50 protein-coding genes and 4 other annotated features (1 of these 54 running past the window's edge) are annotated in these 57,671 nt (G+C 38.7%); of the genes, 21 read left to right on the forward strand and 29 right to left on the reverse strand.

From position 1 onward, the window contains the following. Window positions 1-215 precede the first annotated feature (215 nt). On the forward strand, window positions 216-536 hold the full coding sequence (locus ACOMA7_RS04845) for a hypothetical protein (RefSeq protein ID WP_054607698.1): 321 nt from the start codon (window positions 216-218) through the stop codon (window positions 534-536). A 25-nt stretch (window positions 537-561) separates the two neighbouring features. On the opposite strand, the gene ACOMA7_RS04850 is transcribed toward ACOMA7_RS04845, so the two are convergent. The 22 genes from ACOMA7_RS04850 to dnaA all read right to left on the reverse strand — a co-directional run bounded on the left by ACOMA7_RS04850 (window position 562) and on the right by dnaA (window position 27,036). Continuing rightward, on the reverse strand, window positions 562-1,074 hold the full coding sequence (locus tag ACOMA7_RS04850; protein WP_202812706.1) for a GNAT family N-acetyltransferase: 513 nt from the start codon (window positions 1,072-1,074) through the stop codon (window positions 562-564). 11 nt (window positions 1,075-1,085) lie between these two features. After that, window positions 1,086-1,535 (reverse strand): MarR family winged helix-turn-helix transcriptional regulator, encoded by a 450-nt coding sequence (locus ACOMA7_RS04855; protein WP_301945760.1) that lies wholly within the window; start codon window positions 1,533-1,535, stop codon window positions 1,086-1,088. Window positions 1,536-1,633: 98 nt separating this feature from the next. After that, entirely contained in the window at window positions 1,634-2,623 is a 990-nt protein-coding gene (locus ACOMA7_RS04860; RefSeq protein WP_054607695.1) for a D-2-hydroxyacid dehydrogenase, read from the reverse strand. Continuing rightward, a complete protein-coding gene (locus tag ACOMA7_RS04865; protein ID WP_301945762.1) occupies window positions 2,624-3,790 on the reverse strand; it encodes an aminotransferase class I/II-fold pyridoxal phosphate-dependent enzyme in 1,167 nt (388 codons plus the stop codon). A 179-nt stretch (window positions 3,791-3,969) separates the two neighbouring features. After that, on the reverse strand, window positions 3,970-5,613 hold the full coding sequence (locus ACOMA7_RS04870; protein ID WP_421392330.1) for a peptide ABC transporter substrate-binding protein: 1,644 nt from the start codon (window positions 5,611-5,613) through the stop codon (window positions 3,970-3,972). 16 nt (window positions 5,614-5,629) lie between these two features. After that, the gene (locus ACOMA7_RS04875; RefSeq protein ID WP_421392332.1) at window positions 5,630-6,820 is read right to left on the reverse strand and encodes a metal-dependent hydrolase family protein; all 1,191 of its coding nucleotides are present in this window, start codon (window positions 6,818-6,820) and stop codon (window positions 5,630-5,632) included. A gap of 488 nt (window positions 6,821-7,308) precedes the next feature. Next, the gene (locus ACOMA7_RS04880; protein WP_421392335.1) at window positions 7,309-8,490 is read right to left on the reverse strand and encodes an MDR family MFS transporter; all 1,182 of its coding nucleotides are present in this window, start codon (window positions 8,488-8,490) and stop codon (window positions 7,309-7,311) included. Window positions 8,491-8,551: 61 nt separating this feature from the next. Then, window positions 8,552-9,940 (reverse strand): replicative DNA helicase, encoded by a 1,389-nt coding sequence (gene dnaB / locus ACOMA7_RS04885; protein WP_034530644.1) that lies wholly within the window; start codon window positions 9,938-9,940, stop codon window positions 8,552-8,554. Between the two features lie 24 nt (window positions 9,941-9,964). Continuing rightward, on the reverse strand, window positions 9,965-10,417 hold the full coding sequence (gene rplI / locus ACOMA7_RS04890) for a 50S ribosomal protein L9 (RefSeq protein WP_034530642.1): 453 nt from the start codon (window positions 10,415-10,417) through the stop codon (window positions 9,965-9,967). Window positions 10,418-10,484: 67 nt separating this feature from the next. Further along, window positions 10,485-12,521: a DHH family phosphoesterase gene (locus ACOMA7_RS04895; protein ID WP_081006845.1), complete on the reverse strand. Its 2,037-nt coding sequence runs from the start codon at window positions 12,519-12,521 to the stop codon at window positions 10,485-10,487. Between the two features lie 164 nt (window positions 12,522-12,685). Beyond that, window positions 12,686-12,922, reverse strand: a complete 237-nt coding sequence (gene rpsR / locus ACOMA7_RS04900) for a 30S ribosomal protein S18 (protein ID WP_034530639.1) — start codon at window positions 12,920-12,922, stop codon at window positions 12,686-12,688. Between the two features lie 28 nt (window positions 12,923-12,950). After that, entirely contained in the window at window positions 12,951-13,448 is a 498-nt protein-coding gene (gene ssb / locus ACOMA7_RS04905; RefSeq protein ID WP_034533769.1) for a single-stranded DNA-binding protein, read from the reverse strand. Window positions 13,449-13,492: 44 nt separating this feature from the next. Beyond that, the gene (gene rpsF, locus ACOMA7_RS04910; protein ID WP_053791249.1) at window positions 13,493-13,783 is read right to left on the reverse strand and encodes a 30S ribosomal protein S6; all 291 of its coding nucleotides are present in this window, start codon (window positions 13,781-13,783) and stop codon (window positions 13,493-13,495) included. A gap of 184 nt (window positions 13,784-13,967) precedes the next feature. Continuing rightward, complete coding sequence (locus ACOMA7_RS04915) at window positions 13,968-15,056, reverse strand: SdiA-regulated/phytase-like domain-containing protein (RefSeq protein ID WP_054607689.1); 1,089 nt, start codon at window positions 15,054-15,056, stop codon at window positions 13,968-13,970. 577 nt (window positions 15,057-15,633) lie between these two features. Continuing rightward, a complete protein-coding gene (locus ACOMA7_RS04920; protein WP_421392343.1) occupies window positions 15,634-16,923 on the reverse strand; it encodes an MFS transporter in 1,290 nt (429 codons plus the stop codon). 128 nt (window positions 16,924-17,051) lie between these two features. Then, a complete protein-coding gene (gene gyrA, locus ACOMA7_RS04925) occupies window positions 17,052-19,529 on the reverse strand; it encodes a DNA gyrase subunit A (protein ID WP_421392417.1) in 2,478 nt (825 codons plus the stop codon). Between the two features lie 118 nt (window positions 19,530-19,647). Beyond that, window positions 19,648-21,594, reverse strand: coding sequence for a DNA topoisomerase (ATP-hydrolyzing) subunit B (gene gyrB / locus ACOMA7_RS04930; protein WP_034533762.1), 1,947 nt, complete (start codon window positions 21,592-21,594; stop codon window positions 19,648-19,650). A 23-nt stretch (window positions 21,595-21,617) separates the two neighbouring features. After that, on the reverse strand, window positions 21,618-22,733 hold the full coding sequence (gene recF / locus ACOMA7_RS04935) for a DNA replication/repair protein RecF (RefSeq protein WP_034533759.1): 1,116 nt from the start codon (window positions 22,731-22,733) through the stop codon (window positions 21,618-21,620). A 9-nt stretch (window positions 22,734-22,742) separates the two neighbouring features. Then, window positions 22,743-22,961 carry a S4 domain-containing protein YaaA gene (gene yaaA / locus ACOMA7_RS04940; RefSeq protein WP_171819640.1) on the reverse strand — a complete coding sequence of 73 codons (219 nt, stop codon included), beginning with the start codon at window positions 22,959-22,961 and terminating at the stop codon, window positions 22,743-22,745. A 202-nt stretch (window positions 22,962-23,163) separates the two neighbouring features. Next, window positions 23,164-24,258 (reverse strand): M24 family metallopeptidase, encoded by a 1,095-nt coding sequence (locus tag ACOMA7_RS04945; RefSeq protein WP_421392347.1) that lies wholly within the window; start codon window positions 24,256-24,258, stop codon window positions 23,164-23,166. A 131-nt stretch (window positions 24,259-24,389) separates the two neighbouring features. After that, window positions 24,390-25,526, reverse strand: coding sequence for a DNA polymerase III subunit beta (gene dnaN / locus ACOMA7_RS04950; protein ID WP_034530629.1), 1,137 nt, complete (start codon window positions 25,524-25,526; stop codon window positions 24,390-24,392). A gap of 166 nt (window positions 25,527-25,692) precedes the next feature. Continuing rightward, window positions 25,693-27,036 carry a chromosomal replication initiator protein DnaA gene (gene dnaA / locus ACOMA7_RS04955; protein ID WP_421392350.1) on the reverse strand — a complete coding sequence of 448 codons (1,344 nt, stop codon included), beginning with the start codon at window positions 27,034-27,036 and terminating at the stop codon, window positions 25,693-25,695. Between the two features lie 487 nt (window positions 27,037-27,523). Here dnaA and rpmH point away from each other — a divergent pair, with 487 nt between their 5' ends. From rpmH to mnmG, 6 genes are all read left to right on the forward strand, one after another. After that, complete coding sequence (gene rpmH, locus ACOMA7_RS04960) at window positions 27,524-27,658, forward strand: 50S ribosomal protein L34 (protein WP_034530627.1); 135 nt, start codon at window positions 27,524-27,526, stop codon at window positions 27,656-27,658. Window positions 27,659-27,718: 60 nt separating this feature from the next. Continuing rightward, the gene (rnpA, locus tag ACOMA7_RS04965; protein WP_034530615.1) at window positions 27,719-28,081 is read left to right on the forward strand and encodes a ribonuclease P protein component; all 363 of its coding nucleotides are present in this window, start codon (window positions 27,719-27,721) and stop codon (window positions 28,079-28,081) included. Beyond that, the gene (gene yidC, locus ACOMA7_RS04970) at window positions 28,081-28,914 is read left to right on the forward strand and encodes a membrane protein insertase YidC (protein WP_034530614.1); all 834 of its coding nucleotides are present in this window, start codon (window positions 28,081-28,083) and stop codon (window positions 28,912-28,914) included. The genes rnpA and yidC overlap by 1 nt, the downstream gene beginning before the upstream one ends. 104 nt (window positions 28,915-29,018) lie before the next feature. Continuing rightward, window positions 29,019-29,747, forward strand: a complete 729-nt coding sequence (gene jag / locus ACOMA7_RS04975; RefSeq protein WP_301945769.1) for an RNA-binding cell elongation regulator Jag/EloR — start codon at window positions 29,019-29,021, stop codon at window positions 29,745-29,747. Window positions 29,748-29,925: 178 nt separating this feature from the next. Then, window positions 29,926-31,317, forward strand: coding sequence for a tRNA uridine-5-carboxymethylaminomethyl(34) synthesis GTPase MnmE (gene mnmE / locus ACOMA7_RS04980; protein WP_041152678.1), 1,392 nt, complete (start codon window positions 29,926-29,928; stop codon window positions 31,315-31,317). A 41-nt stretch (window positions 31,318-31,358) separates the two neighbouring features. Beyond that, window positions 31,359-33,287, forward strand: coding sequence for a tRNA uridine-5-carboxymethylaminomethyl(34) synthesis enzyme MnmG (gene mnmG, locus ACOMA7_RS04985; RefSeq protein WP_301945770.1), 1,929 nt, complete (start codon window positions 31,359-31,361; stop codon window positions 33,285-33,287). Window positions 33,288-33,332: 45 nt separating this feature from the next. Here the strand turns inward: mnmG and ACOMA7_RS04990 are convergent, their stop codons facing one another. Continuing rightward, window positions 33,333-33,746, reverse strand: coding sequence for a hypothetical protein (locus ACOMA7_RS04990; protein ID WP_414827177.1), 414 nt, complete (start codon window positions 33,744-33,746; stop codon window positions 33,333-33,335). A 263-nt stretch (window positions 33,747-34,009) separates the two neighbouring features. Here ACOMA7_RS04990 and lepB (ACOMA7_RS04995) point away from each other — a divergent pair, with 263 nt between their 5' ends. Together lepB (ACOMA7_RS04995) and lepB (ACOMA7_RS05000) are read left to right on the forward strand one after the other, a co-directional pair. Further along, window positions 34,010-34,648 carry a signal peptidase I gene (gene lepB / locus ACOMA7_RS04995; RefSeq protein ID WP_301945772.1) on the forward strand — a complete coding sequence of 213 codons (639 nt, stop codon included), beginning with the start codon at window positions 34,010-34,012 and terminating at the stop codon, window positions 34,646-34,648. A gap of 15 nt (window positions 34,649-34,663) precedes the next feature. Then, on the forward strand, window positions 34,664-35,299 hold the full coding sequence (gene lepB / locus ACOMA7_RS05000; protein ID WP_301945773.1) for a signal peptidase I: 636 nt from the start codon (window positions 34,664-34,666) through the stop codon (window positions 35,297-35,299). Between the two features lie 25 nt (window positions 35,300-35,324). On the opposite strand, the gene ACOMA7_RS05005 is transcribed toward lepB (ACOMA7_RS05000), so the two are convergent. Beyond that, the gene (locus tag ACOMA7_RS05005; protein ID WP_421392357.1) at window positions 35,325-36,071 is read right to left on the reverse strand and encodes a hypothetical protein; all 747 of its coding nucleotides are present in this window, start codon (window positions 36,069-36,071) and stop codon (window positions 35,325-35,327) included. Between the two features lie 228 nt (window positions 36,072-36,299). Between ACOMA7_RS05005 and ACOMA7_RS05010 the strand changes: the two genes are divergently transcribed. From ACOMA7_RS05010 to ACOMA7_RS05050, 9 genes are all read left to right on the forward strand, one after another. Then, window positions 36,300-37,637 (forward strand): aspartate aminotransferase family protein, encoded by a 1,338-nt coding sequence (locus tag ACOMA7_RS05010; RefSeq protein ID WP_301945775.1) that lies wholly within the window; start codon window positions 36,300-36,302, stop codon window positions 37,635-37,637. Between the two features lie 23 nt (window positions 37,638-37,660). Next, the gene (locus ACOMA7_RS05015) at window positions 37,661-38,977 is read left to right on the forward strand and encodes a C1 family peptidase (RefSeq protein ID WP_421392361.1); all 1,317 of its coding nucleotides are present in this window, start codon (window positions 37,661-37,663) and stop codon (window positions 38,975-38,977) included. Between the two features lie 14 nt (window positions 38,978-38,991). Next, the gene (locus ACOMA7_RS05020; protein WP_421392363.1) at window positions 38,992-40,317 is read left to right on the forward strand and encodes a C1 family peptidase; all 1,326 of its coding nucleotides are present in this window, start codon (window positions 38,992-38,994) and stop codon (window positions 40,315-40,317) included. Window positions 40,318-40,368: 51 nt separating this feature from the next. After that, window positions 40,369-40,591, forward strand: a binding site (T-box leader). Window positions 40,592-40,640: 49 nt separating this feature from the next. Next, window positions 40,641-40,869 (forward strand) — a binding site (T-box leader). Window positions 40,870-41,173: 304 nt separating this feature from the next. After that, window positions 41,174-42,475, forward strand: a complete 1,302-nt coding sequence (locus ACOMA7_RS05025; protein WP_034530601.1) for an argininosuccinate synthase — start codon at window positions 41,174-41,176, stop codon at window positions 42,473-42,475. After that, on the forward strand, window positions 42,465-43,865 hold the full coding sequence (gene argH / locus ACOMA7_RS05030) for an argininosuccinate lyase (RefSeq protein ID WP_301945852.1): 1,401 nt from the start codon (window positions 42,465-42,467) through the stop codon (window positions 43,863-43,865). The genes ACOMA7_RS05025 and argH overlap by 11 nt, the downstream gene beginning before the upstream one ends. Then, window positions 43,855-45,345 (forward strand): ABC transporter substrate-binding protein/permease, encoded by a 1,491-nt coding sequence (locus ACOMA7_RS05035; protein WP_421392366.1) that lies wholly within the window; start codon window positions 43,855-43,857, stop codon window positions 45,343-45,345. The genes argH and ACOMA7_RS05035 overlap by 11 nt, the downstream gene beginning before the upstream one ends. Further along, on the forward strand, window positions 45,329-46,063 hold the full coding sequence (locus ACOMA7_RS05040; RefSeq protein WP_302467402.1) for an amino acid ABC transporter ATP-binding protein: 735 nt from the start codon (window positions 45,329-45,331) through the stop codon (window positions 46,061-46,063). The genes ACOMA7_RS05035 and ACOMA7_RS05040 overlap by 17 nt, the downstream gene beginning before the upstream one ends. A gap of 120 nt (window positions 46,064-46,183) precedes the next feature. After that, complete coding sequence (locus ACOMA7_RS05045; protein WP_034530593.1) at window positions 46,184-46,366, forward strand: DUF6440 family protein; 183 nt, start codon at window positions 46,184-46,186, stop codon at window positions 46,364-46,366. A gap of 18 nt (window positions 46,367-46,384) precedes the next feature. Then, a complete protein-coding gene (locus ACOMA7_RS05050; RefSeq protein WP_041152689.1) occupies window positions 46,385-46,741 on the forward strand; it encodes a YisL family protein in 357 nt (118 codons plus the stop codon). A gap of 64 nt (window positions 46,742-46,805) precedes the next feature. Here the strand turns inward: ACOMA7_RS05050 and metF are convergent, their stop codons facing one another. The 4 genes from metF to ACOMA7_RS05070 all read right to left on the reverse strand — a co-directional run bounded on the left by metF (window position 46,806) and on the right by ACOMA7_RS05070 (window position 52,354). Next, window positions 46,806-47,714 (reverse strand): methylenetetrahydrofolate reductase [NAD(P)H], encoded by a 909-nt coding sequence (gene metF / locus ACOMA7_RS05055; protein ID WP_421392371.1) that lies wholly within the window; start codon window positions 47,712-47,714, stop codon window positions 46,806-46,808. A 1-nt stretch (window position 47,715) separates the two neighbouring features. Next, on the reverse strand, window positions 47,716-49,974 hold the full coding sequence (metE, locus tag ACOMA7_RS05060; protein ID WP_421392373.1) for a 5-methyltetrahydropteroyltriglutamate--homocysteine S-methyltransferase: 2,259 nt from the start codon (window positions 49,972-49,974) through the stop codon (window positions 47,716-47,718). 70 nt (window positions 49,975-50,044) lie between these two features. After that, window positions 50,045-50,287 (reverse strand) — a binding site (T-box leader). Further along, window positions 50,286-51,068, reverse strand: coding sequence for a homoserine O-acetyltransferase/O-succinyltransferase family protein (locus ACOMA7_RS05065; RefSeq protein WP_160184709.1), 783 nt, complete (start codon window positions 51,066-51,068; stop codon window positions 50,286-50,288). (Overlaps the previous feature by 2 nt.) A 14-nt stretch (window positions 51,069-51,082) precedes the next feature. Continuing rightward, a complete protein-coding gene (locus tag ACOMA7_RS05070; protein WP_160184708.1) occupies window positions 51,083-52,354 on the reverse strand; it encodes an O-acetylhomoserine aminocarboxypropyltransferase/cysteine synthase family protein in 1,272 nt (423 codons plus the stop codon). Between the two features lie 809 nt (window positions 52,355-53,163). Here ACOMA7_RS05070 and ACOMA7_RS05075 point away from each other — a divergent pair. Together ACOMA7_RS05075 and ACOMA7_RS05080 are read left to right on the forward strand one after the other, a co-directional pair. Beyond that, entirely contained in the window at window positions 53,164-54,348 is a 1,185-nt protein-coding gene (locus tag ACOMA7_RS05075) for a trans-sulfuration enzyme family protein (RefSeq protein ID WP_421392377.1), read from the forward strand. Window positions 54,349-54,387: 39 nt separating this feature from the next. After that, window positions 54,388-55,581: a homoserine dehydrogenase gene (locus tag ACOMA7_RS05080; protein WP_301945783.1), complete on the forward strand. Its 1,194-nt coding sequence runs from the start codon at window positions 54,388-54,390 to the stop codon at window positions 55,579-55,581. Between the two features lie 36 nt (window positions 55,582-55,617). Here the strand turns inward: ACOMA7_RS05080 and ACOMA7_RS05085 are convergent, their stop codons facing one another. Next, window positions 55,618-56,007 (reverse strand): hypothetical protein, encoded by a 390-nt coding sequence (locus ACOMA7_RS05085; RefSeq protein ID WP_034530580.1) that lies wholly within the window; start codon window positions 56,005-56,007, stop codon window positions 55,618-55,620. 248 nt (window positions 56,008-56,255) lie between these two features. Further along, window positions 56,256-56,507, forward strand: a binding site (T-box leader). Window positions 56,508-56,725: 218 nt separating this feature from the next. On the opposite strand from ACOMA7_RS05085, the gene ACOMA7_RS05090 reads away from it, so the two are divergent. Further along, on the forward strand, window positions 56,726-57,671 hold the 5' portion of the coding sequence (locus tag ACOMA7_RS05090; protein ID WP_301945784.1) for a metal-dependent hydrolase family protein. 242 nt of this gene lie beyond the right edge of the window; the window shows 946 of its 1,188 coding nt (coding positions 1-946); the start codon lies at window positions 56,726-56,728; its stop codon lies beyond the right edge, outside the window.

Consider the following 57,671-nt stretch of genomic DNA (forward strand, 5'->3'; position numbering starts at 1 on the left):
TTTATTAGTGATTTTTGTAAATCCTAAACCATTATAATAATCTTTAATGGCAGCTAATTTTAATTCTTTAGAAAACATAAAAGAACCCCTTAAGTTAGATTTCTCCAACTCAAGGGGTTCAGTTCAAGCTCGAATAGAGCTCTTTTTTTATTTTTTTATTTTAGTTTTACAAGCAACCCTGAGACATTTAAAATAAAGTCAGGAGTTGAATACAAATGCAAAAAACTACTAAAGGCGTGTTAGCTGCCATCAGTCTTTTGATGACTGTCTACATGCTAATTATCACCATCAAAGATATTTCAGACTTATACGTAACTGATTTTTCACTAACACTATTATGGTTAATCACCATTTTGACATTTGTTGAAATCATTTTATTTTTCTGGAAAAACAATTGGATGATCCCCGCAGTAATCGGCATCATCGTATTTATCTTAGGAATCATTCTAGTCGCAAACGGGACACTTGGTTTTACCATCATTTTGATTAATTTAATCATTTCAGTCCTATTAAGCGTATATAGTTTATATAACTAAAAAAAGAGCTCATAATGAGCTCTTTTTATATTGCTTTTTTCATTAAAATATCTCTTTGTTTATCGGAACCAACAACAAAGATGTGTTCAGAGAAAGGCGTAAATCCTTTTACTTGATAGAAACCAATCGCGTTTGTATTGTTTTCCCAAACGCCAAGCCAAATAAAGCTCTTATCCGCTTCTTTAGCAGCATTAATCGCGTAGTTCATAAATTGAGATCCTAAGCCGCGACGTTTAAAATTCTTTCTGATGTAAATTCTTTCAACTTCTAAATAGTCACTGCCCATATCTTCAGATTGAGCTTCATCAATATTAATCTTTAGGTAACCAGCCAATTCATTATCAACGTAGATAAACTCGAAATCAGTTTTATCATCGCTAATTTCCTTCTTTAGCTGATCAATTCCATAATTGTTCTCAAACATTTCTTCTAAATCTTGCTGACTGTTATCATCACCAAAAGTATCTTTGAAAGTTTCAATACTAATTTGACGAAGTTCGTAAACATCAGATAATTTAACTTTCTTCATTTCAATCATAATAACGCCTCCTAGTAGTCTCTTTTCTCACCACGTTTGACTTTTTGCCAATCTTTTACGACATTGTCTTTGGCTTTATCTAATAATTGATTAAATAATTTTCTTTCGGATGCGCTAAAACCATTAAGAGCAACTTCATTAGAATACTTATTCTCCCTATCTACAATGTCATACATTTCTTTTCCTTTTTCAGTCAGGTATAAGAGCTGATTTTTTCTATTATTTACACTAATTTCTTTTCTTATTAACTGTGCTTTTACTAAATTGTTAACGGCCCTGCTACCAGTTGTCTTATCAACACAAATCATTTCACATAGTTGTTGTAAAATAATCCCAGGATTTTCGCCTATACGGACTAAATATAGATATTGCCCCTTTGATAATTCATATTCCTTAAACTCTATATTACTAATTGAATCCAAAGACCTTGCTATCACACCTATTTTCCTTAATGAATCCATACAAGCACCTCCACTTTTTGTTGCAAATGCAACTATATCACAATTACATATTATTTTCCAACAAAAAAAGAGCTCATAATGAGCTCTTTTTTGTTTCTTTAATTAACGGGGTACACAGCCTCTTCTCCGTTAACAATCTTGATAGCATCTCTCGTTGAGAATAACGCCATATTGTAGACCGCAATGTCGGTAAAGAAGGCAATATGTGGAGTAACAATTACGTTATCCATCGCAATTAAAGCTTTTAAGTTGTCATTGTCGTATCCCTTGTCACCAAGGTCGACACTGGTAATTCCAGCTTCACCATCAAACACATCAATTCCTGCTGCACCGATTTCACCGGCTTCTAGGGCAGCAACCAACGCGTCAGTATCAACAACTCCACCACGGGAGGCGTTGATGAAAATAGCATCGTTTTTCATCTTCTTGAATCGATCAAAATTCATAAAACGGTCCATTTCAGGCGTTAATGGTGTGTGTAGGGTTACGACATCAGATTCTGATAATAGGTAGTTTACATCTACGTATTCGACCGTATCAGCCAAATCAGTTCGTTGGACTGGATCGTATGCTAACACACGAGCGCCTAGCGCTCTAAAAATACGTGCGGATGCACTTCCGATGGTACCGGCTCCGATTACTCCAACGGTTAAGTTGTGAATTTCACGGGCTTGCGCACCGGTCCAACTAAAGTCGTTTCGTTCCTCACGCTTGCTGTAATCCTTTAAACGGCGTAATAACGCCATGGTATCAGCTAATACTAATTCACTGACTGAGCGAGGTGAGTACCCAGAAACATTGGTAACTTTTAGGTTGTATTTGTTAGCTAGATCTAAATCAATAATTTCGTATCCGGTACTACGTAACGAAATTTGTTTGATACCATTTTCGGCCAAACGTTTGTATAAATCTTCGCCTTCAAGGTTACCGTGTTGTTGGATAGTAATTGCATCGTAATCCTTGGTCTTATCGACGTTATCAAGGGATAGTCCCTCTTCCGTCCAGTCGATTTGGACCTTCAAATCATCAGCAATTTTTGCAAAAGTTTCTACTTCATATGGTTGGGTGTTAAACATTAGTATTTTCATCTAGTTATCCTCCACAAACTTAGCAATGCGTTTCACTGCTTCATTCAAATTGTCTTCACTGGTTGCATAACTTAAACGGAAATACCCCTTTCCAGATTTACCAAACGCACTACCAGGCATTGTTCCAACCTTGGCTTCTCTGGCAACTCGACGACAGAATTCAAAGTCATCGTCGCCAAATTTTTCAGGAATCTTACCAAAGATGTAAAATGCACCACTTGGGTTAGGACTTTCAATTCCTGCATCAGCTAATCCCTGACGTAGTAAGTTACGGCGCTTTTCGTAAACTTTTCTCATTTCAATACCATCATCTTTACCGTTTGTTAAAGCTTCAACGGCAGCGTATTGAACGGCACCAGGTAATGATGTGGCAGTGTATTCGTGAATTGAGCGCGCAGTATGGATGATTTCTTCTGGTCCATAAACCAGACCAACTCTCCATCCTGTCATCGCATGTGACTTAGATAGTCCATTGAATACAATTGTGCGTTCAGGAATGAATTTCGCAATTGATTCATGTTCTTGATCGTAAGTTAATTCACTGTAAATTTCGTCGCTAAAACAGACGAGGTCGTGTTTTTCAATCACATCAGCCAAGCCCTTTAATTGTTCCGAAGTGTATGACACTCCAGTTGGGTTGTTTGGTGTATTGATGATGACAATTTTAATTGTTGGGTGTTCCTTAATCGCTGCTTCTAATTTTTCGGGAGTTAGGACAAATCCATCGTCGGATGTATCAACTTCTACCGAATGAGCGCCAAAGAATTCAACATTGTTAAAATATGGAGAAAACGCGGGTGAAGGTACCACAACGCCATCCCCAGGGTTTAGCAATGCTCCAAACGTGATAAATAGCGCTTCGGTAACACCAACAGTGGCGATGAACTGAGTTTCAGAATCGTAATGTAAATCGTATTTATCTGCTAAAAATTTAACGGCAGCATCGCGCAATTCCTTAACGCCACGTGAATCAGTGTAATGACTGTGGTTGTTGTTGATTGCCGCAATTGCTGCCTCCTTAATGTGATCAGGTGTGTTGAAGTCAGGTTCTCCAATTGTTAATGGAATTAAACCTTCAACATCAGAAATTGAATCGCTGAAACCTAATAAGACATCAGGTTTAACGTTACTCATTCTGTCACTAATTTTGTTAATTAATTTAGACATATTAATCAACCTCCCTTTACAAATATTAGAAAATAATTAGAAACATTATCGATATATTATTACGATTATATAGCCAATGTCAAACTAATTATTAATTTTGTATTAGAAAAATGAATTAATTTCATCTAAGCGAATGGACAAAATAAAAAAGAACCCGGTAATTGGGTTCTTTTTGAATGTTATTTTTCAACGTATGCTTTGCTGAAGTTCCATTCCAAACCAGTAGCTGAGTGAGTAACGTTTTTGATGTTAGTCTTAACAACTTGTGGTTCTGAGCTTTGGTAGAATGGTACGGCACCTTGATTGTTCATAAGAATCTTTTCGGCCTTAACCATGTCATCCCAACGTTTTGCTGAATTGTTGGCATCGGTGGTTGATGCAGCATTTACATACTTGTCATATTCAGCATTCTTCCATCTTGCAAAGTTGTATGGGTAGGTACTTGTTAGCAATTGTAGGAATGAAATTGGGTCTGGGTAAGTGGTGCTCCATCCAGTAACTGTGGCGTCGTAATCGTAGGCAATTTGTCTGCTCAAACGAGCCTTAGTTGGAATGTTAGTAGCGGTTACCTTCAAACCAGGTAGTTGACTAAATGCTGAACTTTGTAGGAATTCAGTGATTGATTTACCTTCAGAAGTATCATCGAACAAGATGTTGAATGTAAGTGACTTCTTACCAATTTCTTTCATTCCCTTATTCCAGTAGTATAGAGCCTTCTTCTTGTTGTAGGTTGCTGCGTCCTTAACGTAAGCAGCATCTGCAAAATCAACACCGTTTCTGCTCATCATTCCAGTTGAAACTAATCCCTTAGCTGGGAATGAGCCATCACCCATTACGTCGTTAACAAATTGATCCCTGTTAACTACCATTGATAGAGCTTTTCTAATGTTGACATTCTTAAATGCAGGAATCCTGTCTTCATTAAATTCTAGATAGTTGTTACGTGCACTGGCTAATTGATGGAATTCAGGAGTGCCCTTGTAATGTTTAACTTGTTCCTTATCAGCTAACATCATTTCATCCAGTTGACCTGATTGGTATTCGTTGTAGGCAGTGTTAGCGTCCTTTTCAACGTTAATCTTAATCTTTTCTAGCTTAGTACTCTTGGCATCCCAGTAGTTATCATTCTTTTCTAGCATCCAAGTATCATTGGTTCCGGTCCAACCGGTAACCTTAAAAGGTCCATCGTAAATTTGATTTTCTGAATTAGTTCCATATTTGCTACCCTTTGATTCAACAAATGATTGTTTTTGAGGTAGGAAATCAGTCCCAGCTACTAGGTACTTAAAATATGGTTGTGGGTTAGATAGTTTAAATACTACCGTCTTATCGTTTGGTGCATATACACCTAACTTCTTGTATGACATTTGACCCTTACTTACAGCTTCATAATTTACGATATGATCAAAATCATATGTATTTTGTGCGGCAGTTTTAGGGTTAACTGTGCGTTGAATTCCGTAAACGAAATCATTGGCAGTGACCTTGCTACCATCACTCCATTTAGCATTATCTCTTAAATGGAATGTATATGTCTTACCATCTTTTGAAACATCGTAACTTTTAGCTATTCCGTTCTCTAATTTACCTTTGTCCCCGTAGGTTAATAAACCTTGTTCAGCATTTAAAGCAGTATTACCTGTCTCTGCATCAACAATCTTTGAAGGGTCTAAAGTGGTAATTTCTGATGATGCCATCCAATTAATTGGCTTGGTAGTTCCGTTATTGGATGTTTGACTTGCTGAGTTGGACTTACCACAGGCGGCTAAACCAATAGCCATCATAATCATGGTTGATCCGATAATCATTTTGTTTTTCTTCATAAAATTCATCCCTATTCTAAAATTCTTTTCTTCCGCTTATATACACTTCTTTATCTGTTTGTTGGACTGCTTTGATATCTTCCATTGGATTGTCATCAATGATTATGAAATCCGCGTATTTATCTTTCTCGATTGAGCCGTATTCATCATCAATTTTCATTAACTCGGCGGCCTTGTAAGAAGTTCTGTACGCTTCAAATTCACTCATTCCGATACGATCAACCATCATCTCTAATTCCTTAGGAGTGGTCATATCAAAGTAGTTATAAGGTGTTCCTGCATCAGTACCTAATGCGATGTTGACGCCGTTTTGATACGCCTTTTTGACATTGGTATATGCATCGTCCATTGCGTTAGCCATCTTTTGGTGTTCCCACTTAGGTAATGTTTCCTTACCCTTCTCGGTTACAGATGCAGCGGCGATAATGGTTGGAACAATATATGTGCCACGTTCTTTCATCATTGCGATTTCTTCATCGTCAACGTAAAAACCGTGTTCGATAGAATCTACGCCAGCTTCAATGGCGTTTCTAATTCCTGGATTACCTTCAGCGTGAGCTGCGACAATCTTATGTTTGTTATGTGCTTCGTAAACGGCGACCTTCATTTCATCAATTGTTAATTGAGCTTCGTCCATGAAGTCACCAGGTGACATTACTCCTCCAGATGCCATAATCTTGATGCAATCAGCACCAGCTTTTAAGCCTTCACGAATTTTCTTTCTCATTTCATCTGGAGAATCAACAACGTTTCCGCCGTTGGCATAATCACCATGTCCACCGGTCATAGTAAAGGCCTTCCCTGAAGCCATCACATGTGGAACATTATCAATTTTGCCTTCGGTAATTAAACGCTTGATTGGAATATCGATTCCGTATCTAGCACCGCATTGTCTCACGTATGTACAGCCAGATTTTAAGAATGCTCGTAATGCCTTAATGGCATCGACTGTGGTTTCTACAACGTCCTTATCACCTCCAGTGCTAATGTTAGGATCACTGGTGATGTGAGTGTGGGCATTGATTAAACCCGGAGCGACAAACTTATGATTTACATCAATTACTTCATCATCTTCTGCTGGCGAAATTTTTTGAGCAATTTCAGTAATCTTCCCTGTTTCTACATCGACTGCAAAACTAAAATCTTTAAAGACATCTTCGTGGACTCCATCAAAGATGTTGGCGTTCTTAAAAATTTTTCTATGCATATAAATCTCTCCCAACTTTTTTAACAAATAACTAAAAAAACGCCCCTCAGCCAATCGGCTAAGGGACGTCTGTAACGTGGTACCACCCAGATTCAAAATATTTTCACAAATATTTTCTCGCTCGTACTACACAATTAGTGCTTCATACGCGGTACGATAATGGGTACAACCATTTCACCTGTAAAAGTGAACTTATACAATCAAGTCTTTCGATCAGTAGTCGCAATGCCCTTTCAGCAACGACACTCGCTTAGTACGGCTAAAGATCTAATTACCTTCATCAAAATGTTTTATTAGTTATTTGTTTTTTATTTATTGAACATTTCAAATACTAGACTTTGAGTTCAAAAAGGTCAATGGTTTTCTAACCATTTTGTCATTTATGTTTTCGATACTAGCATTAGATAAAATAATAATAGCTACATATCGGCTTTTATTTCTCTAATTTATTTTTAATAAAAAAGTTCGCTATAAAAATAGCGAACCAATTATTCTGAATATTTAGTTACTTTTTTGCGTGAATATCTAGCGATTAATTCTGATCCTAAAATAATTCCCACACACGTGATTGTACAAATGATGAATAATAATCCATACGAAGTGGCATCAATGATGATTCCACCAACCAATGGTCCAATTGCCTTACCAATTGCGGCCCAGGCGTTGGTTAATCCTTGGTACTTACCTTTTACTTCAACCGGCGTTAGCTCGTTGACCAACGCAGGAATTGAAGGAATTACGGATGCTTCTCCCAATGTTAGAACAATCATTGAGATAACGAATCCGGTGTAGGTATGGGTAAAGATTAGTGTGAAGAATGACAAACCGATAAATAGGATTCCAAAGTAAATTTGGAAGTATAGGCTGTCGTGTTTTTGCGCAATCCAGTTAATCAATAGTTGGAATACTACCAACAAGAATGCGTTTAACGTCCACAATAGACTGTACATTGATAGTGGAATTCCTGATCCGGTAATGTATACCGACATGTTGGATACCCATTGTTCATAGACAATCCAAATGATAGCTAGCGTCACAAAGAATGTGGTGACGATAATCCAGTTTGGACGTGGTAACTTCACCTTTGTCTTCTTCATGGAATCACGTTTAATTGGGTAAATCGAACCCTCTTTGTGATAGGTCAAGATAGCGCTAATGCCGTAAATAATCAATATGGCGGTGGTCAACATGAAGACGTAGCCAATTCCTACTGGATAGATAAAGCCAACGGCAATCGTGCCAAATACCACCCCGACGTTTTGCGCTAGGTATAACATATTAAAAATAAAACGCCCTGATTTTAGTTTAACGGTGGTTCCTAAGGAATTAATCATCGTTAGGTTCCAACCGGTCGTAAAGCCAAATAATACCAATCCAATTGGATAGTATGGCCAGCCATTAAAGAAAATTAATCCAAACGATATCAACACGGAAGTAATAATCCCCATTATCGTCAAAATATAGCGATTATGGCGGTCAAACAGTTTCCCCGATATATAATTACCCAAAACGTTAGAACTTGAGTATAGGAACAAAATTATGCCGACTTCGGTCAGTGACTTGCCCAATGCATCATGCATGTAGACGGTCGTAAGCGGCCAGACCGTACTTACCGCAATGTTATTAATTAATGATCCTAGAAATAACCAATGCAGTTTAATTTCATTCATTCTCTCACCCCCCGAATTTTGACAAAAAAATCCTTAGCAAACGCTAAGGATTTAGTTTTAATTAACCCTCATCATCTGGATTGTATGCGATAGATGAGAATTTATTATGTGATTTGATAAATAGTAACTTAACAGTTCCACGAGGACCTGAACGGTTCTTTTCGATAATTACTTCAACTTCACCTACGTCGTTGTTTTCTTCTACTTCTGATTCTTCTTCATCATCGTCGCCGTCTTCTCTTTCGTAATAATCATCACGGTATAGGAAGGCAACGATATCGGCATCTTGTTCGATTGATCCAGATTCACGAATATCAGATAGAACCGGACGCTTGTCTTGTCGTTGTTCAACTCCACGAGACAATTGGGATAGCGCAATAACTGGAACGCCCAGTTCCTTGGCAATCTTCTTCAATTGACGTGAAATGTATGAAACTTCTTGTTGACGGTTTTCTTGGCTACCACCATCAACCAGTTGCAAGTAATCGACCACGATTAGACCAAGGTTGTTAGTATCCTTAGCCAAACGTCTTGATTTGGCACGAATTTCGGAAATCTTAGTTCCGGCAGTGTCATCGATGTAGATGCTGGCATTGGATAGACTACCCATTGCCATGTAAACACTTTGCCATTCTTCACCAGTCAATTGACCAGTTCTCAAATGGTTGGCATCAATACTTCCTTCGGCACAAATCATACGACTAACTAGTGATTCGGCACTCATTTCCAAACTGAAAATAGCAACTGCTTTTCCAGACTTGGTACCCACGTTTTGCGCCAAGTTTAGGGCAAACGCAGTCTTACCAACGGCTGGACGAGCGGCTAGAATTACTAATTCATCATCATGCAAACCGGTTGTCATTTTATCTAGGGCTGGAAAGCCAGTCGACAAACCGGTAACAGTTGATTTTTGTTGAGCTAATTCTTGAATACTGTCTAGGGATTGTCCTAAAACATCCCCAATGAACTTGAAACCATTGCTGTTTCTATCTTCTGAAACGTTTAAGATTGAACGTTCAGCGTTATCCAATAGTTCATCAATGTTTCCGTTGTTGTTGTAACTTTCGGTCACAATGTCAGTTGCGGTCTTGATCAGACGTCTAGCAACTGCCTTTTGGTGAACGTTTTTGGCATAGTAAACAGCATTGGCAGCGGTTGGTGTTGTGGTTGCTAATTCAGCTAAGTAAGCCACACCACCGGCATCTTCTAGATTATGGCCACCTTCAAGTTCAGTTCTTAAAGTCGACGCATCAATTGGTTCGTCCTTGTCACCCAAGGTCTCCATAGCGGCGAAAATCAACTGATGAGCATGTCGATAAAAATCATCAGAGGTAATAAATTCTTGGGTTTCTGCTAATTTTTCATTGTCTAATAGGACAGCACCCAAGACGGCTTTTTCACCATCTAAATCTTGTGGTGGTGTTTGACCATTCATATACTCGTTACTCATACTACCCCTCGATTTCCTTTAAGATTATTTTTCACTTACATGAACTCTGATTGTAGCAGTAACTTGTTTGTGTAGTTTAACTGGAACGTTAGTGTAACCTAAGGTTCTAATTGGTTCACCCAATTCAATTTTACGCTTATCAATCTTTAAGCCATGTTGTTTTTGCATTTCTGCAACGATTTGTTTTGAGGATACTGATCCGAATAAACGGCCGTCAGCACCAACTTTAGCTGATAATTCAACGACTGTCTTATCATCTTCTAGTTTTGCCTTTAAGTCTTTGGCTTCTTGTAATTCAGCTGCAGCTTCTTTTGCTTCGGCGTGTTTTTCACCTTGAAGTTGGCTTAATGCTGAGTTGGTTGCTTCTTTAGCTTTACCTTGTTTAATTAAGAAGTTTTGTGCATATCCGTCGGAAACGTTCTTGATTTCTCCACGTTTACCTTTACCGCGAACATCTTCTAAAAATATAACTTTCATTCAAATCACTCCTCTTAATGTCTTTATATTATTATAAACTCTCTGGGTGTTTTTTTAAATGAATGAATTAATTGTCTTCTGATTCTTCAGGAGCTTCTTCGCTCTTTACTTCATTGATAGAATCCAAAAGCATTTGTTCCACTTCTTCAATTGTCTTATCGGCAATTTGGGTAGCACCACTTGATAAGTGACCACCACCACCTAGTTCTTCCATTACTCTTTGCACGTTAACTTCACCGTTACTTCTTGCAGAAATACCAATTAAATCATCTGGACGATGAGAGATAACGTAAGAAGCTTCAACACCAGACATGTTTAACATTGAATCAGCAGCTTGAGCGGCAGTAACAGGATCGTAGACCTTGTCTTCTTCACCGGCTACGTACATCATGTTTTCGTGTCCTTCAACGACCTTGGCCATTGAAATTAGATGCATTCTTGCCATGTAGGCATCAGGATTTTCACGCATGAATTGTTGCATTTCTTCTGAATCAGCACCCGCTGAACGTAGGTATGATGCAGCATCAAACGTTCTAGTTCCTGTACGTAAAGTGAATTGCTTAGTATCAACAAAGATACCGGTCAACATTGCTGTTGCTTCTAGTTTGCTTACTGGTTCAGCATCTTGTGATTGATATTCAAACATTTCGGTAATCAATTCACAGGTTGATGAAGCGTATGGTTCGATGTAGACCAAGACTGGGTTTTCAGGGAATTCTTCACCACGTCTATGGTGGTCAATAATCATAACCTTGCTTTCCAATCTGTTGTATAGGTCTTCAGACACACTCATTGATGGTTTAGAGTGGTCCACCATGATTAAAAGACTGTTGTCAGTAGCTAGTTGTAGGGCTTCATCTGGTGTGATGATGTCCGAAGCTAGAGTTTCGTCTTCCTTAGTCTTGTCGATTAAACGTTGTACGTCAGAGTGGAAAGTTCCATCTGGGATAACAACGTAACAGTGCTTGTTGTTCATCTTAGCTAAACGATGAATACCTAAGCCAGCACCAATTGAGTCCATATCTGGTTGGCTGTGACCTTGCACGAAGATAGTATCTGCTTCTTTGAATAGTTCTTGTAGGGCTTGAGAAATCATACGAGCACGAACTCTGGTACGTTTTTCCATTGGGTTGGTCTTACCACCATAGAAACGAGCTTCGTGGTCCTTAGCCTTCACAACAACTTGGTCTCCCCCACGACCTAAGGCTAAGTCCAAATCACTTTGGGCTTGTTCGGATAGGTCGTTTAGGTTGTCTTCACCATAAGCAATCCCGATACTCAAGGTAACTGGGTAGTTTTGCTTAGATGTAGATTCACGGATTTCATCTAGGATGCTGAACTTGTCATCTTCGATATCCTTTAGAACCTTTGAGTAGGCCATCATGATGTAGTGATCTTCATCAACTTGTTTGATGAATAAACCAAATTTTTGCGCCCAAATAGTCAATTCGTTGGTAACGTAGTTATTTAGGTTTGAGATTTCTTGGTCGGTCATTGATTGAGTAATTTCATCATAGTTATCCAAGAAAACTTGACCAACGGCGATTTTTTCGTCGTTGTAGTCTTTTTCGATTTGGTAGTACTTAGTGATATCCATCATGTATATGGTGCGATATTCCTTTTGAATCAACATTGTAAAGTAATGGTCTTCCCACTTTACGGTTGCGTAGTCAGGATTATCCCAATTGTTTTCTAGGATATCGGACAATTCTTCATTTACCTCTTCGACGGTCTTACCAAGTAAATCTTGATCACCAAAATAAGGGGTCAAATATGGGTTTACCCATTCAATTGCTCCTGTTTCACTGATCATTAATACACCAACTGGCATTTCCAAGAGTGTTTCTTGTTCACCACGGTGCATACGGTATGAAAGGTCTGAGATGTAATTATCGGTGCTGACACTTAGATCGTTCATTTTCTTAAAGATGTAAGATAACAATGAACATACGAATACTAAGAAAAGGACACCGGATTTCCAATCGTATAGGAAAGATACAACCAAACCAAAGATTGATAATACGGTTAAAGCTAACGCAATCCATCTAAGAACTTGGTTCTTCAAAAATGGAGGTAGGTTAGTTAGCGAGAACAATTTTTTCATTGTAACTCCTCTTTTTTTATTTTTTTATATCTTTATTTTATCACATTAGGTGATTATTCAAAAAAAGGAGCTACAAACATTATTTGTATCCCCTTTATATCGGTATTTTTGAGCATAAAAAAACTGAGACCGATAAAAAATCAATCCCAGTTAAAAAGTTATTTTTAGTCTTCTGAAACGAATGGCATTAAGCCCATGATACGTGCACGCTTGATAGCAAGAGTTAACTTACGTTGGTTCTTTGCGCTAGTACCAGTAACACGACGTGGTAAAATCTTACCTCTTTCAGATACGAAACGACTTAATAGGTTAGTATCTTTGTAATCGATGTATTCGATGTGGTTTGCGGCGATGAAGTCAACCTTACGGCGACGACGGCCACCTCTTCTTTGTTGAGCCATTAAATTTCCCTCCTCTTTTATTTACACATTAAAATGGTAAATCATCATCGGAAATATCAATTTGATCACCAGAGTTAGCGAACGGATCCGCTGAGTTGTTGCCACCATTATTTGATGGGGCGTTGTTTGATGAATCAAATGGATTGTTATTTCCTGCATTTGCTTGAGGAGCATTGTTGCCGGCGTTGTTGTTACCTTGGTTACTTGAACGAGGTTCTAGTAATGCAAAGTTTTCTACAACTACTTCAGTAACATATACTCTTTGGCCTTGTTGATTTTCGTAATTTCTTGTTTGAATACGTCCATCAATACCAACCAAAGCACCCTTATGGGTGAAGTTAGCAAAGTTTTCAGCGGATTTACGCCAGATAACACAGTTGATAAAATCTGCTTCTCTTTCACCTTGTTGGTTGGTAAAACTACGATCAACAGCTAAAGTGAAGTTACCTACGGCTGAACCGCTTGGAGTGTATCGCAAATCAACATCCCGTGTTAATCTACCAGTTAAAGTTGTACGATTAATCATGCTGAAAATTACTCCTCTCTTTTTTAAAACGTTTAAATTCTAAATTATCTTCTTACAGTCATTTGACGTAGAATGTCATCACTGAATTTTGATTGACGGTCGAATTCGTCTAGAGCAGTCTTGTCTGCAGTAGTTAGGTTAACGATGTGGTATACACCTTCGTTGTAACCGGCGATTTCGTAAGCGAAACGACGCTTTGACCAGTCTTTTGAATCAATAATCTTAGCACCATTGTCAGTTAGAACCTTGTCGAACTTAGCAACTAAGTCGTTCTTAGCTCCTTCTTCCATATCTGGACGAATGATGTAAGTAATTTCATATTTGTGTTCTTCCATGAATTACACCTCCTTGTGGACTTTAGACCCAACCTCTTGGGTTGAGTAAGGAGTACGAGTTATTTATAACCAATACTCACGTTCAATAAGTTTAACATTAAAAAATAAAATATTCAATACAAAAAACGGGATTGTTTTTCTGCGATACATTTATATATACGCAAATAAACATTCCTGTTATTTTTTAAAAGTTATTAATAGTAAATAGTTGTGATCCACGAATTGTTAGGATGTATCCTAAACCAGCTTGGTTAAAGGCAATTCCTTCGAATTCTAGGTTAGTCTTAAATTTAGTTGTTCTAACATCACTTGGACGTAATTTGTTTAACTTGTTTACTGGAATTGATGAAATAACACCGTCAGAAACTAGGTATAAACGATTATTTGCTGGGTTGTAACCCATTCCTTGAGTTTGGAAACCTTGACCGTTTGCTAAACCTTGCTTGATAGCTTGGAAAGTAACACGGTTGTTCTTAACTTGTCCCTTGAAGATAACGATTCTACCAGCGGATTTACCTTGCATACGGTATTTAACGTATGTATAGAAGTTTCCGTTGTTATCAATCGCTAATTCATTATTAATTGAGTATGAAGGACTGAAGTTAAACTTAATTTGCTTAATTGGTTTTAATGTAGTTGGACTAACTTCAACTAATGTTGGTGAAGTTGTCACAACGCCCATTTTTACATACCATAGCGTATTAGTCTTTGGGTTCAATGCTAGTGATTGACCATGACCGGCGTCAAATTTAGGACCAAACTTGATGGCTGACATAATTTGTGGGTCACGATCTCTAACACCCATTCTTAATTGAGCCATGTTGGTAGTATCAATACCTAAACTTTGTAGCTTCCAAAGGTCGTATCTAATAATGGTGTTTTCAGTATCTGGGTACATTACGTAAGCGTATTGACCAGATCTTGAAATAGCGACACTTTGTGGATTTCCAAGATCACCACTTGATTTGTATGAAACTGGTAGGTAAAAACTAGTTTTGGCATTACGACGGAAATTTCCACCTTTTGCAAACATAGTGTATGAACTTGATTGGTAAGTAGAGCTTTCGTAGTATCCATCGCTAGAACCGTAACTGTACTTTGGAATGTATGCATAGTTTCCGTTGTTTACGAAGTGTGTTGCATAACCACCCTTCAAAGCATATCCCCTTTGATGGTATGTCTTAACGCTAGCATTAGCGTTAACTCCCATAGCAATCAATAGGAACAATGAAAAGACAAACAACAAAGTCTTCAAATCTCTCTTAAAAGTCATAAGAATATCCCCTCAATTCTTGATATGTTTTAATTCTATCACCAATTTAATAAAATTTTAATTAAGAATTTATTAATTTATTATACTTTACGTTCAATCATCTTTACGCATGATGATTTTATAAACCACAAACAGTATATATATAAAGACCATTTGAAGGGAAATTGATGGAAAAGTATATCTCAAAAAATTAACGATAAAATGAATAACCGGTTCAAAATAAATTGATGAGATCATTTGATCTATCTTGCCGACTAAATAAATAAAAAGCCAGCTCCATAGAATTGAGGAGATTGTATAGACTACGAAACTGATTGAAATAACAATTTTACTCATACTTAAGAAGTCATCCTTATCAAAGGCAACGGCCGAAAATACAACCATACTACTGGTAGCTGATATAAATAAGACATTTGCCAAATCCATCCTGCCAGAATTTCGAATGAAGTCGTAGACATCATAGCAAAGTGACAACAAGATAATGTTAACCACGGCTATTTTCGTGTATTTAAAAAAATCATGAATTTGTTTAACCGTTTCTGGTGAATGATGTTTCTTTGAACGCATATTATTCTCCTTAATTAATCTGATCCGCATGCTCCTCCACATACAAATCATCTTTTTTAATGTTTCTAACGAATTGAGAAATACTAAACACGGTATAGACTATTAAAATCACACCGCTAATAATCATAATCAAACTACCATTTGGGAAAATGTCATATAACCATGTGTATACCAAGGTTCCAAATGGCATGATGGCATACCCAACAGTATAAAGTGTGGAACTAACCCTGCCCAAAATGTTATGTTCAACGGTACTTTGAAGACGAATTTCAATCGCCAAGTCAAAGATGGCAAAGGATAATTCCATCAATAATGACAATAGCATCCCAATTACCGAAACAATCATTTGATTCTTGGTAACGGTGAATAGTAATCCTAAGCCAACTAGACTGATTCCAACCAAAATCATGGTCGACATAATCTTAATTCCAAAGTGATTTTGTTGCCTTAATCGACTGGTAATCAAACTACCAGTTAGATAACCAATTGAGTATCCGGTTTCCGTCCAAATTACTACCGAATTGGGCAACCCTAATTGGTTAACGATGATGAATGGACTCCCGGTAACAACAGCCGTGTAGAAGAAGTTAACCACGATTTCCGCCACAATACTGTCTCGAATAAATGGCCGTCTTTTAACGTATTGAAGGGTTTGTTTAAACTGTTGTCTTTGCGATACGCGTTCTTGTTTTTCCGCTTTAACCTCGTAGAAATGAAGCGACATCATAATTAACATAGCTACTACCGTCGCTGAGATTTCTAAAGCGATTAATCCCTCGACACTAATCAAGGCATACAGCGTAATCCCTAAGACGGGCGATAATATTCTAGAAGCTGATGCAACTGCGGTGGTGAGCGAAGTCAGTTTTGCGACATCCGACATTCTCACTAATTGACGAATTGATGCTGAGTACGCTGTGTTTCTCAGGTTCACCAAGATAGAATCAATCGCAATAAAAATCGCGACAGGAATCAATAATGATCCACCGTGGAAAAATGGTAGTGCTAATGCTAATGCAAGAAAACCAATCATTCTTAGGACATAGCCCCAAAAGATAATGCGCTTATGATTGTGGGTATCGACAAAGTTTCCAATCGGAATAAACGTCAATAAACTAATCAAGGGACCGACGGCAATGTTCATCCCAAAGCTCAATGGAGAATGGGTGGCATGCAATAGCATGAAACTAATTCCGTACTGGAATATTCCATAACTAAAAGCCCCCAGCCCATTACTCGTCAGTGACTTAATAATTTGTTGGTTGGATTGGCTCTGCGTTAGTTGATTTTGTTTTTCCATTCGCTCACCCCCCCGTTTTATAAAGTGTATTAAGGATTAATTATAGATTTATTGGTGAACAACCACAATAAAAAAGCTTTCATCATAGGACTTTGATATCCTACATGAAAGCTTTTTTTGTTTGACGATTATTCTTCGTCGTTGTTATTTGCTTCGTCAGTTGATTCTGCATTGTCAGAACTTACTTCAGCGGTTTGTTCTTCAGCATCATCTTCTGTTTCGTCTTCTTTTTGAACACGGGCAACAGTTGATACTCTAGAATCTTCATCAATCTTGATTAAATGAACCCCTAGAGTAGCACGACCGGTTTGTGAAACGTCAGAAATACTAAATCTGATCATAACACCCTTGTCAGTAACAAGCATGATATCTTCATCACCGGCAACAGTAGTCAATCCAGCTAATGGACCGTTCTTTTCAGTCACGTTAACTGTCTTGATACCCTTACCACCACGGCCTTTGATTTGGTATTCGGAAGCAGGAGTTTGCTTACCGTAACCATTTTCAGAGATAACGAAGACGTTGTCGTTTGGATCTAATACATCCCCACCAACTACGTAATCATTTTCTCTTAGACGGATACCACGAACCCCGGTAGCAGAACGTCCCATTGAACGAACGTCTGAAACCTTGAAGCTGACACAGTAACCTAAGTGAGTACCAATAATAATGTTTTGGTCTTCAGATACTGTTGATACACGCATCAATTCGTCTTCATCCTTCAAGTGAATAGCCTTTAGACCATTACTTCTGATGTTTTGGAATTCATCGATTGGTGTACGTTTTACAGTTCCCTTTAGGGTTGTGAAGAATAAGAACTTGCCGTCGTTACTTTCGTTATCGTCAACTGGAATAACAGCTTGAATCTTTTCATCTGTATCAATTCCTAATAGGTTGATGATTGGAATCCCCTTAGCGGAACGACCGTATTCAGGGATTTCGTAACCCTTCATTCTGTAAACCTTACCTAGGTTGGTAAAGAATAGTAATGAATGGTGAGTAGTAGTTGCTAGTAAGTGTTCGATGAAGTCATCATCGTGGACACCCATTCCTTGCACACCACGACCACCACGGTTTTGGCTCTTGAATTCTGAAGTAGCAGTACGTTTGATGTAACCGTTGTGAGTCAATGTAATCATGATATCTTCTTCAGCGATTAAATCTTCGTCTTCGATACTTAGAACTTCACCAACACGTAGTTCAGTCTTTCTTTCGTCACCGTATTTTTCTTGGATTTCTAGTAATTCTTGATAGATTAATTCATTAATCTTTTCACGACTACCTAGAATTTCCTTGTAACGTTCGATGTCTTTTAATAGTTCGGCATGTTCGCTAACAATCTTGTCGCGTTCCAAACCAGTCAAACGAACAAGACGCATGTCCAAGATAGCTTGGGCTTGCTTATCGGTTAGTGAGAATTCACTCATTAATTGATCCTTAGCGATTGCTGAGGTTTGTGATTCACGGATGATTGTAATAACACGGTCAATGTTATCCAAAGCAACGATTAAACCGGCTAAGATGTGAGCACGGTTTTCAGCTTTGGCTAATTCGTATTCAGTACGACGTTTGATAACGTTAACTTGGTGTTCCAAGTATTCATTTAAGATTTCTTTCAAACTTAAAATCTTTGGAGTACCTTCAACGATAGCTAGCATGTTAAAACTAAAGCTAGTTTGCATTAATGTTAGCTTATATAGGTTATTTAGAACGACTTGAGCAGATGCATCACGTCTAACATCAATCACGATTCTCATACCATCACGGTCAGATTCATCATTGATATCTGTAATCCCATCTAGTCGTTTGTCACGAACAAGGTTAGCGATGTGTTCGATTAACTTCGCCTTGTTAACCATGTATGGAATTTCAGTAGCGATAATGCGTTGCTTACCACTCTTTTGTTCTTCAATTTCAGTCTTAGCACGTAGCACGATGCTACCCTTACCAGATTCGTAAGCTCTTCTAATTCCAGACTTACCTAAAACGACCCCACCGGTTGGGAAATCAGGTCCAGGTAATGCTTCCATCAAGTCAGCAGTAGTAGCTTCTGGATTGTTCATTAAGATATGAATTGCTGAGATTACTTCGCTTAAATTGTGAGGAGGAATGTTTGTAGCCATCCCAACGGCAATTCCGGAAGCACCATTAACAAGTAGGTTAGGGAAACGAGAAGGTAATACTTCTGGTTCTCTTTCACTACCATCGAAGTTATCTTGGAAATCGACAGTATCCTTGTTGATGTCTCTTAGCATTTCCATCCCAATTTTACTTAGTTTTGCTTCGGTATAACGCATGGCAGCGGCACCATCACCATCGACAGAACCGAAGTTACCATGTCCATTAACCAATGGATATCTGTAACTAAATGTTTGGGCCATTCTAACCATTGATCCATAAACTGCAGCATCACCATGGGGGTGATACTTACCAAGAGTATCCCCTACGATTCTGGCAGACTTACGGAATGGTTTGTCAGGAGTTAAACCAAGTTCACGCATATCGTATAGGATTCTTCTGTGAACTGGTTTCATTCCGTCTCGAACATCAGGAAGGGCACGCGCAACGATAACACTCATTGCGTAGTCCAAGAATGATGTTTTCATTTTTTCAGATAAGTCAACGTTTTCAATACGATGGCTTGATAAATCTTCATTATTGGCCAATGTTTTTACCTCCAATTCATGGTCGTTACATTAAAATGTTTCACATGAAACATTCATGTTAAATGTCTAAGTTTTCAACGAATGTGGCGTTTTCTTCAATGAATTTACGACGTGGTTCTACCTTGTTACCCATCAACATGTCAAAGATTTCAGCAGCTTGTGCAGCATCCTTTGCTTCAACTCTTTGTAGACGACGGTTGTCTGGGTTCATAGTAGTATCCCAAAGTTGTTCGGCATCCATTTCACCAAGACCCTTGTAACGAGAGATGCTAGGTTTTGGAGATGCAGGCAATTGAGCCTTCCATTGTTCCAATTCATCATCATTTGCAATGTATCTAATCATCTTACCTTGTTGTAAACGATACAAAGGTGGTTGAGCGATGTAGACATATCCAGCGTCGATTAATGGACGCATGTAGTTGTAAATCAATGTCAATAGAAGTGTTTGAATGTGGGCACCATCGACATCGGCATCGGTCATGATAATTAGTTTGTGGTAATGAACCTTTTCGATATCAAAGTCATTACCGAAACCAGTACCCATTGCTGTAAACATTGATCTGATTTCTTCATTGGCTAAAATCTTGTCCATTGTCGCCTTTTGAACGTTCAAAATCTTACCTCTAATTGGCAAAATTGCTTGGGTCAAACGGGAACGACCTTGCTTAGCAGATCCACCCGCGGAGTCCCCTTCGACAATGAATAATTCAGAAATTTCAGGGTCACGACTAGTATTGTTTGCTAACTTACCAGGTAAGTTAGAAATTTCTAGTCCTGATTTCTTTCTGGTAACTTCACGCGCACGCTTAGCAGCGGCACGGACACGAGATGCTAATGCACCCTTTTCAACAATTTGCTTACCCAAGGTTGGGTTTTCAAATAAGAACTTAGCAAAGTGTTCTGAGAAGATGTGATCAGTAGCAGTTCTTGCGTCTGAGTTACCCAACTTAGTCTTAGTTTGTCCTTCGAATTGTGGGTCCGGATGCTTAACAGAAATAACGGCTGTTAAACCTTCACGAACGTCAGGACCAGTTAAGTTATCGTCTTTTTCTTTTAATAGGTTGTTCTTACGAGCGTAATCGTTGATAACACGAGTTAATGCACGTTTGAAACCTTCTTCGTGAGTACCACCTTCGATGGTGTGAATGTTGTTGGTAAATGTTCTCATTTCACTGTGGTAATCATCAGTGTATTGAAGTGCAACTTCAACTGAAATGTCATTTTCCATTCCTTCAACATAGATTGGTTCTTCGAATAATGGTGTCTTTTCACTATCGATGTATTCAACGTAGTGTTTGATACCACCTTCGTAATGGAATTCTTCGTATGTTGGTTCTTCTGGACGGTTATCACGAAGTGAAATCTTTAGTCCCTTGTTTAAGAAAGCAAGTTCTCTAATTCTTTCGGTTAAAGTTTTGATGTTGTAAGTGGTTGTTTCAGTAAAGATATCTGGATCTGGAAGGAAGTGAACCTTAGTACCGTGGTTATCTGGATCATCATCACCAACGAATTTCATCTTGGTGTTAACGTGACCACGTTTGAAGTCCATGTAGTACTTCTTACCATCACGAGTTACGGTTACATCTAATTCAGTTGATAATGCATTAACAACTGATGCCCCAACCCCGTGAAGACCACCAGAAACCTTGTATCCGCCACCACCGAACTTACCTCCGGCATGCAAGATAGTAAATACTGTTTCTAGGGCTGGCTTTCCAGTTTTTTCTTGGATATCAGTAGGAATCCCACGTCCATTATCGACGATTGTAATACTGTTATCTTTTTCAACAGTTACGTGAATAGTGTCGGCGAAACCAGCTAGGGCTTCATCAATCCCATTATCAATAATTTCCCATACCAAATGGTGGAGACCTTGAACACTGGTTGATCCAATGTACATACCTGGACGTTTACGTACCGCTTCTAGACCTTCTAGAACTTGAATTTGGCTGGCATTATATTCGTCAGCTTTTCTTCTTTGTTCTTCTTTTTCATTTTCAGTCAACTTTATTCCTCCCCTAATTCAGACTATTCTTCTACGACTTGCCCACTTGAAATATTGAACACCTTTGGATCAGATATTAAATCGCGAGCAATTCCGCTTAGACTCGTAGTCGTCAAAAACGTTTGCACTTTATCTTGAATTGACTTTAATAAATGAGTCTGACGATTATCGTCTAACTCGGATAAAACATCATCCAACAATAGGATTGGATATTCGTTCGTTTCTTCCTTCATCAAATCAATTTCGGCTAACTTAACCGAAAGTGCGGATGTTCTTTGTTGGCCCTGTGAGCCGAACGTCGAAACATCTTTTCCGTTGATAATAAACTGTAAATCATCACGATGCGGACCATATAACGTATTACCCTGTCTAATTTCTTTGTCCTTGTTTTCGTCAAACAATTCCTTTAGACCGGTGTAAATGTCATTTTCATTGGTCTGCTGTTTTTTCTTTAATGCGCAAACATATTTAAACTTCAATTCTTCTTTGCCTTGAGAAATTTCGGCATGGATATTTGCTGCCCATCCCTGCAACTTCTTCAATAATTCCAAACGTTGAAAAATTAACTTGGCACCATAAGCAGCTAATTGATCTGATAAGACATCTAGATAAAGCTTATCCGAAGCCTCTTTTAGCTGAAGCTGCTTTAGGTAATTATTTCGTTGTTTTAGAATCTTTCTGTATTGAGAATTATTGTATAAATACTGACTGCTCATTTGACCAAATTCCATGTCCATGAAGCGACGGCGAACCGTTGGCGCTCCCTTAACGATGGATAAGTCCTCCGGAGCAAACAAAATCACGTTTAGTTCACCCACATAGGAGGATAGTTTAGCCTGTTCGAGTTGATTTACTTTTGCACGTTTGCCTTTCTTTCCCAAATCGATTTCCAATTTGGTGGTGCCTAGTTCTTTTTCAACCTCGCCATAGACCTGCGCATTTTCATTTTCCCAATTAATCAAGTCGCGATTGTTATTGGTACGATGACTACGCGTTAATGCCAAAACATAGATTGCTTCTAGCATGTTGGTCTTTCCTTGGGCATTGTTACCCAACAAGACGTTAATTGAAGGTGAGAACTGCACCTCTACATCGCTATAATTACGAAAATTACGTAATTTGAGTTCTCTTAATTTCATAAATAAAGCCTACTTTTTGCGAATAAAAAACAAACCAACATCAATAACTTCAACGTTATCCCCGTCGTATAATTTCTTACCACGACGATCTTCAGGTTCGTCGTTTAGTTTCACTGCATGGTCCTTCAAATACCACTTAGCTTGACCACCGGAAGATACGATATCTTCTTCCTTCAACAACTGACCTAATGTTATATATTCGGTATCGATGAAAACATTCTTTTTCAAAACTTCACCCACCTTTTCCTATGTATTATTATACCCTTTTGGACGTCAAAAGTATAGTTTATAAGCTGATTTTCGCCTTTCTAAGCAATTATATAAAAGTGCTTACTAGTTTGTTAAATCCATGCCAAAATCGCTCATATCCTTAAAAAATCACTTTAAACGCAAAAAGAACCCCTTAGATAACTTTCTAAGGGGTCTTATTTTATAAATATTTAATTTCTTTAGGTGTATGAGTAAATGGTTCGCATCCATCTTCGGTTACGTAAACGCAATCTTCGATACGGACACCAGCGAATCCTGGGACATAAATTCCAGGTTCGATTGAGAAACACATTCCTGGTTTCAATACCATCTTGTTTCCTTCCATGATTGATGGGAATTCGTGTTCAGACATCCCCATTCCATGGCCTAGACGGTGAATGAAGTATTTGCCATATCCCGCCCTTTCGATAATGTCTCTTGCGACCTTATCGACTTCTTCAGCTGTTACACCTGGTTTAACGAAATCCATCGCAGCTAATTGAGCTTCTAGACAGACATCGTAAATTTCTTTTTGTTTGTCGCTAATTTCACCAACGGCAACAGTTCTGGTGGCATCTGAGATGTATCCATCATGCACTGTTCCTAGATCAAATAGCACCATTTCATTTTCTTTTACTAAATTATCGGAGGTTGCACCGTGTGGTTCAGCAGCATGCGCCCCTGCTTGAACTAAGGTATCAAAACTCATTTCCATGACACCCTTTTGTTTTAGTGCGTATTCCAATTCAGCAACGACTGATTTTTCTGACTTCCCTGCTTTTAATGCTGCGAAACCTTTTTCGAAAGCAAAGTCGGCTTCTTTACCCGCTTCCTTCAACTTTTCGATTTCGTCTGGAGTCTTAATCAAACGCATTGTGTTCAAGTAATCAGTGACGTCAGTTTCAAAAGTTACATCTTGCAACTCTCTGTGTAAACTTTCTAGACGTGCAACTGTTAAGCTTTCTTTTTCAATTCCTGCTGATTTTGGCGTTGCCACTCTTTGTTGGACATGAGCAGCAATCTTTTGCCATGGATTTTCATGATCTAAGTATCCATAAACATCATATGGAAAACCAGTATCTTTAATTGCTTCTACTTCCAATGCGGGTGCAAACATAAACGGATCCTTTTCAGGAAATACGATTAATGCTAATACCCTCTCTACCGGATCACTGTAAAACCCAGTTAAGTATTGAATTGTTTTCGGATCACTTAGGTATGTGAAATCTAATCCATTGTTGTAGGTCCAGTCCTGGATTGACTTTATCTTAGACATGCAAACCCCTCCTTTTAATATATCTTAGACTAAAATTACAAAATTTCAAACAATTATTAATTCGTAAATTAAAAAAACGCGACCCTTTATTAGACGGGGCTCGCGTTTTATTAGATGAATTATTAAAATCCCTAGAAAGTACGTACTGGGGTGATTAATTCGATGAAGTTTTCAGCATCTTCAGAAGGAACAAGGGTGAATGGACGTAGTGATGATGTGAATGACACATTGATCATTGAGTGTCCAAAGGCACGTAGGGCGTCCTTCATGTAATCAGGGTTAAAGGAAATTTCTAAGTCATTTCCGGCAACTTCCTTGCTTTCAACTTCTTCTTCAACGTTACCAACGTCTGGAGAGTTACCAGAGATGGTTACTTGTTTAACATTTGCCTTGATAGTTAGCTTAACAACGTTGTTTCTTGATTCGTGAGATAGAAGAGAAGCTCTTTCAATCGCACCAAGTAGTTCGTAGGCATCGAATTGAACGTTAGTTTCTGAATCTTTTGGAATCAATCTAGAAGTATCAGGGTATGTTCCTTCAAGAAGTCTTGAGTAGAAGTAAGTGTTACCAATAGTGAATAGAACTTGGTTTTCGGTGATCTTCATCTTAACGTTTTCAGTATCGTCTGAAATCATCTTTGATAGTTCTGAAAGACTGCTACCAGGAATGATAACGTCGTATTCGCCTTGGTTATCTGGTAGGGCAACTTTACGTTGACTTAGACGGTGTGAATCAGTTGCGACAGCAAATAGAGTACCGTCTTTTAGCACAAAGTGAACACCAGTTAGGATAGGGCGACTTTCTTGGTTTGATACGGCGATAACAGTTTGGTTAATGATTTCCTTAAACACGTCACCTGATAATGAAATTTCGTTATCGTTTTCGATTTCAGGTAAGTGAGGGTAATCAGCAGCATCTAAACCATTGATAGTGAATGATGAAGTTCCTGAAGTGATTTCAGTTTGGAAACCATTTGCAACGGAAAGTGTCATTTTATCGCTAGGTAATTTCTTAACGATTCCACTGAAGAATCTAGCAGGTAAAACGATTGAACCTTCTTCTTCGATGATTAGTTCGTTATCTGCATCGTTTCTGTCAATAACAGTTTCGATAGAAACATCAGCATTGCTACCAGTTAAGATCAAACCTTCGTTTGATGCACTTAACTTTAGACCAGTCAAAATAGGAATAGTGGTTTTTGATGAAATTGCTCTTGAAACCATGTTTATTCCTTGAATGAATGCTGATCGTTTGATTGAAAATTTCATTTTGAAAGTCTCCTCGAATGTAGTATTTAATATTAATTAATATATATAGTTAAAACAGTAGTAGTAGGGCTTGTGTATACTGTGGAAAACTCGATTTACTCTTACGGACACAAAGTTTTGCACATGTGGATAACCTGTGGATAACTTACCACGTTTTTCCACACCCTTATCTCTCTAATGTTTCCTTTAGTTCTTGGATTTGTTCTTTGATTGTTGAATCAGATTGAACTGCATCGGCTATTTTATCGTAAGCATGGATAACAGTTGTATGATCCTTACCGCCAAAGGCGTTACCAATCTTTGGAAGAGAACTATTAGTTAAGGTACGGCTTAAATACATCGCTATCTGACGAGGGATGACGATTGTTTTAACGCGTTTTTTCCCTTTTAAATCGTCTATAGAAACGTTGTAGTAATTTGAAACTGATTTAATGATGTTTTCAACCGTAATTTCAGGTTTGGAATCACCATTGTTAAGGCCACGTAGGGCTTCTGAAACTAAGTCAGTTGTAATTGGAACCTTTTTGAAGTTAGCAAATGCATGTACACGAGATAGTGCACCTTCTAGTTCACGAACGTTTGAATCAAATTGACCAGCTATGTAATTAAGCGTATCTGGGGGAACTTGAATCCCGTCTGCTTCTGCTTTCGCACGCAAGATAGCAATTCTTGTTTCTAGGTCTGGAGGGGTAATATCTACCGGAAGTCCCCAGGCGAATCGAGAAATCAAACGATCTTGCAACTTGGCAATTTCCTTTGGTAAACGATCAGAAGTTAAAACAATTTGTTTTTTATTTTCATACAAATCATTGAAAGTATGGAAGAATTCTTCTTGAGTTCCGTCCTTATCAGCGAAGAACTGAACATCATCAACTAGCAGTGCATCAACGTTTCTGTATTCTTGTCTGAATGCTTCGGTTTCATTATTTTGAATCGCATTAATGAAATCGTTGGTGAATGACTCACTAGTTACATACATAATGTTTGCAGTTGGATTGTCTTCTAGAATTTTGTTACCAATTGCGTGCATCAAGTGGGTTTTACCTAATCCGACACCTCCGTATAAAAGAAGTGGGTTATACATTTTTCCTGGATCTTCGGAAACAACTAGCGCCGCCGCATGCGCCATTTGGTTACCTTTACCGATAACGAAGGATTCAAATGTATAGTTAGGATTTAGATGACTGTTTTGTAAGAATTCATTATCGTTTGCGCTGCTTGAATTCTCTTTAACAGAATCATCTTTCTTAGCTGAACTACCAAGTTCTCCTTCAACAACGAATTTTGGAACGATATCTCTCTTAGTTATTTGGTATGAATACTCTACTAAAGAGTCTTCTAACTTATCTTCCCAATAATCACGATGGAGAGGAGATGGAAGTTCAAGCGTTAGCTCATTTCCGACTAAGCTAATGGGATTAACCGTAGCAATCCATGTTGAATAGGTTGTAGTGGAGTAATTTTTTTCAAAAGCTTCACTGATTGCTTCCCATAATGAGTCTTTATCCATGAATCATTTCCTCCCGTTAAAAATCTTTAGTAATTTTACCATTTTAAAAAAAAGTTTTCCACAAGCACATCTGCTTGTGTATAATTGTTTCACACCCTGTTAATTTCATTTTCCACACCCTGTTGATAAGTCGATTAAAAACCTCTAATTTTTGAGTTTTCCACAGAAAAATGTTAATAATCCACAGGTAAGTATAACCGATATATCAACAAAAACAAAAAGTTATGCACAACTTGTGTATAATTCTAATAACAGGCTGTTTACTTGTGGAAAACTTGTGGAAAAGCCTGTTAATTGCAAAATTTTAATCAACAAGAAAAATCTAAAAATGTGTATGAAACAAATTAAAATGTGGATAAAAAATGGATCCCTTTAGGGAAAGAATTTGATTTTTATGTTTCATCATTAATTTTTTTATGGTATTATGTTTAGGAAATGTATTTGACATAGAAAAGAAACATACAAAATATATAAGGGAGGGTTAGTAATGAAGAGAACTTACCAACCAAAGAAACGTAAGCACGCACGTACTCACGGTTTCCGTAGTCGTATGAGCACTAGCAACGGTCGTAAAGTTTTAGCTCGCCGTCGTAAAAAAGGTAGAAAGTCATTGACTGTATAGACCACTGACCATTCAGTGGTCTTTTTCATTATATTGAACAAAATTTAATGGAGATGGATTATGCGTAAGTCATATCGCGTCAAAAAAGAAGCAGAATTCCAAAATGTTTTTGAAAAACATAATTCAGTTGCTAATCGGACTTTTGTCATTTATCAAATGGAAAAGCCTGATCAACCCCATTTTAGAGTTGGTATCTCAGTTGGTAAGAAAATTGGGAATGCCGTTCACAGAAACTGGGTAAAAAGACGAGTTAGACAAAGTTTGACTGAATTAAAGCCATATCTAAGACAAGACGTCGATTTCTTGGTTATTGCTCGTCCAAGAGCAGACCAACTATCAATGGAAGAAGTTAAAAAGAATATGGTGCATGTTTTAAAATTAGCAAACTTGCTTGATTCTGATTATGTTGAGGGAGAAGACTAATGAAAAAATTTAAAAAGTATCTTTCACTTACTTCAATTTTAGGATTGGTATTTTTCTTGACTGCATGTAGTAATAAACCAATTACTTCACACAGTACCGGTCTATGGGATGGAGTTATCGTACTTAATTTCTCAAGAGCCATCATTTGGTTAGCCAAATTCTTCGGTTCTAACTATGGAATGGGTATCGTTGCTTTCACCATCATCGTTCGTATCATTATCTTGCCTTTGATGATTTATCAAACCAAGAGTATGAAGAAGACCCAAGAACTACAACCTAAGTTAAAGGAACTTCAAAAGAAGTATTCATCAAAGGATACTGAAACTGTTAAGTTACTTCGTGAAGAACAACAAAAGCTATACGCTGAAGCAGGTGTTAACCCTGTTGCTGGTTGTTTGCCACTATTAGTTCAATTACCAATCTTGTGGGCCTTATACCAAGCTATCTGGCGTACAGATATTTTGAAGTCAGGTCATTTCCTATGGTTACAATTAGGACACAAAGACCCATACTTTATTATGCCGGTTCTAGCCGCCGTATTTACTTTCATTAGTTCATGGCTAGCAATGAAGTCACAACCTGAGCAAAATGGGATGACAAAGGGAATGATGTTCGGGATGCCCGTTATCATTTTCTTCATGGCATTAAATATTCCAGCTGCGATTTCAATTTATTGGGTAGTAACAAATGCCTTCCAAGCTGTACAAACATTGTTTATTCAAAACCCTTGGAAGATTCAAAGAGAACGAGAAGAAAAGCTACGTGCTGAAAAGCAACACAAGCGTAATGTTGAAAAAGCAATTCGCAAAGCTAAAAAATCTCGTCGTAAATAATAAAAAGCGTCTGATTTTATAATCAGACGCTTTTTTTGTGTATCATTGGACCGCTAGTTTGTGATATTATTAATAACATAGTTTATTTTAAAAGGAGTCCCAACATGTCAACATTTACTGCTAAAACAGTCAGTGAAGCGATCGAGGAAGGACTAAAGTCACTAAACGTTGATAAGAGCAATGCTGATATCAACATTGTTCAAACAAACCGTAAAGGCTTTTTTGGAATCGGAAAACGTGATGCAATCGTCGAAATCGACGTTAAAAACCATAAAAATGCATCAAACTCTCAAGAAATCGCAGCAACACCAACAAAAAATATTAAGATTAACAATCAACCAGAAGAAACAACCGAAACAAAGAAACGTCATCATTCAAATGAACAAGCCATGGAAGATCTAGTGGCTTATTTGAAGCCAATCATCGAAGAATTGGGCGTTTCAGCCGAATTACAACCTAAGATTATTAACAGAAAGTTCGCTCGCATTAACTTCAAGACCGAACAAGAAGGTTTATTAATCGGTAAGCATGGTCTAACCATCAATGCTTTACAAAACTTGGCACAAATCTACTTGAACCACATCGGATACAGCCGTTTATCAATTCAACTAGATACAGCCGATTACCGTCACCGCCGTACTGAAATTTTGAAGAAATTAGCTGAAAAAACAGCCAGAGAAGCGGTCGCTACAGGACAACCGGTATACCTAGATCCAATGCCTTCTTTCGAAAGAAAGGTTATTCATAACCAACTAGAAGACAATCTATACGTCAACACATTCTCATCAGGTCGCGAACCTTACCGTGCTGTCGTTGTAGAACCACAAGGATAGTCATATAAATTGACAAAACCGGATAAAGTTTTTATTATATAAGGTATCATTCTTATCAGAGATAGATGAAGTAGTCAAAGTGCTTTATCCATGCTGAGTTTTTTTGGCGTGGAGTGGGCACTTTTTTTGTGCGCTAGGCCACAAAACGGATTTTGATAATTAAGAAAGGAAGAGGAACATGGCAACGACTACAGATTTTGATACAATCGCAGCGATTTCAACACCACCTGGTGAAGGGGGGATCTCCATCGTTAGAATCAGTGGGGATGACGCTTTAAAGGTGATTAGTAAAATTTATCGAGGTAAGGACTTAAACAAGGTTGCCTCACACACCATTAATTACGGACACGTCTTTGATCCAGACACTAACGAAGACGTTGACGAAGTAATGGTATCAGTAATGAGAGCACCAAAGACTTATACATGTGAAGACGTGATTGAGGTTAACTGTCACGGTGGTATCTTAGCTACTAATACCATTCTTCAATTGATTTTAAGTTATGGTGCCCGTCTTGCTGAACCGGGTGAATTTACTAAACGTGCATTCTTGAATGGACGAATTGACCTTTCACAATCAGAAGCGGTCATGGATGTTATTGACGCCAAAACTACCCGCTCTATGAAGGCTGCCGAAAGCCAACTTGAAGGAAACCTTTCAAGACTAATTAGAACGCTTAGACAACAAATTTTGGACGTTTTAGCAAATGTCGAAGTTAACATCGATTACCCTGAATATGACGATGCCGAAGTAATGACTTCTAAGTTATTGAAGGAAAATGCGGTTGATTTAAAAGCTAAGGTTGAAAAACTACTAGAAACTGCCAAGCAAGGACAAGTTCTAAGGGATGGACTTGCTACTTCTATCGTTGGTCGTCCAAATGTTGGTAAATCAAGTATCTTAAACCACTTGTTACACCAAGATAAGGCCATCGTTACAGATGTTCCAGGAACCACACGTGACGTGTTGGAAGAATACGTTAACGTTAAGGGTGTTCCTTTGAAATTAGTCGATACTGCCGGAATCCGTGAAACCGAAGATAAGGTTGAAAAAATCGGTGTGGAACGTTCAAGAAAGGCCATCGCTAGTTCTGATTTAGTGCTATTGGTATTGAACTACTCTGAAAAACTTTCTGACGAAGATCGTCAATTAATCGAATTAACCAACGATTCCAAGCGAATCGTGATCTTGAACAAGACTGACTTGCCTCAACAAATCGATGTTGATGAAGTTAAGAGTCTAGTCGGTGCAGAAAACGTGATTACTACTTCTGCCATTCAAGACAACGGAACTGAACCACTTGAGGAAATGATTGCTAAGCTATTCTTTACCCAAGGAATTCAAAGCTCACAAAACGACGTTATGGTTACAAACGCCAGACACGTTAGTTTGTTACACAATGCCAAAGAATCATTAAACAGCGTAATTAACGGATTGGATGAAGGTCTACCGGTTGATTTAGTTCAAATGGACATGCACGCATGTTGGGAATCACTTGGTGAAATTACAGGTGATAGCTACAACGGTGAGCTATTAGATCAATTATTCAGCCAATTCTGTCTAGGAAAATAGTCAATTGTTTCATGTGAAACATTTTTAATGGAGGAAAACAAATGAGCCAAATCGTAAGCGAAGAAAATATCCAATACGATGCCGGCGAATACGACGTTATCGTCGTTGGTGCCGGACATGCTGGTAGTGAAGCTGCGCTTGCTTCAGCCAGAATGGGAAACAAAACAATGCTAATCACAATTAACTTGGACATGGTTGCATTTATGCCATGTAACCCATCACTTGGTGGACCAGCCAAGGGAACTGTGGTTAGAGAAATCGATGCACTAGGTGGGGAAATGGGTAGAAATATCGATAAGACCTACGTGCAAATGAGAATGCTAAACACTGGTAAGGGTCCAGCCGTTCGTGCATTACGTGCACAAGCTGACAAGCACGCTTACCACCGTGCAATGAAGGAAACTATCGAAAAACAACCTAACTTGGATCTAAAACAAGGAATTGTTGATTCATTAATCGTTGAAGACGGTGTCTGCAAGGGTATTGTGACTTTCACAGGTGCTAAGTACTACTCAAAAACAACTGTTATTTGTGCCGGAACCGCAGCTCGTGGAAGAATTATCATTGGTGAACTAAGATACTCTTCAGGTCCAAACAATTCTCAACCTGCATTGAAGTTGTCAGAAAACCTAGAAGAATTAGGTTTTGAATTGAAACGTTTCAAGACCGGTACACCTCCACGTGTTAACGGTCGTACAATTGACTTCTCTAAGACAGAAGAACAACCAGGGGATGAAGAAGTTAACCACTTCAGTTTTGAAACTCCTGATGACAAGTACATTCCAGTTAAGGATCAACTATCATGTTGGTTAACTTACACCAACGAACACACTCACCAAATCATTCGTGACAACCTAGATCGTGCACCTATGTTTACCGGTGTGATTGAAGGGGTTGGACCTCGTTACTGTCCATCAATCGAAGATAAGATTGTTCGTTTTGCCGACAAGAACAGACACCAAGTTTTCTTGGAACCTGAAGGTCGTGAAACAAACGAATACTACTGTGATAGTCTTTCAACTTCTCTTCCAGAAGAAGTACAACAAAAGATGTTACACAGTGTTGCTGGACTAGAACATGCTGAAATGATGAGACCAGGTTACGCCATCGAATACGATGTCGTAGCACCTTACCAATTAAAACCAACATTTGAAACTAAGATTGTTAAGAACCTATACACTGCCGGTCAAACCAACGGTACTTCAGGATACGAAGAAGCTGCTGGACAAGGACTATACGCCGGAATCAATGCTGCTTTACGTGCTCAAGGTAAGGACCCAATGGTTCTAAAACGTAACGAAGCATACATCGGTGTGTTAGTTGATGACTTGGTAACTAAGGGAACTAACGAACCTTACCGTTTACTAACTAGTCGTGCCGAATACCGTTTACTTCTAAGAAACGACAATGCTGACTTCCGCCTAACTGAAAAGGGTCATGAATTAGGTCTAATCTCAGACGAAAGATACAACAAGTTCTTAGAAAAGAAAGAAGCCGTTATCAAGGAATTAGACCGTTTAGATCACACTCGTATCAAACCAAGTGATGAAGTAAATGAATTCGTTGAAGATCACGGTGACAAGCCACTTAAGGATGGTATCTTGGCCTCTGTATTCCTACGTCGTCCATACGTAACTTACAACACATTGTTGAAGTTCATCGAACCAGCTGAAAAGCCATTAGGTCGTCGTGTGGTAGAACAAGTTGAAATCAGAACTAAGTACGCTGGATACATCAAGAAGGCCGAGGAAAACGTTGCTCGTATGAAGAAGATGGAAGCTAAGAAGATTCCCGATGACATCGATTACGATGCAATCGACAGTTTAGCTACCGAAGCTCGTCAAAAACTAGAAAAGATTAGACCACGTACTGTGGCTCAAGCTTCTAGAATTTCAGGAGTTAACCCTTCAGATGTTGCCATCTTAGGTGTTTACATTCAACAAGGAAAAATCGCTAAAATCAAAAAGTAGATAAAAGAAAAATCCGTCTAAACGTTGTTTAGACGGATTTTTTTGTTAACGAATGCAGCTATTTAAAATCGTGTATAAAAATGATGAAACGATTCCTGGAACCAAGACATTCTTAAGTAATGTGAATTGATATTTGAAGTATTCTGATGATTTTTCGCGCTTAATTTTTACTGATCGATGTTTTAAAATCGAGTGATTTGCTGATACGGTGAAACAAACGATTGAGTTGGTTAGTAGAATCCACATAGCAGCCCAAAAAATTGCGTATGCGTAGTTTCCATCAATTATGTATATAATTACTGCGGACATGTTTAAAGCATCGATATAGACGGTATAAATTGATAAAAATGCTAAGAAGATTCTGGTACGTAGCATTGAAATGATTGAGTAAAGAATCGCAACTTCGATAAAAATTAGCATTTGTGGGATTGCGGTTACAAAGTTTGCTTTTAAAATCACATGCAGTGACATTGCTTCCTTATCAATGTTGAATATTCCCCATAGGACTGATAGTAAAAACCATACGAAGAAGGCCCCGAGGATGTTCTTATGTATGTTGAGTTTTCTGATTTTATTAATGCTGGGTCATTCCTTTTATCATGTAATTAAAATATTAACAATTAAATTATACTTATAAGTGCGAATTATCACAAGGAAATTATTTAAAACAATTTGTGAAATAATGATACAATGGGATTATCAAAATTAGGAGCAACGAAAAAATGGAAAAATCTACCAAAAATACTAAAAACAAATTTTTAAAAGAATGCCTTAGCTGGCTAATCTACCTAGTTGTGTTGGGTGGGGTTTACCTAACAGTTGTCCATTTCATCACAATGGCAACTGTCGATGGTCATTCAATGGATCCTAACTTATACAACGGAGAAAAGATGTTGGTATTAAAGCAAGCCGACATTAAACGTAACAGTGTTATCATTTTTGATGCCCACGGCGAAGATCCTACCGCTACCGCCAAGGACTACTATGTAAAACGTGTTATCGGTCTACCAGGTGATACCGTTTCATACAAAGATGGTAAGTTATACGTTAACAACAAGGTTGCTGATCAAAGTTTCATCAGTAAAAAGGAACTAAGTGTTGGTACTAGATACTTTGATACCAACAATCAAATCAAAAACTGGAGTATCTCCAGCTTATCTAGCTCTAAATGGGTATACAACCAAAATGTGAAGGTTGTACCAAAGGGTGAATACTTCGTATTGGGTGATAACAGAAGCATCTCAAACGACAGTCGTTACTGGGGATTCGTAAAGAAATCTAAGGTATTGGGAGTAGCCAAATTATTCCCATGGTCAGGTACTGCTAAGCACCGTCATAACGTTAATGATCTAGCTAAGTAGAGGGGAATTTAATCCATGAAATTAACTGCTAAACAAAAAAGTTTATTATCATGGGTTATCTACCTGTTATTCTTGGTACTGGCCTGGTTTGCTATCAAGAGTTTTGCGACTGTAGTTAAGGTTGATGGTCATTCGATGGACCCCAACTTACATACGGGACAACGAGTCTTGGTGATGAAACAAGCAGCGATTAAACGTAATAGCGTGATTGTGTTTGACGCGTTCGGCGAGGATCCTACCAAACTCGCCACTACATACTACGTAAAGCGTGTAGTTGGGATGCCTGGCGATAAAATCGTCTATAAAAACGGCAAACTATACATCAATAACAAGCTCTACAAGCAAAACTATATTAGTAAGCAACAGGTGAGCGTGGGAACACGCTACAAATTTCAAACTGATGTCATTAAGAACTGGGATATTACCAAGTTATCCAGAGAAAAATGGGTAGATGACCAAGATGAAAAGATTGTCCCTAAAGGGATGTACTTTGTTTTAGGTGATAACCGATCAATCTCAAATGACAGCCGTTATTGGGGATTTGTTGAACAAAGAAAAGTATTAGGAGTTGTGTACTCATTCCCATGGTCAGGAAATGCCACACAGCGTTACAACATTAATGATTTACAAAATAAAAAAGCGTTGAATTAAATTCAACGCTTTTTTTGTTGGTTATTTATTTGTTGTTTGATGCGGTACTAGTTGTAGTAAAGGTAGTAGTTGCACCGTCATTTACTGAAGAAGTGGTAGTAGCAGCTACGCTGTTGTTACTTAGAGCAGCACCTGAACCGTCTGTGGTATTGTTTTGAGTTGCCTTTTGGTCGTTAACACGTGATTGATCGAAATCATCGTGGCGATCCATGAATGGACGGTTTTCGTCTTTAGGATTAACCATTTGTTGTTTAGATTGATCTACTACTTGAGCTGATTGTTGCTTAGTTGCAGCAACGTTTTGCTTTGGTTGAGCAACTGTTGAATCATCAAGCATACGGTTGTTTAGGCTTAAACCTGAAGCACTGGTATCGGTGATGACCATCTTCTTAACTTCTTTGGTAGCTTTTTTCTTCTTAGTATTAGTAGTGGTATTCTTAGGTTTAACAACGACCTTCTTAGCTTTTTTAATCTTTTTAACGGGCTTTACAAGCTTTAATTGGTATTCAGGAACATAACCACCTAATTTTGGTAAGAATAGGAAGTTTGATCCGTTGAAACGAACGCGGTTACCCACGTGCATGTGACCAATTCGTTTAAAGTAACGGTATCTCATCATTGTGTGACGACCGTGATTTAACTTTCCATATTTGTAGACGTTAACGAATTCGCTTCGGTTAGTGTATGTTTGTTTAGCGGATGCATGGACGGTAGTACCGATTAAAAATACGGCACCTACAGCTGCAAATGCAGCGGCGACTTTCTTTTTCATATCGTTTCCTCCTGGGAATGTAAAAATATTCTCATATATATATAATAATTTACCAGTAAATACAGAAATATCAAGCTAAATCGATTGATTTAATTTAAATGTAACGTTCAAATCAGTTATCCACATGTTGACAACTCTAATCAGTCAGATATAATTAATGACAATTAAATTAGAAAACGATTAGAAATTAATCGTTTTCTAATAAATATATGGAATGAGGTGTTCAATATGAAAAATCAAGAAATTTTGCATGACGAAGACGAAAGTTTCGCATCAGCTTCACGTATCAAATACTTTGATATGGTAATTGAATCGGGTGAAGGTGCGATTTTAAAGGACGTCGAAGGAAACGAATACATTGATTTATTAGCGAGCGCATCCTCAACGAATACTGGTCATAGTCATCCGCATGTGGTTGATGCAATCACCAAACAGGCTCAAAAGCTAATCCAATATACTCCGGCGTACTTCGCGAACTTACCGGCAGCTCAACTGGCCAAACGATTGACCGAACTAGCACCAATCGATGGTCCGGCTGAATTATCATGGGGGAACTCTGGATCAGACGCCAATGACGCGCTAATCAAGTTTGCCCGTGGCTATACCGGTCGCCAAGACGTTGTTAGTTTTACTGGAGCATATCACGGTTCTACATACGGTTCAATGAGTGCTTCTGGCGTTAGTTTGAACATGAATCGTAAGATGGGACCATTAATGAGTGGATTCTATAAAGTACCATTCCCAAGTCCATGGTACCGCGAACCATATGAAACAGAAGACGAATTCGTAGACCGTATGTTTGAAGAATTTAAGCTACCATTTGATACATATTTACCTGCTGACGAAGTTGCGGTCATCTTGATTGAACCAATTCAAGGTGATGGCGGAATCGTTAAAGCACCAGAAAAGTACCTAAAGAAAGTATACGAATTTGCCCACGAACACGGCATCCTATTTGCGATTGATGAAGTTAATCAAGGGATGGGACGTACCGGTAAATGGTGGTCAATTCAACAATTTGACGGAATTTATCCAGATCTTATGACTGTTGGGAAATCTCTTGCTTCCGGTTTGCCACTAAGTGCCGTAATCGGTAAAAAAGAAATTATCGAATCACTTCAAGCACCCGCAAATGTGTACACCACGGCCGGAAACCCTGTTACAACAGCGGCTGCCATGGCCACAATCGACGTCATTGAAGACGAACATCTACTAGAACGTAGTGAGAGTTTAGGTGTTAAATCTAAAGTATTCTTTGATAGAATGAAAGAGAAGTACGATTTTGTCGGTGACGTTAGAATGTACGGACTAGACGGTGGGATTGATATCGTCGACCCCAAGACTGGAAAAGCAGACGTTAAAGTAGCGACAAAACTAATCTATCGTATGTTTGAACTAGGGGTAATCATGATTACCGTTAGGGGAAATGTGCTTAGATTCCAACCACCTTTGGTAATTACCGAAGAACAACTTGAAAAGGCCTTTGATGTTATCAATCAAGCGATGGATGACGAAGCCAACGGTCGTATTCAATTCGATAAGACTATTGGTTGGAGTACTGATTAATAAGCTAATTAGGGGTGTAATTAATGGCTCATACTAAGTTAACGCAAGAGTCCTTTGATGCAATGCGCGAAAAATATGATAATGATCCAAAAAACAAGGTATTACAACGTTCCGTTATGAAAAACGGCATCAACAATACCGCCAAAGATAACCGAGTAGTGGCCAAATTAAACCACACATACTCCGTAGAAATCGATACTGGTAAGGTATCAAACCAAAAACGTTCGGGTCGTTGCTGGCTATTCTCATTGTTAAACGTTTTAAAACATGACTTTGCGAAACGCTACGACGTAAAGGACTTTGAACTATCACAAAGTTACCTATTCTTCTGGGATAAGGTAGAACGTGCCAACATCTTTTACGATCGCATTATCGATACTGCTGATAAGCCTTTCGATGATCGTGAACTTCGTTGCTACTTAGCTGCACCGGGTGCAGATGGTGGTGAATGGGGCATGGCCGTTGCACTAGTTCAAAAGTATGGTGTAATGCCAACTTCAGCCTTTCCTGAAAGTAACGTAACCGAAGATACATCCGATTTAAAGGAAGTATTGAACCGTAAGTTACGTCGTGACGCAATGGTGTTACGCGACATGATTCATGCCGGAAAAAGTGATGCTGAAATCGCCGAAAAACGTAAGGAAATGCTAAAAGAAGTTTACAAAATTGCTGGTTTCGCATGTGGTGTTCCACGTGAAACATTTACCTTTGAATACCGTGATGACAAGCAAAACTACCATGTAGATGCAGACGTCACACCTAAACAATTCTTCGATAAATACTTCGAAATTGATTTGGATGATTACGTTGTTTTGGGTAACTATCCTAACCGTAAGATGGAACAATTATTCCGCAACAAGTCCGGTCAAAATGTTGTTGGTGGTCGCCAAGTTGAATTCTTAAACATGCCAATGGACGTGCTAAAAAACGCTGCCATTGCGCAATTAAAGGATGGTGAAACTGTCTGGTTTGCCAACACCGTGACCGAACAATCAGACCGTCAAAACGGTCTATTAGACGATGATTTATACCGACGTTGCGAATTATTCGATATCGACATGAACATGGACAAGGCACAACGTTTGGATTACTACGACAACATTCCTAACCACGCGATGACACTTACTGGTGTCGACATTATCGATGACAAACCAACTAAGTGGAAGGTCGAAAACTCATGGGGTGAAAAGGTCGGCGAAAAGGGTTACTTCGTAATGGCTGATAACTGGATGGACAATAACGTCTTCGAAGTGATCGTTAATAAGAAGTACCTAACCGATTCACAAAGACAATTACTAGAACAAACCCCAGTCGATTTAGACCCTTGGGCAGCGGTATAAGGAGGACGTAGATAATGACTGAAACAAAAATTACCGAACAAGATCTAAAAGAATTACGTGCGGCCTACGAAGAAAATCCTACCAATGCGATTTTGGAAAGAACCGTAACACAAAATGGAATTGGCAATGTTTCATACGATGAAACCGCCACTGAAAAACTAAATCCCGTCTTTTCTGTTGAAGTGAAAACTGGTAAGGTGTCAAATCAAAAACAATCAGGTCGTTGCTGGATGTTTGCGTTATTAAACACCTTAAAGCACCAATTTGGCGCTAAGTACAACGTTAAAGATTTCGAACTATCACAAAACTATCTATTCTTCTGGGATAAGATTGAACGTGCTAACATCTTTTACGACCGCATCGTAAACACTGCGGACAAGCCACTAGATGACCGTACCGTTCAATACTTCCTAGAAGTGGGACCAGGTGCAGATGGTGGTCAATGGGCGATGGCCGTAGCATTAGTTCAAAAATACGGTGTTGTGCCAACCACTGCCTTTAGTGAAACCAACGTTTCCGAAAGTACCGGTGATTTGAAATCAATTTTGAATTACAAGCTAAGAAGCGATGCGTTCAAACTACGTAACATGGTAAACGACGGTGTGTCTGAAGAAGACATCCATGATGCTAGAGAACAAATGCTAGCCGAAGTTTACAAGATTGCTGCGTACTCACTTGGTGTACCGCCAAAGACTTTTGACTTTGAATACAGGGATGATAACGATAATTACCACATTGATCGTGACTTAACCCCTAAGGCATTCTATGAAAAGTACCTATCAGATGCTGATTTAGACGATTACGTTGTCCTAAGTAACTCTCCTGACAAGGAATACGACAAGATGTATCGCTTATCAGCGCAAGAAAACGTCGTTGATGGTAGAAAGATTGAATTCTTGAACCTACCAATGGAAGACCTAAAAAATGCCGCAATTGCGCAATTAAAGGACGGTCAAGCCGTTTGGTTCGCTAACGACATTGCGCGTCAATCTGACCGTAAAAAAGGCTTCCTATCTGAAAATCTATACCATTACGACGAACTTTTTGACGTTGATCTATCAATGAGCAAAAAAGAACGTCTACAATATCATGAAGCTTGCGTTTCACACGCCACTGCATTAACTGGTGTCGATTTAGTCGATGAAAAACCAACTAAATGGAAAGTGGAAAATTCATGGGGATCAAAGAATGGTGTCAATGGATATTTCATCATGGATGATGGTTGGATGAACGAATATGTATACGAAATTGTAATAAATAAAAAATATTTATCTAATGATAAAACCGCGCTACTAAGCCAATCTGCGGTCGAATTAGCCCCTTGGGATTCATTAGAATAAAATTAAAGTGTTGCAATTTTTCTAAGAAGGTATTAATATAAGTGACAATCAAATAAGACGTTGAACAGGAATTTTAATTATTGAGTGTTTCACAGGAAGCTCACGGTTATGAGAGTGAGTAGCACGGTAGTTAAATCGTACCTGAGAGTCATTTTTCGAAATGAGTAGAAAAAATCGTTGGCGGCGTTAACGCTGAAGTTATTACAACTTCTCGAGCTAGTATTCGTGAGAATGCTAGGAATTGAGGTGGCACCGCGATTTATTCGTCCTCTTGGATATCTTATCCAAGAGGATTTTTTTATACCCAAAAATAAATATTAATTTTAAAAACAGTGATTAGGAATTTTAGTTAATTCAGTCATTTACAGAGAACTTAGCAAAGCCGGGTGAGAGCTAAGGATGACATTAATTAAATCGTACCTATGAGTTTGAATTCGAAATGAGTAGAATTCACCGTTAACGCGTTATCGTTAAAGTTTGAAAGAACTTTATGAGCTGATGTTCGTGAGAATGTCAGAAACTGAGGTGGAACCACGATTAGTCGTCCTCTAGGATTTATTCCTAGGGGACTTTTTTTATATAAATATTTGCATGATGATCAAGAATTTAATCAAACCAATCATTTACAGAGAAATTAACATTGATGAGAGTTAATAATGACATTTGATTAATCGTACTTGTGAGTGAGCTTCGAAATGAGTAGAAGCAAACGTCGGCGGCGTTAACGCGGAAGTCATTGACTTTATGAGCTAGCATTCGCGAGGGTGTTAGGAAGTGAGGTGGTACCGCGGTTACATCGTCCTCTATAGAAATTAAAATTTCGTTGTTTATATACAAAAAAAGGAGGATGTTTCACATGAAACAATCAAAGAAAATCGTTTTAGCATATTCCGGAGGATTAGATACATCAGTTTCAATCGCATGGTTAATCGAACAAGGTTTTGACGTAATTGCCTGCTGCATTAACGTAGGTGAAGATTACGGAGAACATAAAGATTTAAACCAAATTAAAGAAAAAGCATTAAAGGTTGGTGCCATCAAGTCATACGTTGTTGATGCACTAGACGAATTCGCTGAAGACTTCCTACTAACTGCATTAGACGCTAACGCAATGTATGAAGGCGAATACCCATTGAGCTCAGCTCTATCTCGTCCTTTAATGAGTCAAAAGCTAGTTGAAATTGCTCACCAAGAGGGTGCCGAATACATCTGTCACGGTTGTACCGGTAAAGGAAACGACCAAGTTCGTTTCGACGTAGCTATCCATTCTCTAGATCCAAAATTGACAGTGGTTACTCCAGTTCGTCAATGGCACTGGAACAGAGAAGAAGAAATCGAATTTGCTAAGAAACACAATATCGATATTCCAATTGATTTAGATTCTCCATACTCAATCGACGCCAACATCTGGGGACGTGCTAACGAATGTGGTGTCCTAGAAAATCCATGGAACCAAGCTCCAGAAGATGCCTTCGATATTACTAAACCAATCGAAGAAACACCTGACCAACCAGAATTCATGGACATCACTTTCAAACAAGGTAAACCAGTCGCAGTTAACGGCGTTGAAATGAGCTTCGTTGACGTTATCAAAAAGGTTAACATCGCAGCCGGCGAACACGGTGTCGGTCGTATCGATCACATCGAAAACCGTTTAGTTGGAATCAAATCCAGAGAAGTATACGAAGCACCGGGTGCTACCGTATTACTAAAGGCCCACAAGGCAATGGAAAACCTAACTATGGAAAGAGATTTAGCTCACTTCAAGCCAATGATTGAACAACAAATCGCTAACCTTACTTACAACGGTTTATGGTTCTCACCATTAATGAAGTCATTAAAGGCATTTATCCAATCATCACAAGACACAGTGAGTGGAACAGTTAAGGTTAAGCTATTCAAGGGTAACGTTTACGTAGTCGCTTCTAAGTCAGAAGAATCACTATACGATGAAGACCTAGCTACTTACACTGCAGCCGATTCATTCGATCAAAATGCTTCGGTTGGTTTCATTAAACTATGGGGACTACCTACTCAAGTCGCATCACAAGTAAAACAAAAGAACCTACAAAAGAACTTCATGAAAGACGTTATGAAGACACAAACAAAGGAAAAGGTACTAGTTGAAAACAAGTTAGAAGGTGAATCTGATGAGTGAGAAACTATGGGGCGGTCGTTTTAACGGCGACGCCAATGACTTATTCTTGAGGCTCGGCGCCTCAATCAATGTTGATATCAAGATGGCAAACGAAGACATCGAGGGATCAATCGCTCATGCCACCATGTTAAGCCACGTTGGTATCATCACAGAGGCCGAAAAAGACCAAATCGTGAATGGTTTAAAAGAGATTAAAGAAGAATTCAATGAAGGAAAACTTCATTTTAGTTACCAAAACGAAGACATTCATATGAACGTCGAAACAGTGCTAACCGAAAAAATCGGTGCTGTCGCTGGAAAGCTTCACACCGCTCGCTCAAGAAACGATCAAGTGGCACTAGATTTTCATTTATATCTAAAGAAACGTCTACCACAAATCATGGCACTAATTAGGAGTTTTCAAAGTGAATTGGTTAACCTAGCCGACGAAAATTTAGAAACCATCATGCCGGGCTACACTCATTTACAACACGCTCAACCAATCTCATTTGCCCATTACCTAATGGCCTACTACGAAATGTTAGACCGTGATTATGACAGGTTCGAATTCAACCAAAAGCATACCAACATGTCACCAATTGGTGCTGCCGCTCTTGCGGGAACAACTTTCCCAATCGATCCTCATTTCACCGCTAATGAGTTAGGTTTAGATGCACCTTACAACAACTCCATCGATGCCGTATCAGATAGGGACTTTGCGATTGAATTTCTAAGCAATGCTTCTATTCTAATGATGCACTTATCAAGACTATGCGAAGAAATTTGCTTATGGTCTAGCTACGAATTCAAGTACGTCGAACTATCAGACGCATTCAGTACTGGAAGTTCAATCATGCCACAAAAAAAGAACCCCGACATGTGTGAACTAATTAGGGGTAAAACCGGAGTGGTATACGGTCACCTAAACGCCTTACTAGCAACGATGAAATCATTGCCACTGGCATACAACAAGGATCTCCAAGAAGACAAAGCTGGCGTGTTTGATACAGTCGAAAACATCGAACCGATCCTACAATTAATGACCGAAATGATTGCGACAATGCAGGTCAATAAGGAATTGATGTTACAAGCGGTCGAAAAGGACTTTTCAAACGCAACTGAATTAGCTGATTACCTATCAGCCAAAGGATTACCATTTAGACAAGCTCACCGTATCGCAGGTGAATTAGTCGCCAAATGCATAAACGAAAATTGCTACTTACAGGATCTATCATTAGAACAACTACATAACTATTCAGACTTGTTTGAAGAAGACATCTACGAAGATTTGAAACCACACGTCGCAATTCAAAGAAGAAAGAGTTATGGGTCAACCGGTTTTAATGAAGTCCATAAACAGATTGAAAAAGCGAAAGAAAAACTAAAGGGAGAAATGAATCATGAAGAATAAAATGAAACATTCCGTGTTAATTACTATGTTGCTAATGATTGCAACACTATTCGTGACAGCATTCACTGTTCCAAGTGTTCAAGCATCAGCTTCCGATAACTCACTACAACAAATTAAGCAAAAAGGTTACATTGTAATGGGAACCGCCCCAGATTATCCTCCATACGAATTTATTGGAAAAGATAACGGTGGTTCAAAGGTCTACGGTGCCGATATCGAATTAGGTAAGGCCATCGCCAAGGACTTAGGAGTAAAACTAAAGGTTAAATCAATGGGATTTGATTCACTACTAGTTGCGCTTCAAACCAAAAAGGTTGATATGGTTATTGCAGGGATGAACGAAACCCCTGAAAGAGCCAAAAGTGTCGACTTCAGTAAGACTTACTACTCATCAGGATTGAGTCTGGTATTAAACAGTGCTGACGACAAGAAAATCAAGTCATACAAGGATCTTCAAGGTAAGACCATCGGTGCTCAAATCGGATCAGTACAATACGACGCTGTGAAGAAGGGTATCAAGAACATTAACTTAAAGGGAATGGAAAACATCAACGATTTAATCCTTGCTTTGAAGTCAGGAAAAATTCAAGCCATTCCGCTAGACACTGCCGTAGCTCAAGCCTACGCAGCCCACAACCCAGGTCTAAAGATTATTGATGCTAAGATGCCTGGTCAAGAAAGTCAAAACAAGATTGCCTTCTTCAAGGGTGCTACTAGTCTAGAAAACGCCGCTAACAAGACAATTGATAAGGTTAACAAAGATAACCTATACACCAAGAAATTCGTTCCAGAAGCCGCAAAACACATCACTAACAACAAGTCACAATCACAATTTGAAACAATGTGGCAATACAAGAACTTCTTTATCTCAGGTATCGAATACACAATGATCATCTCAGTGGTATCAGTATTCTTCGGTATCATCTTAGGAATTATCTTTGCGCTAATGAGATTAAGTCACAACTGGCTATTACACTCAATCGCCGTTTGCTACATCGAATTCATTCGTGGAACACCTCAATTAGTTCAAATTATGTTCATCTACTTTGGTCTAGGTACCATCGTTAACGTTCCAGCCTTAACTTCAGGAATCATCGCGATTTCCATTAACTCTGGAGCCTACGTCGCCGAAATCATTAGAGGGGGAATTAATTCTATCTCTGATGGTCAAAGCGAAGCCGCATTATCACTTGGTCTATCCAAGAAACAATCAATGCAATACATCGTGTTACCACAAGCCTTCAAGAACATCTGGCCTGCACTTGGTAACGAACTAGTAACTTTGATCAAGGATAGTTCACTAGCATCCGTAATTGGGGTTGGAGAACTAATGTATCAAATGAGAGCTGTCCAAGCTGATACCTACTTAGGTGTCGCACCAATCGCTGTCATTATGGTCATTTACTTCGTAATTACATTTACAATTTCTAGAATCATGAAACACTTAGAAGGGAAGATTAGCCATGGAACCAATGATTAAAATTGAAAATTTAACCAAAAAATTCAAAAATAATACCATCTTTTCTGACATCAATGCTGAAGTGCACAAGGGTGAAGTAATCTCACTTTTAGGACCTTCTGGTGCCGGTAAGAGTACTTTCCTTCGTTGCATTAACATGCTAGGTGAACCAACTTCTGGAAAGATTCTATTGGATGGTAAAGACCTAGTAAGTAGTTCTGAAAAGGAACTAATTCAATTAAGAACCCACATCGGAATGGTGTTCCAAAGCTTTAACTTGTTTGAAAACAAGACAGTTATCGATAACATCACACTAGCACCCATCAAGGTTAAGGGCATGAGTAAGGAAGACGCTGAAGCTAAGGCGCATGAATTACTTAAGACCGTTGGCCTAGATGACAAGGCAAACGTTTATCCAGACAGTCTATCAGGTGGACAAGCACAACGTATCGCAATCGTACGTGCGCTAGCCATGGATCCTGAAGTAATTCTATTCGATGAACCAACCTCAGCATTGGACCCTGAAAAAGTCGGTGAAGTACTAAGTGTGATGCAAGACTTAGCTAAGAAGGACATGACCATGATTATCGTTACTCATGAAATGGAATTCGCTAAGAATGTTTCAGACGAAATTTGGTTTATGGATGAAGGAAAGATTCAAGAAAAACAAGCTCCAAAAGATTTCTTCTCAAATCCTAAAACCCCTAACGCCCAACGTTTTTTAAGTAAAATGATTTAATCTGTTTATAAATACGTAAAAAGACCAACATAAATGTTGGTCTTTTTGATTATTCTCATTTTATTTTGTACAATAAAGCTAAACATGACACATTTTGAATTAATCCGAGGAGGAAATCAATTGTCTAAACGTTTTAAACTAGTAGAAGAATCATTTACAGGAGTATCCATATACATCGATCAAAGAACCGGTGTTGAATATGGTGGATACGGCAGTACATTAACACCACTACGCAACCCTGACGGAACTTTGTTTGTTGATGAATCTGAAATTGATCAAGATTACGAACACAAAGAAAAATAAACGGGGGAATATGAAACCATGTTTTTATGGATTCACTTAATTTTTGCGGTACTACTAATCGCTTTGGTGATTACCGCGCTATGCAAAAAGAATAACTTTAAGCCTTACATGATGGCTACTAGAGTATCTTATCTAGTCTTCATCGTAACGGGAATTGTACTATTTAGTAAAGCCTTTGAACGCGATGCCATGTTCACGATTTTGAAGGTTTTATCAGCCATTTTCTTAATTGGCTTGATTGAAATGGCCTATGCTCAAAAGACTAAAAAGTCGTTAACTGTTGGATTGGTAATGAGCCTAATCTTAGTTTTCGCACTAGTGATTGTGATTGGATTAATCGTCGCTGGCGGTCGTCCTTTCATTCATTTTATTTAAATATTATTATCGCAGATTCTACGTATCTAAAAAGAGAGTGAACAAGTATGTTCACTCTCTTTTTTTATTGATTGTCGCTGCCAGATAGGGATGGATGTTGGAGTTGATAGCTGGTTGCTTCAAATAAGGAATGGGTTGCTTCCCAAATCTTTTTAGCGACGTAGGTGTTATTCATGGTGTATAGGTGAATGCCATCGACGCCGTTGGCGACCAAATCAACGATTTGATCGACCGCATAGGCGATTCCGGCATCACGCATTGCTTCTTTGTTGTTGGCGTATTTATTCATGATGTCGACGAATTTTTTCGGCATTTCTAGTCCCGACAATTCTGTAATGTGTTTAATCTGATTGCAGTTAGTACAGGGCATGATGCCGACTTCGACTGGCACGTTGATTCCGGCCAGTTGCAAACGTTGACGAAAGTCGTAGAACGCTTGATTATCAAAGACCATTTGGGTGATTAAATGACCGACACCGTTGTCTACTTTTTCTTTTAAATGAAGGGTATCATCCACTAAATCGACTGATTCGGGATGCTTTTGGGGGTAGCAGGCACCGGTGATATCAAAATCACCTTGTTGTTTGATAAATTCTGCCAATTCAGAAGCGTGATTAAAGTCACCGACCGGCGTTTCGTCCGGGTTAATGTCACCACGAAGGGCTAATACGTTATTAATGTTGTGTTGCTTTAATTGTTTTAAGAAATCGGCAACGTCTTTTTTGGAACGATAGATTCCTGGAATGTGGGCCATGGCAGGAATGTTCAAATCGTTTTGAATCATGCTGGATAGCTCCAAAGCATTGTTATTTTGTGATCCACCGGCACCTAAGGTAATGGAAATGAAATCTGGTTTGATTCGTTTAATCCCGGTAAGGGCGTTCACTAATTTTTTGGTTCCTTCCGGTGTCTTGGGTGGGTACACCTCAAGTGAGAACACCGTTTTGTTCTTGAATGTATCTTTTAAACTCATGTTATCCCAACTCTCCGCGTTTTTGTTGAACAGCGGCGATGAAGTTCTTTAGACTAGCGAATGATTCTGATTCACCACGGGTCTTTAGACCACAGTCCGGGTTGATCCAAACCTTGCTTTCGTGAAGTTTAGCTAGGATGTCACTGATAACGTTGTAGATTTCAGATTGACTAGGGACACGTGGAGAGTGAATATCGTAAACTCCAGGGCCGACTTCTGTTTCAAAGTTATTTGCTTTTAATTTATCGATGATTGATAAATCAGAACGTGATGCTTCGAATGAAATAACATCGGCATCCATGTTATCGATGGCTTTGATGATGTCGTTAAATTCGCTGTAGCACATATGAGTGTGGATTTGAGTAGTTGGTTGGACTTTACTGTGAACCAATTTGAATGCTGGAATTGCCCAGTCTAGGTATTCCTTGTACCAGTCACTCTTACGTAGTGGAAGCTTTTCACGTAGGGCGGCTTCATCGATTTGAATAATCTTGATGCCGTGTTTTTCAAGATCTAATACTTCATCTTGGATTGCTAAGGCAATTTGGGTTACTGATTCCTTTGCAGGGATATCTTCACGTGGGAATGACCAGTTGAAGATAGTAACGGGACCTGTAAGCATTCCCTTAACCGGTTTGTCGGTTAAGCTTTGGGCATATGTAGAAGCAGCAACTGTGATTGGGTTTCTACGACTAACGTCACCCCAGATGATTGGTGGTTTAACGGCACGGGTACCGTATGATTGAACCCAAGCCTTTTTGGTAAATGCAAAACCTTCTAGGTTTTCACCGAAGTATTCCACCATGTCGTTTCGTTCATATTCACCGTGGACTAAGACGTCAAAACCGGCTTCTTCTTGCCATTCGATGATGCGCTTAATCTTGTCCTTGTTGAATTGATCGTATTGATCCTTATCGATTTCATGATGCTTGTATAGTGAACGGTTCTTTCTAACATCCTTGGTTTGTGGGAATGAACCGATGGTAGTAGTTGGTAAATCTGGTAAGTGGAATTCTTCTTTTTGGATGGTTTCACGTTCAGCACGACTTGGTAATCTGGTGTAATCATCATCAGATAAGTCAGCGATACGTTTTGTCACGGCTGGATCCTTTGGATGGTTAACGTTCTTGAATAATGCTTTGTTTGCATCCAATAGTTCAGTGTTGCCATTGAAGAAGATTTCGTCTAGGTCGTGTAATTCGTCTAGCTTTTGGTATGCGAAGGCTAAGTGTTGTTTTAGTTCAGGGTCTAGATCGGTTTCGTTATCAACGGTGTATGGAACATGTAGTAGTGAACAAGAAGTTGAAATTACGATGTTTTTAACCGGTAGGCTCTTTAGTAATTCAATGGTCTTCTTGTATTCGTTACGCCAGATGTTTTTACCATTAACGACCCCAGCGAATAATACTTTGTTGTCGTCAAAACCGTGTTTAGCGATTAAATCAGCGGTTTGTTTACCTTCTAGGAAGTCTAAACCAATACCGTCGAATGGTAATTTAACTAAATCTTCATAGATATCACGAACATCACCGAAGTATGTTTGAAGATTAATCTTGAACTCATGAGGAATAGCTAGGATGCGAGTGTATAGGTCATCGAATAGCTTCTTGTCGTCAGCACTTAGATCAAAAACTAGTGATGGTTCATCGATTTGTAGCCATTTTATGTCGATGGCATTTAGGCGAGAGAAGATTTCCTTGTATGCTTCAACGATTGGTTCGATAAAGTCTTCGGCTGATTTTTTACCAACGTAGCGGCTTAGCTTTAGGATGGTGAATGGACCGATTAATGAAGCCTTTACGTTACTGTGTTTGGCAGCTGCCTTTTTTACATCGTCGAAGAATCTAGTTTCCACTAGTTTAATTTCTGTATCATCGTCGATTTCTGGGACAATGTAGTGGTAGTTGGTGTTGTACCATTTCTTCATTGGTAGAGCCTTAACGGAATGGTTATCGTCTTGGTAACCACGGGCTTGGGCGAAGTATTCGTCTAATTGGTTCAATCCTAAATCGGCATAACGTTTAGGAGTGATGTTCAATAGGGTAGCGGCGTCTAAGACATTATCAAAGAATGAGAAGTCACCGGCACTGATTAGGCCTAACTTGGCATCTTCTTGAATTTGCCAATTCTTTTCTTTTAGTTCATCGGAAATCTTTAGTAGTTCTTCTTGATCGATTTCTTTCTTCCAATATTTTTCTGTAGCGCGTTTTAATTCGCGGTTTTCTCCAATTCGTGGGAATCCAATAATGCTTGTACTCATAATGTTACCTCCTCAGGTAAATAAAAATTTATTTAGCGGGTGAATAAAAAAATCCCGCAGTCTATGTAGACTACGGGACGAAATCTTCGTGTTACCACCCTGATTTTGTAATACATCGCTGCATTACACTCAATAAGTACTTCCTAAGAAATACTTCTACGCGATAACGGGCGTACCCGAACATCGTTTGTCAAAGACTCACGGTGATAGATAATTCCTAGACCATTTTCAGTTTCCTTGCGTGCTTTGTCTCATCGTAATCAAAGCTCTCTGTGAACGTTTAAAAACCTACTTATCTGCTCAATATCTACTTATTTAGATGATGTAAATTGGTTTAACCAATTGATGTAAAAGGTGGTGGCATCCGTATGCCAGGAGTTGATGGGATGATTCTGATTATCAAAGTAGTTACTTGGTTTTTTAGTATCCAAACCCTTTTTGACATCGCGGAAATACTCATCAGCTAAAGTTTTCGTCCCGTATTCAAGATGACCAGTGACGTAGTATGAATTAGTGTTTGAATCGAAAATTAAGGTGGCGCCGATGGTGTCGTTTCCGGCTAACACGGTTGCCTTAACGTTATTTTTCGGAATCGTGAAGTAACGTGATTGAGGCATTGTAATGCCATTGGTTGTATAGACCCCGTAAATCTTTTGGTCCAACTGTTGCCCGGTTAAAATGCCATCGATGGTTCCGGCAGCCCAGGCGGCCCAGCAACTGAATAGGCAGGTGTCGACGTGGGTCTTACGCCAGTTGATAAAATCAACGAATTCATTCCAGTAATCGACCTCATTAAAGTGCTTTCTGTCTAGTGGGGCGCCGGTAACGATTAATGCATCAAAGTGATGGTTGAAAACATCTTTGGTTGTTACGTATTTTTCGATGATTTCTGGATCGAAGTGTTTGATGTGGTGACTGGCCATGCGACAGAAGTTTAAATTGATGTTTAGGTCGGTTTGTTGAAGCAAATCGATAATTTGGTGTTCAGTCTCAAGCCGATTGGGCATTAGGTTTAGCACCAAAATACTTAGGGCATCATCAATTTTTTGATGACTATTTTGTGAATAGCCAGATAGGATGTTGATACAACCCATAGGACTTACCTCCTTTAAATTTTCGCGAAAGCTTGTTTCAAATCGTCAATAATGTCGTCAGCGTTTTCAATTCCAATTGAAATTCTGATTAAGTCAGGTGTAATTCCAGCTTCTTTTAATTCTTCTTCGTTTAGTTGAGCGTGAGTGGTTGAAGCGGGGTGAATGATTAGTGATTTTGCGTCACCAACGTTGGCTAGTAGTGAGAATAGGTTTAAGTTTTCAATTAACTTCTTACCAGCTTCTTCACCACCGGTTAGCCCGATTGTGAAGATTGATCCGACACCCTTAGGAAAACTCTTCTTGGCTTGTTCGTAGTACTTGCTGGATGGTAGTTCAGGGTACTTAATCCAAGCGACCTTATCGTTGTTAGATAAGAAATCGATGACCTTACGGGTGTTTTCAACGTGTCTTGATACTCTAAGTGACAATGTTTCTAGACTTTGAATTAATAAGAATGAGTTGAATGGACTAATTGCACCACCGGTATCACGAAGGATTTCGGCTCTCACCTTGGTGGTGAATGCACCTGGTTTCAAGTCGGCAAATACTAATCCGTTGTAGTGGGTATCTGGGGTTGTGAAACCAGGATAGCGACCGCTTGTACGATAGTCGAACTTACCATTTTCAACGATAATGCCACCCATTGTGGTACCGTGACCACCGATGAACTTAGTTGCGGATTCAACGACAACGTCGGCACCGTGATCTAGTGGACGGTATAGGTAAGGGGATGCGAATGTGTTATCGACAATCAATAACAGGTCATGTTTATGAGCGATGTCTGCGATTGCTTCGATATCACTTAGGTTGATATCCGGGTTACCAATTGTTTCTAGGTATAACGCCTTGGTATGGTCGTTAATTTCTTTTTCGAAGTTTTCTGGATTATCAGAATCAACGAAGTGAGTGGTAATTCCTAACTTAGGTAATGTGGCGTTAAATAGGTTGTATGTTCCACCGTATAATGTTCCGGCTGAAACGATTTCGTCACCTTGGCCAGCAATGTTGGTGATGGCGGCGTGAATTGCTGCGGCACCAGATGCTAAAGCAACGGCACTAGTTCCATTTTCCAGTGCAGCCACACGTTTTTCGAAAACGTCGGTGGTTGGATTGGTTAAACGAGTGTAGATGTTACCTGGATCGGTTAAGGCAAAACGACCAGCAGCTTGAGCTGCATCTTTAAAGATATATGAACTGGTTTGATAAATCGGTACGGCACTGGCACCTGTCTCATCAATGTGTTGACCTGCGTGAATCTGTAAAGTTTCAAATTTATCTGTACTCATAAAACATTCCTCCTAAATTTTGGTAACAAAAAAAGCTCTCGCTCCATGTATAACTAAATACATGGGACGAAAACTTCCGCGGTACCACCCAACTTCGCTCTATTATCACTAATAAAGCCTCAACGACACTAACATGTCTGGGAAGGTATCGGTTCCTACCGGATTTCTAGCTTGCACTATCGATCATGACTCAGAGCTCATCTGTGACTCACAATCAATTGCACCTTTTCACTATCCGATGCTCACTTTGAATCGATCGTTTTGAGTTACTCTTCTCTTCAACGTCTGAATTATTTAAGTTGTTTTGAATGATAGACCTAGTTTTTTCTAATGTCAACAGTTAAATTAAAATTTTATTAGAAAAAGATTAATAAAAATATTTTTCAAAAAGTTTATATACTATCTTTTAGACCGTTTTTGTGTACCAAAAATTAAAATATCTGGTTTGACAAACAAATTTTAACGAGTAAACTTCGAGACAATCAAAACAACCAAAAAACTTTGCAGAGATGAGTAAGATTTATAAGCCTCAATAAGAGAGCCGATGGATGGTGAAATTCGGTGTGGTGGAGAATCTGAAAATGGTCTTTGATTACAGTAATTAGGCGATCTTTGGTAAGTCTAATTCGGGTGCGCCCGTTACCGCGTCAGAGTATCTTAATCATCTGACCTCTATGACTAACGTACTTGTTGAGAAGTAGCCAGTGATGTCTACTTGAAATCAGGGTGGTAACACGTGCCGACGTCCCGTAGTCTTTTTGAGACTGCGGGACTTTTTTATTTCTTAAATTTAGAAAGGATGATTGATTATGACAGGATTTAACACTAAATTAGTCTACGGAAAAGGGCTAAACAATCTTCACGATAACTGTACGGGCGCAGTGAATGTTCCATTATACCAATCCACTACATATGCCTTTAAAGATATCGATGGGGAAAACAAATATGACTATTCACGTTCTTTGAACCCCACAAGAGAGTACTTAGAAGATCAAATTGCATGCTTGGAAGATGCTAAACATGGCTTTGCTTATGCATCCGGAAGTGCCGCCATTCATGCGGTTTTCACTTTATTTAAACCGGGTAATCACATCGTCGTTAGTAAGAATATCTACGGTGGAACTTTCCGTTTGATTAACGACTATTTGAAAAATTTGGATATCGAATTTACCCAAGTGGATACACAGGATTTATCCGACGTCGAAAGTGCGATTAAGCCTAATACCAAGGCGATTTACTTCGAAACCATCGACAATCCATTCATGAAGGTTACCAGTGTTAAACATATCGCGGAAATTGCCCACAAACATGGCATTTTCACAATCGTTGATAACACATTTTTAACCCCATATTTACAACAAGCATTGAATTTGGGTGCAGACATTGTCATCCATTCAGCTACTAAATATCTGGGTGGTCACTCCGACGTGATTGCCGGCCTCGTTGTTACTAATAACGATGAAGTAGCCGATAAATTATATTTTTGTCAAAACGCAGTTGGTGGCATCTTAGCACCAGAGGACTGTATGTTAGTAATTCGCGGAATTAAGACATTATCTGTCCGTCTGGATAGGCATATTCAAAATGCCCAAAAAGTACTGGAATATTTAGATTCTAAGACTGATGAAATTAAACACATTTATTATCCTGGTCGTGCTGGCAATGAGACCGACGAAATTGCTAGAACCGAACTAAATGGATACGGTGGCGTTATTACTTTTGAGCTAAATGACAACGTTGATCCTAAAGTATTTGTGAACAGTCCAGAATTAATCTGGTTAGCCGTAAGTTTAGGATCCGTTGAAAGTTTAATCGAACTTCCATACTACATGACTCATGCCGAATTACCGGTTGAAGAAAGAAACAAGGTTGGTATCACTCCGCAACTAGTTCGTTTATCAGTTGGACTAGAAGATCCAGAGGACTTGATTGCTGATTTAGAGCAAGCTTTTGCTAAGGCGAAAAAATTAACCGCGGTAGAATCTGCGAAATAAGATATAATAAAGCCAAAGCAAAAAAAGGAGGCTTGCACTATGAAAATTGCAATCTTAGGTCACGGTACCGTCGGAAGTGGAGTCTTAAAGATTATTCAAGACAGCGCTTTGCATCCATTTGAAAAAGATTTATCAGTCAAATATGTATTTGTTCGTCCAGAAAAAGTTGATCAAAACGAATTATTTGTGGATGATTACTCAACGATTTTAAATGATGAAGAAGTCGATGTAGTCGTGGAAGTACTAGGTGGACTAGAACCAGCTAAGACAATGATCATCGATGCGTTAAAACATGGCAAGAACGTTGTGACAGCTAACAAAGCGGTCGTAGCGAGAAACTTGAAGGAATTTGATGAAATCGCTGAAGAAAATGGTGTAAAGTTCTACTTTGAATCAGCCGTTGGTGGTGGAATTCCTTGGATTATTAATTTGGAAAGAGCACTTCGCATCGACCAAATTGATTCGATTCACGGAATCCTAAACGGAACTAGTAACTACATTTTGGATACTATGACAAAGACTGGTCAAAGTTTCGATAAAGTCCTAAAAGATGCTCAAGACTTAGGATACGCAGAAGCCGATCCGAGTGCAGATATCGATGGATACGACATCGAAAATAAATTATGTATTAGTGTGGACATTGCCTATAACACCTTTGTGAAACCAGGTGACCACCTATTAAAATTCGGGATTAGAAATATTACCGATGAGGATATTAAGTACTTTAAAAAACACAATTTAATCGTGAAATTACTAGGTCGTAGTTTCAAGAAAAACAACAGTTTTAACTTTGTGGTTGAACCAACTTTATATACCCCCGGACAAATCGAAGCCGGAATCCATGATAACTACAATTTCGTCGGGTTACGTGGAACTACCATCGGTAAGCTAACCTTTAATGGTCAAGGTGCGGGTGAATTTCCAACTGCCCACGCGTTAGTGCAAGATATCTTAGACTTAAAGGCCAACAATGTGCACTTAAAACGTGATTTTAACGAAGAATTTTCTTTGGATAACACTACCAAGCAAAAGAATTATGTCGTTAGAACCAGTGCAGATTTAGAATCAAAACTACCAGAATATGACATTCAAAAAGACGGTAATTACTACCATATTGCCGCAATTGATACTCAAAAGATTCATGATGTTGTTAATGAATTATCCAGTGATGATAAGGGCATTTTCTTTGCCTGTATCAGTGGTGGAGCATACAATCCATGGATTGAAAAATAAAAAGAGCGCCTATATTAGGCGCTCTTATTTGTTTTCTTATTCAAAATCTTGTAATGCAAGTTCTGCATATGTTAGACGGGCGAAAGTATCATCAGTTGATACACCAGCGTTTTCGAACATGTTTGCGAATAAAACATATTTTGGTTGATCGCTGTATTCACCAGTGATTTCAATCAAACGTTGTAGTTGATTGGTACGGTTTGCTAAATCATCGATGTGGTTTAGTTCCAAATCGTTCTTAGCTGCATCGTAAATAATTTTGTAAGCTTCGGTATTAGTTAATAAATCTAATGCCTTAACTTGTTTCATAAAGTTATCAAATTGTGCATCTGATAATTGTTCTTTAACGTAATGTAAATCAACGATTTCATCGCTAAAGTCTTTTGCCCATTCGTTAATAATAGGTCTTAGTTGTATGTCTGACATTGTTAAAAAATCCTCTCCTAATTCAGATAATGCGTTTAGATTATTCTAGTACAAACATCTAAAAACGTGTGTAGTTTTTTCATTTATAATGTCATTAAATGGGGGTTACAGAAAAAATTTCATGTAACACCTATGATAGTATCTCACATAAGGGATACTAATTGCAAAAATATAGAAATATTTACGAAAAATTAGACTTTTAGTTTGACAATTATTATAAAAGGATTAGAATACGATTAAAGATAAATACAAAAGCGAAGAATAGAAAGAGTAATTTCGGACCACGTTTTTAGAGAGATTCCGTTTGGTGAAAGGGATTAACAATGTTTGAAATGAAAATCATCTATGAGCTGCCAGGCAAATAAAGTAGTCTCGGCTGGGAATTCCCATTACAGAATCTGCAAATCAACGGGTTTGTTTGAGATATATCGTTTATCTTTATAAAATTAATTTTGAATCGGTATAACAAAAAGGTGGTACCGCGCGCAAGCGCCCTTTATTTCGTGTATGCGAAATTGGGGCGCTTTTTTATTTGCTCAATTTAAGGAGGTGATGGAAATGAAATCAGACATTAGTGGCATTTTAAATGCGAATCGTAACTAGTTTAAATTTTTACAATAACGCCAATATCAGGCGGTAAACATACATAGTTTTAAGAAAACTGCAGTTGCTATCTATGATTTATCCCTTGAGGTGTTAACTTTAGGAGGATTTAATCATGAGTAAAACTCTATATACAAACTTCAATTTATTTAACGGATTTGAAGATAAGACATACAAAGACACATCAATGTTAGTTGATGAAGACACCGGAAAGTTTTTAGCATTCGGTGAAGACGCGACAAAACGAGACAGTGACAAACAAGTTGATCTAAAAGGTCAATTCGTAATGCCAGGATTGGTAAATTGTCACACCCACATCACTTTAGACTCAGATACAGCCGATGGAAATCCTGACGCTGATCAAACTACCGCAACAGTGCGCGCGGTTGACAGTCTAAGAGCTTTACTTAAATCAGGGGTTACATATGTAAGAGAATGCGGTAGCCTTTATGGTTTAGATGCAACATTAGCTAAACTACAAAGAACAAATAAATTGACTAAGGTGCCTGAAATGATGGCATCTGGTCGAGCTTTGACTATGACTGGTGGACACGGGGATGCACCTCATAGTGGAGTGACCGTCGATTCTCCAGACGAAATGAGAAAAGCGGTTAGAAATAATTTTAAAAATGGTGCCCAATGTACCAAGGTCATGGCTACCGGTGGTGTAATGTCACCTGGTGACTACATGGACGAAGCCCAATTAACCTTAGAAGAACTAAAGGTTGCCGTATACGAAAGCCACAACAAGCACGCCGTAGTTGCAGCTCATGCCGAAGGTAATCCCGGAATCATGAACGCCATCAAAGCGGGAGTTGATTCAGTGGAACATGGTTTTTATGTTAACGATGAAGAAATCGCATTGATGAAAGAACATAATACCTACCTAACACCTACCCTAGTTTCCGCATGGTGCATCGCCGAATACGGTAAAGACACACTTCCAAAGTGGGAACTAAACAAACTTTTGAATGCCTTAAACGACATCTACAAAAACGTTCGCCACGCTAAGGAAAGTGGTGTAAAGGTTACCTTAGGGACAGACGCTGGTACACCTTACA

This window comes from Apilactobacillus intestinapis, from assembly GCF_049166695.1.
Taxonomy (GTDB): Bacteria; Bacillota; Bacilli; order Lactobacillales; family Lactobacillaceae; genus Apilactobacillus; species Apilactobacillus kunkeei_C.

Coding starts and splice junctions, on each gene's coding strand:
- ACOMA7_RS04945 (WP_421392347.1), bottom strand. CDS start 24,258: ATGTCTAAGATAAAGTCAATCCAGGACTGGACCTACAACAATGGATTA.
- rnpA (WP_034530615.1), top strand. CDS start 27,719: ATGCGTAAGTCATATCGCGTCAAAAAAGAAGCAGAATTCCAAAATGTT.
- metE (WP_421392373.1), bottom strand. CDS start 49,974: ATGAGTACAAGCATTATTGGATTCCCACGAATTGGAGAAAACCGCGAA.
- ACOMA7_RS05015 (WP_421392361.1), top strand. CDS start 37,661: ATGGCTCATACTAAGTTAACGCAAGAGTCCTTTGATGCAATGCGCGAA.
- ACOMA7_RS04870 (WP_421392330.1), bottom strand. CDS start 5,613: ATGAAGAAAAACAAAATGATTATCGGATCAACCATGATTATGATGGCT.
- ACOMA7_RS04875 (WP_421392332.1), bottom strand. CDS start 6,820: ATGCATAGAAAAATTTTTAAGAACGCCAACATCTTTGATGGAGTCCAC.
- ACOMA7_RS04860 (WP_054607695.1), bottom strand. CDS start 2,623: ATGAAAATACTAATGTTTAACACCCAACCATATGAAGTAGAAACTTTT.
- dnaN (WP_034530629.1), bottom strand. CDS start 25,526: ATGAAATTTTCAATCAAACGATCAGCATTCATTCAAGGAATAAACATG.
- ACOMA7_RS05070 (WP_160184708.1), bottom strand. CDS start 52,354: ATGAGTACAGATAAATTTGAAACTTTACAGATTCACGCAGGTCAACAC.
- ACOMA7_RS04895 (WP_081006845.1), bottom strand. CDS start 12,521: ATGAAAAAATTGTTCTCGCTAACTAACCTACCTCCATTTTTGAAGAAC.
- rplI (WP_034530642.1), bottom strand. CDS start 10,417: ATGAAAGTTATATTTTTAGAAGATGTTCGCGGTAAAGGTAAACGTGGA.
- dnaA (WP_421392350.1), bottom strand. CDS start 27,036: ATGGATAAAGACTCATTATGGGAAGCAATCAGTGAAGCTTTTGAAAAA.
- mnmG (WP_301945770.1), top strand. CDS start 31,359: ATGAGCCAAATCGTAAGCGAAGAAAATATCCAATACGATGCCGGCGAA.
- ACOMA7_RS05040 (WP_302467402.1), top strand. CDS start 45,329: ATGGAACCAATGATTAAAATTGAAAATTTAACCAAAAAATTCAAAAAT.
- ACOMA7_RS04915 (WP_054607689.1), bottom strand. CDS start 15,056: ATGACTTTTAAGAGAGATTTGAAGACTTTGTTGTTTGTCTTTTCATTG.
- ACOMA7_RS04920 (WP_421392343.1), bottom strand. CDS start 16,923: ATGGAAAAACAAAATCAACTAACGCAGAGCCAATCCAACCAACAAATT.
- ACOMA7_RS05020 (WP_421392363.1), top strand. CDS start 38,992: ATGACTGAAACAAAAATTACCGAACAAGATCTAAAAGAATTACGTGCG.
- ACOMA7_RS05025 (WP_034530601.1), top strand. CDS start 41,174: ATGAAACAATCAAAGAAAATCGTTTTAGCATATTCCGGAGGATTAGAT.
- rpsR (WP_034530639.1), bottom strand. CDS start 12,922: ATGGCTCAACAAAGAAGAGGTGGCCGTCGTCGCCGTAAGGTTGACTTC.
- ACOMA7_RS04845 (WP_054607698.1), top strand. CDS start 216: ATGCAAAAAACTACTAAAGGCGTGTTAGCTGCCATCAGTCTTTTGATG.
- gyrA (WP_421392417.1), bottom strand. CDS start 19,529: ATGAAAACATCATTCTTGGACTACGCAATGAGTGTTATCGTTGCGCGT.
- ACOMA7_RS04850 (WP_202812706.1), bottom strand. CDS start 1,074: ATGATTGAAATGAAGAAAGTTAAATTATCTGATGTTTACGAACTTCGT.
- ACOMA7_RS04865 (WP_301945762.1), bottom strand. CDS start 3,790: ATGTCTAAATTAATTAACAAAATTAGTGACAGAATGAGTAACGTTAAA.
- lepB (WP_301945773.1), top strand. CDS start 34,664: ATGAAATTAACTGCTAAACAAAAAAGTTTATTATCATGGGTTATCTAC.
- recF (WP_034533759.1), bottom strand. CDS start 22,733: ATGAAATTAAGAGAACTCAAATTACGTAATTTTCGTAATTATAGCGAT.
- metF (WP_421392371.1), bottom strand. CDS start 47,714: ATGAGTTTAAAAGATACATTCAAGAACAAAACGGTGTTCTCACTTGAG.
- ssb (WP_034533769.1), bottom strand. CDS start 13,448: ATGATTAATCGTACAACTTTAACTGGTAGATTAACACGGGATGTTGAT.
- mnmE (WP_041152678.1), top strand. CDS start 29,926: ATGGCAACGACTACAGATTTTGATACAATCGCAGCGATTTCAACACCA.
- ACOMA7_RS05005 (WP_421392357.1), bottom strand. CDS start 36,071: ATGAAAAAGAAAGTCGCCGCTGCATTTGCAGCTGTAGGTGCCGTATTT.
- ACOMA7_RS05085 (WP_034530580.1), bottom strand. CDS start 56,007: ATGTCAGACATACAACTAAGACCTATTATTAACGAATGGGCAAAAGAC.
- ACOMA7_RS04880 (WP_421392335.1), bottom strand. CDS start 8,490: ATGAATGAAATTAAACTGCATTGGTTATTTCTAGGATCATTAATTAAT.
- ACOMA7_RS05050 (WP_041152689.1), top strand. CDS start 46,385: ATGTTTTTATGGATTCACTTAATTTTTGCGGTACTACTAATCGCTTTG.
- ACOMA7_RS05075 (WP_421392377.1), top strand. CDS start 53,164: ATGACAGGATTTAACACTAAATTAGTCTACGGAAAAGGGCTAAACAAT.
- rpmH (WP_034530627.1), top strand. CDS start 27,524: ATGAAGAGAACTTACCAACCAAAGAAACGTAAGCACGCACGTACTCAC.
- lepB (WP_301945772.1), top strand. CDS start 34,010: ATGGAAAAATCTACCAAAAATACTAAAAACAAATTTTTAAAAGAATGC.
- ACOMA7_RS05065 (WP_160184709.1), bottom strand. CDS start 51,068: ATGGGTTGTATCAACATCCTATCTGGCTATTCACAAAATAGTCATCAA.
- ACOMA7_RS05080 (WP_301945783.1), top strand. CDS start 54,388: ATGAAAATTGCAATCTTAGGTCACGGTACCGTCGGAAGTGGAGTCTTA.
- rpsF (WP_053791249.1), bottom strand. CDS start 13,783: ATGGAAGAACACAAATATGAAATTACTTACATCATTCGTCCAGATATG.
- ACOMA7_RS05010 (WP_301945775.1), top strand. CDS start 36,300: ATGAAAAATCAAGAAATTTTGCATGACGAAGACGAAAGTTTCGCATCA.
- ACOMA7_RS04855 (WP_301945760.1), bottom strand. CDS start 1,535: ATGGATTCATTAAGGAAAATAGGTGTGATAGCAAGGTCTTTGGATTCA.
- ACOMA7_RS05035 (WP_421392366.1), top strand. CDS start 43,855: ATGAAGAATAAAATGAAACATTCCGTGTTAATTACTATGTTGCTAATG.
- yidC (WP_034530614.1), top strand. CDS start 28,081: ATGAAAAAATTTAAAAAGTATCTTTCACTTACTTCAATTTTAGGATTG.
- jag (WP_301945769.1), top strand. CDS start 29,019: ATGTCAACATTTACTGCTAAAACAGTCAGTGAAGCGATCGAGGAAGGA.
- dnaB (WP_034530644.1), bottom strand. CDS start 9,940: ATGAGTAACGAGTATATGAATGGTCAAACACCACCACAAGATTTAGAT.